This is a genomic window from Serratia sp. CY38905, from assembly GCF_052168875.1.
Classification (GTDB): Bacteria; Pseudomonadota; Gammaproteobacteria; order Enterobacterales; family Enterobacteriaceae; genus Serratia; species Serratia sarumanii.
In genome coordinates, this window is sequence record NZ_JBJNLV010000006.1 from 224383 (window position 1) to 278621 (window position 54239).

The 54239-nt window shown below is 57.8% G+C and carries 51 protein-coding genes and 1 pseudogene; 26 read left to right on the forward strand and 26 right to left on the reverse strand.

The genetic code is table 11. The annotated features are described in order from the left end of the window. The first annotated feature begins 305 nt into the window (after positions 1–305). The 7 genes and pseudogenes from ACJ8MK_RS15485 to ACJ8MK_RS15515 all read left to right on the forward strand — a co-directional run bounded on the left by ACJ8MK_RS15485 (position 306) and on the right by ACJ8MK_RS15515 (position 11050). Positions 306–1973 carry a ShlB/FhaC/HecB family hemolysin secretion/activation protein gene (locus ACJ8MK_RS15485; protein ID WP_049194855.1) on the forward strand — a complete coding sequence of 556 codons (1668 nt, stop codon included), beginning with the start codon at positions 306–308 and terminating at the stop codon, positions 1971–1973. Positions 1974–2033: 60 nt separating this feature from the next. Beyond that, positions 2034–7970 (forward strand): DUF637 domain-containing protein, encoded by a 5937-nt coding sequence (locus ACJ8MK_RS15490; protein ID WP_442517874.1) that lies wholly within the window; start codon positions 2034–2036, stop codon positions 7968–7970. Beyond that, positions 7967–8350, forward strand: a complete 384-nt coding sequence (locus ACJ8MK_RS15495; RefSeq protein ID WP_043140454.1) for a hypothetical protein — start codon at positions 7967–7969, stop codon at positions 8348–8350. Before ACJ8MK_RS15490 ends, ACJ8MK_RS15495 begins: the two co-directional genes overlap by 4 nt. 174 nt (positions 8351–8524) lie before the next feature. Further along, positions 8525–9730 (forward strand): annotated as a pseudogene (locus ACJ8MK_RS15500) (DUF637 domain-containing protein); the annotation flags it as partial. Between the two features lie 9 nt (positions 9731–9739). Beyond that, positions 9740–10063, forward strand: coding sequence for a hypothetical protein (locus ACJ8MK_RS15505; protein WP_049213428.1), 324 nt, complete (start codon positions 9740–9742; stop codon positions 10061–10063). Between the two features lie 154 nt (positions 10064–10217). After that, on the forward strand, positions 10218–10787 hold the full coding sequence (locus ACJ8MK_RS15510; RefSeq protein WP_242447860.1) for a hypothetical protein: 570 nt from the start codon (positions 10218–10220) through the stop codon (positions 10785–10787). Further along, a complete protein-coding gene (locus tag ACJ8MK_RS15515; RefSeq protein WP_049213429.1) occupies positions 10784–11050 on the forward strand; it encodes a hypothetical protein in 267 nt (88 codons plus the stop codon). The genes ACJ8MK_RS15510 and ACJ8MK_RS15515 overlap by 4 nt, the downstream gene beginning before the upstream one ends. A 119-nt stretch (positions 11051–11169) precedes the next feature. On the opposite strand, the gene ACJ8MK_RS15520 is transcribed toward ACJ8MK_RS15515, so the two are convergent. The 4 genes from ACJ8MK_RS15520 to purM all read right to left on the reverse strand — a co-directional run bounded on the left by ACJ8MK_RS15520 (position 11170) and on the right by purM (position 13927). Beyond that, a complete protein-coding gene (locus ACJ8MK_RS15520; protein WP_060419990.1) occupies positions 11170–11385 on the reverse strand; it encodes a hypothetical protein in 216 nt (71 codons plus the stop codon). A gap of 200 nt (positions 11386–11585) precedes the next feature. Next, a complete protein-coding gene (speG, locus tag ACJ8MK_RS15525; RefSeq protein ID WP_004941631.1) occupies positions 11586–12137 on the reverse strand; it encodes a spermidine N1-acetyltransferase in 552 nt (183 codons plus the stop codon). A 114-nt stretch (positions 12138–12251) separates the two neighbouring features. After that, positions 12252–12890, reverse strand: coding sequence for a phosphoribosylglycinamide formyltransferase (purN, locus tag ACJ8MK_RS15530; RefSeq protein ID WP_101427213.1), 639 nt, complete (start codon positions 12888–12890; stop codon positions 12252–12254). Further along, positions 12890–13927, reverse strand: coding sequence for a phosphoribosylformylglycinamidine cyclo-ligase (gene purM, locus ACJ8MK_RS15535; RefSeq protein ID WP_025303843.1), 1038 nt, complete (start codon positions 13925–13927; stop codon positions 12890–12892). Before purM ends, purN begins: the two co-directional genes overlap by 1 nt. 255 nt (positions 13928–14182) lie before the next feature. Between purM and upp the strand changes: the two genes are divergently transcribed. The 3 genes from upp (at position 14183) to ACJ8MK_RS15550 (ending at position 16934) form a co-directional block, all read left to right on the forward strand. After that, entirely contained in the window at positions 14183–14809 is a 627-nt protein-coding gene (upp, locus tag ACJ8MK_RS15540; protein ID WP_004941642.1) for a uracil phosphoribosyltransferase, read from the forward strand. 76 nt (positions 14810–14885) lie between these two features. Beyond that, on the forward strand, positions 14886–16175 hold the full coding sequence (gene uraA, locus ACJ8MK_RS15545) for a uracil permease (protein ID WP_033635515.1): 1290 nt from the start codon (positions 14886–14888) through the stop codon (positions 16173–16175). A 108-nt stretch (positions 16176–16283) separates the two neighbouring features. After that, positions 16284–16934 (forward strand): DUF421 domain-containing protein, encoded by a 651-nt coding sequence (locus ACJ8MK_RS15550; protein WP_033648818.1) that lies wholly within the window; start codon positions 16284–16286, stop codon positions 16932–16934. Positions 16935–16970: 36 nt separating this feature from the next. Here ACJ8MK_RS15550 and ACJ8MK_RS15555 read toward each other — a convergent pair whose 3' ends face one another. Then, positions 16971–17219 (reverse strand): GlsB/YeaQ/YmgE family stress response membrane protein, encoded by a 249-nt coding sequence (locus tag ACJ8MK_RS15555; RefSeq protein WP_033635514.1) that lies wholly within the window; start codon positions 17217–17219, stop codon positions 16971–16973. Positions 17220–17250: 31 nt separating this feature from the next. Continuing rightward, entirely contained in the window at positions 17251–17766 is a 516-nt protein-coding gene (locus ACJ8MK_RS15560) for a hypothetical protein (protein WP_033635512.1), read from the reverse strand. Between the two features lie 272 nt (positions 17767–18038). On the opposite strand from ACJ8MK_RS15560, the gene hda reads away from it, so the two are divergent. After that, positions 18039–18740, forward strand: a complete 702-nt coding sequence (gene hda, locus ACJ8MK_RS15565; protein ID WP_025159568.1) for a DnaA inactivator Hda — start codon at positions 18039–18041, stop codon at positions 18738–18740. A gap of 7 nt (positions 18741–18747) precedes the next feature. On the opposite strand, the gene ACJ8MK_RS15570 is transcribed toward hda, so the two are convergent. The 4 genes from ACJ8MK_RS15570 to ACJ8MK_RS15585 all read right to left on the reverse strand — a co-directional run bounded on the left by ACJ8MK_RS15570 (position 18748) and on the right by ACJ8MK_RS15585 (position 21581). Beyond that, positions 18748–19293 (reverse strand): helix-turn-helix transcriptional regulator, encoded by a 546-nt coding sequence (locus tag ACJ8MK_RS15570; protein ID WP_041036242.1) that lies wholly within the window; start codon positions 19291–19293, stop codon positions 18748–18750. Positions 19294–19306: 13 nt separating this feature from the next. After that, positions 19307–19537, reverse strand: a complete 231-nt coding sequence (locus ACJ8MK_RS15575) for a hypothetical protein (protein ID WP_033644019.1) — start codon at positions 19535–19537, stop codon at positions 19307–19309. Between the two features lie 200 nt (positions 19538–19737). Then, entirely contained in the window at positions 19738–20091 is a 354-nt protein-coding gene (arsC, locus tag ACJ8MK_RS15580) for an arsenate reductase (glutaredoxin) (RefSeq protein WP_033648817.1), read from the reverse strand. Between the two features lie 20 nt (positions 20092–20111). Further along, entirely contained in the window at positions 20112–21581 is a 1470-nt protein-coding gene (locus ACJ8MK_RS15585) for a beta-barrel assembly-enhancing protease (RefSeq protein WP_033635508.1), read from the reverse strand. A 339-nt stretch (positions 21582–21920) separates the two neighbouring features. On the opposite strand from ACJ8MK_RS15585, the gene ACJ8MK_RS15590 reads away from it, so the two are divergent. Continuing rightward, positions 21921–22460, forward strand: a complete 540-nt coding sequence (locus ACJ8MK_RS15590; RefSeq protein WP_025303838.1) for an RrF2 family transcriptional regulator — start codon at positions 21921–21923, stop codon at positions 22458–22460. Between the two features lie 159 nt (positions 22461–22619). After that, positions 22620–23828 (forward strand): NAD(P)/FAD-dependent oxidoreductase, encoded by a 1209-nt coding sequence (locus tag ACJ8MK_RS15595; RefSeq protein ID WP_440481799.1) that lies wholly within the window; start codon positions 22620–22622, stop codon positions 23826–23828. A 34-nt stretch (positions 23829–23862) separates the two neighbouring features. Here the strand turns inward: ACJ8MK_RS15595 and ACJ8MK_RS15600 are convergent, their stop codons facing one another. Continuing rightward, the gene (locus ACJ8MK_RS15600) at positions 23863–24324 is read right to left on the reverse strand and encodes an Lrp/AsnC family transcriptional regulator (RefSeq protein WP_033635506.1); all 462 of its coding nucleotides are present in this window, start codon (positions 24322–24324) and stop codon (positions 23863–23865) included. Between the two features lie 193 nt (positions 24325–24517). On the opposite strand from ACJ8MK_RS15600, the gene ACJ8MK_RS15605 reads away from it, so the two are divergent. Then, positions 24518–25135: a LysE family translocator gene (locus ACJ8MK_RS15605; protein ID WP_033635505.1), complete on the forward strand. Its 618-nt coding sequence runs from the start codon at positions 24518–24520 to the stop codon at positions 25133–25135. A 20-nt stretch (positions 25136–25155) separates the two neighbouring features. Here ACJ8MK_RS15605 and ACJ8MK_RS15610 read toward each other — a convergent pair whose 3' ends face one another. Further along, on the reverse strand, positions 25156–25545 hold the full coding sequence (locus tag ACJ8MK_RS15610) for a GNAT family N-acetyltransferase (RefSeq protein WP_419679350.1): 390 nt from the start codon (positions 25543–25545) through the stop codon (positions 25156–25158). A 455-nt stretch (positions 25546–26000) separates the two neighbouring features. On the opposite strand from ACJ8MK_RS15610, the gene ACJ8MK_RS15615 reads away from it, so the two are divergent. Continuing rightward, complete coding sequence (locus ACJ8MK_RS15615; RefSeq protein WP_049233876.1) at positions 26001–27083, forward strand: YncE family protein; 1083 nt, start codon at positions 26001–26003, stop codon at positions 27081–27083. Positions 27084–27139: 56 nt separating this feature from the next. Beyond that, complete coding sequence (locus tag ACJ8MK_RS15620; RefSeq protein ID WP_060423962.1) at positions 27140–29335, forward strand: TonB-dependent receptor; 2196 nt, start codon at positions 27140–27142, stop codon at positions 29333–29335. 72 nt (positions 29336–29407) lie between these two features. Here the strand turns inward: ACJ8MK_RS15620 and ACJ8MK_RS15625 are convergent, their stop codons facing one another. Then, the gene (locus ACJ8MK_RS15625) at positions 29408–29620 is read right to left on the reverse strand and encodes a hypothetical protein (RefSeq protein WP_033648813.1); all 213 of its coding nucleotides are present in this window, start codon (positions 29618–29620) and stop codon (positions 29408–29410) included. Between the two features lie 854 nt (positions 29621–30474). On the opposite strand from ACJ8MK_RS15625, the gene ACJ8MK_RS15630 reads away from it, so the two are divergent. Continuing rightward, positions 30475–31551 carry an AI-2E family transporter gene (locus tag ACJ8MK_RS15630; RefSeq protein ID WP_033635501.1) on the forward strand — a complete coding sequence of 359 codons (1077 nt, stop codon included), beginning with the start codon at positions 30475–30477 and terminating at the stop codon, positions 31549–31551. Positions 31552–31594: 43 nt separating this feature from the next. On the opposite strand, the gene bcp is transcribed toward ACJ8MK_RS15630, so the two are convergent. Then, positions 31595–32059: a thioredoxin-dependent thiol peroxidase gene (gene bcp, locus ACJ8MK_RS15635; RefSeq protein ID WP_033654587.1), complete on the reverse strand. Its 465-nt coding sequence runs from the start codon at positions 32057–32059 to the stop codon at positions 31595–31597. A gap of 2 nt (positions 32060–32061) precedes the next feature. Further along, complete coding sequence (locus ACJ8MK_RS15640) at positions 32062–32667, reverse strand: glycine cleavage system transcriptional repressor (RefSeq protein WP_369783268.1); 606 nt, start codon at positions 32665–32667, stop codon at positions 32062–32064. A gap of 110 nt (positions 32668–32777) precedes the next feature. Here ACJ8MK_RS15640 and dapA point away from each other — a divergent pair, with 110 nt between their 5' ends. The 6 genes from dapA to ypfH all read left to right on the forward strand — a co-directional run bounded on the left by dapA (position 32778) and on the right by ypfH (position 39564). Next, complete coding sequence (dapA, locus tag ACJ8MK_RS15645; protein WP_043147806.1) at positions 32778–33659, forward strand: 4-hydroxy-tetrahydrodipicolinate synthase; 882 nt, start codon at positions 32778–32780, stop codon at positions 33657–33659. A 16-nt stretch (positions 33660–33675) separates the two neighbouring features. After that, entirely contained in the window at positions 33676–34728 is a 1053-nt protein-coding gene (gene bamC, locus ACJ8MK_RS15650) for an outer membrane protein assembly factor BamC (RefSeq protein ID WP_033648812.1), read from the forward strand. A 170-nt stretch (positions 34729–34898) separates the two neighbouring features. Beyond that, a complete protein-coding gene (gene purC / locus ACJ8MK_RS15655; protein ID WP_033635498.1) occupies positions 34899–35612 on the forward strand; it encodes a phosphoribosylaminoimidazolesuccinocarboxamide synthase in 714 nt (237 codons plus the stop codon). A 209-nt stretch (positions 35613–35821) separates the two neighbouring features. Beyond that, positions 35822–36685 (forward strand): KPN_02809 family neutral zinc metallopeptidase, encoded by an 864-nt coding sequence (ypfJ, locus tag ACJ8MK_RS15660; RefSeq protein WP_033635497.1) that lies wholly within the window; start codon positions 35822–35824, stop codon positions 36683–36685. 80 nt (positions 36686–36765) lie between these two features. Then, positions 36766–38754 carry a tRNA(Met) cytidine acetyltransferase TmcA gene (locus ACJ8MK_RS15665; RefSeq protein WP_442517875.1) on the forward strand — a complete coding sequence of 663 codons (1989 nt, stop codon included), beginning with the start codon at positions 36766–36768 and terminating at the stop codon, positions 38752–38754. Positions 38755–38874: 120 nt separating this feature from the next. Next, positions 38875–39564, forward strand: a complete 690-nt coding sequence (gene ypfH / locus ACJ8MK_RS15670) for an esterase (RefSeq protein ID WP_033648809.1) — start codon at positions 38875–38877, stop codon at positions 39562–39564. Positions 39565–39594: 30 nt separating this feature from the next. Here the strand turns inward: ypfH and ACJ8MK_RS15675 are convergent, their stop codons facing one another. From ACJ8MK_RS15675 to ACJ8MK_RS15700, 6 genes are all read right to left on the reverse strand, one after another. Then, positions 39595–39780 (reverse strand): YpfN family protein, encoded by a 186-nt coding sequence (locus ACJ8MK_RS15675; protein WP_004941720.1) that lies wholly within the window; start codon positions 39778–39780, stop codon positions 39595–39597. A 2-nt stretch (positions 39781–39782) separates the two neighbouring features. Further along, positions 39783–40457, reverse strand: coding sequence for a M15 family metallopeptidase (locus ACJ8MK_RS15680; RefSeq protein ID WP_334282964.1), 675 nt, complete (start codon positions 40455–40457; stop codon positions 39783–39785). Continuing rightward, positions 40454–41581 (reverse strand): succinyl-diaminopimelate desuccinylase, encoded by a 1128-nt coding sequence (dapE, locus tag ACJ8MK_RS15685; protein WP_033648807.1) that lies wholly within the window; start codon positions 41579–41581, stop codon positions 40454–40456. Before dapE ends, ACJ8MK_RS15680 begins: the two co-directional genes overlap by 4 nt. Continuing rightward, positions 41578–41964 carry an ArsC family reductase gene (locus ACJ8MK_RS15690; protein WP_161727148.1) on the reverse strand — a complete coding sequence of 129 codons (387 nt, stop codon included), beginning with the start codon at positions 41962–41964 and terminating at the stop codon, positions 41578–41580. The genes dapE and ACJ8MK_RS15690 overlap by 4 nt, the downstream gene beginning before the upstream one ends. Positions 41965–42218: 254 nt before the next feature. Further along, the gene (locus ACJ8MK_RS15695; RefSeq protein ID WP_033648805.1) at positions 42219–42770 is read right to left on the reverse strand and encodes a LuxR C-terminal-related transcriptional regulator; all 552 of its coding nucleotides are present in this window, start codon (positions 42768–42770) and stop codon (positions 42219–42221) included. A 531-nt stretch (positions 42771–43301) separates the two neighbouring features. Further along, a complete protein-coding gene (locus tag ACJ8MK_RS15700; RefSeq protein ID WP_342133839.1) occupies positions 43302–43733 on the reverse strand; it encodes a GNAT family N-acetyltransferase in 432 nt (143 codons plus the stop codon). Positions 43734–44017: 284 nt separating this feature from the next. On the opposite strand from ACJ8MK_RS15700, the gene ypfM reads away from it, so the two are divergent. Next, entirely contained in the window at positions 44018–44077 is a 60-nt protein-coding gene (gene ypfM, locus ACJ8MK_RS15705) for a protein YpfM (protein WP_100396732.1), read from the forward strand. 126 nt (positions 44078–44203) lie between these two features. Here ypfM and acrD read toward each other — a convergent pair whose 3' ends face one another. Continuing rightward, positions 44204–47341: a multidrug efflux RND transporter permease AcrD gene (acrD, locus tag ACJ8MK_RS15710; RefSeq protein WP_033635489.1), complete on the reverse strand. Its 3138-nt coding sequence runs from the start codon at positions 47339–47341 to the stop codon at positions 44204–44206. 293 nt (positions 47342–47634) lie between these two features. Here acrD and ACJ8MK_RS15715 point away from each other — a divergent pair, with 293 nt between their 5' ends. Beyond that, on the forward strand, positions 47635–47913 hold the full coding sequence (locus ACJ8MK_RS15715) for a winged helix-turn-helix domain-containing protein (RefSeq protein WP_004941750.1): 279 nt from the start codon (positions 47635–47637) through the stop codon (positions 47911–47913). A gap of 32 nt (positions 47914–47945) precedes the next feature. Here the strand turns inward: ACJ8MK_RS15715 and ACJ8MK_RS15720 are convergent, their stop codons facing one another. The 3 genes from ACJ8MK_RS15720 to ACJ8MK_RS15730 all read right to left on the reverse strand — a co-directional run bounded on the left by ACJ8MK_RS15720 (position 47946) and on the right by ACJ8MK_RS15730 (position 52323). Further along, positions 47946–48578, reverse strand: a complete 633-nt coding sequence (locus ACJ8MK_RS15720; RefSeq protein WP_442517876.1) for a response regulator — start codon at positions 48576–48578, stop codon at positions 47946–47948. A gap of 161 nt (positions 48579–48739) precedes the next feature. Then, positions 48740–50416 (reverse strand): nitrate/nitrite two-component system sensor histidine kinase NarQ, encoded by a 1677-nt coding sequence (gene narQ / locus ACJ8MK_RS15725; protein ID WP_442517877.1) that lies wholly within the window; start codon positions 50414–50416, stop codon positions 48740–48742. A gap of 260 nt (positions 50417–50676) precedes the next feature. Then, positions 50677–52323 (reverse strand): M60 family metallopeptidase, encoded by a 1647-nt coding sequence (locus ACJ8MK_RS15730; RefSeq protein WP_125460803.1) that lies wholly within the window; start codon positions 52321–52323, stop codon positions 50677–50679. Positions 52324–52557: 234 nt separating this feature from the next. Between ACJ8MK_RS15730 and nudK the strand changes: the two genes are divergently transcribed. Then, positions 52558–53133 (forward strand): GDP-mannose pyrophosphatase NudK, encoded by a 576-nt coding sequence (gene nudK / locus ACJ8MK_RS15735; protein WP_033635486.1) that lies wholly within the window; start codon positions 52558–52560, stop codon positions 53131–53133. 50 nt (positions 53134–53183) lie between these two features. On the opposite strand, the gene ACJ8MK_RS15740 is transcribed toward nudK, so the two are convergent. Beyond that, on the reverse strand, positions 53184–54239 hold a 1056-nt coding region (locus ACJ8MK_RS15740), incomplete at its 5' end, for a transketolase-like TK C-terminal-containing protein (protein WP_442517878.1).

Sequence of the window (54239 nt, forward strand, 5' to 3'; positions counted from 1 at the left end):
TTAAACAAAATATCACGGTAAGACGGCGGGTTAATTTTGTAAACTTTATTTTTTATTTTTAGCGATATTGTGCGTGTTATTTAACTCTTGAATTTATTATTGGTAATTATTTGGGTTTTTAATTCATGTGTTAATAATATCCGCCATCAGGAAATGTGGCGGCAAGCTCGACAAAATATATTCCTGATGTTTAACCACGTTGTGAACCCGATCAAACAAAAACAATTCTCATTATCATTGATCGCCGGCGTAAAATGTATATACTTCGATAAGCCATGTAAACTAACGTAAATGGATGTGTTTAAATGTGTGCATGGAAGCCCGGGATTTGGCCTGCACTCTTGGCGCTCTGCGCTCCGGCGTGGTGTGCGGAGATCGCCAGCCCTGCTGACCGCGACAGCATTACCCAACAGCAGAAAACGTTGCTGGAACAGGCGCAACAACAGCGCGAGGCGCTGCAAAATAACGTTGAGTTGCCGGCCTTGCCGCTGCCTGTGTCGGCCGCCGCAGGGGCGGTTTGCCAACCGGTGCGGCAAATCGTTTTTCAGGGCGCCGAACATCTTTCCTGGTCGGTAAAAGAAAGCCTGGCGCGCCCGTATCAGGGGCGCTGCCTGACGCTGGATCACATCAACCGTCTGGTGCGCGAAACCACCAATGCTTATCTGCAACGCGGCTATGTCACCTCGCAGGCCTGGCTGCAGGAGCAGGATATTTCCCGCGGCGTGTTGACCGTGAGCGCCAGCGAAGGGCGAATCGAGTCCATCACGCAGAACGGCGAGCAGACGCTGGCGCTGAAAATGGCGTTTCCCGGCCTGGTTGGCGACGTATTGAATCTGCGCGATATTGAGCAGGGCATGGAGCAGCTCAACCGCCTGCCATCGCAACAGGTGGCTATCGATATTCAACCCGGCGAACAACCCGGCTTTTCCAACGTGGTTTTGTTGCGTGGCGCCCGGCGCGCGCCGGTCTCTTTCTCTTTCGGCGCCGACAACAGCGGCCAGAAAAGCACCGGCACCGGGCAGATGAACGCCGCCTTCACGCTGGATAACCCGCTGCGCCTCGCCGATCAATGGTCGCTTTCCGCAGCGCGCAATAACGATTTCAGCCCGCATTACCGCAGCCGCAGCCTGAACGGCGGCGTCACCTTACCCTACGGCTATTGGCTGTTCAGTTACCAGTACGCCTGGAACGATTTTTTCCAGCGGGTGCCGTTCAACGGCGCGGCTTACCGCTATCAGGGCAACAACCAGACCCAGCGTCTGGGCGCCAACCGCACGTTGCTGCGGGATGGCAAACGCAAGCTGGCCGTCGATATCGGGCTGGCGCGGCGTACCACGGAAAATAAGCTGGCGGGGGAACGGTTGGGCGTCAGCAGCCCGACGCTCAGCGTCGCCAGCCTGGGCCTCAATTACAGTGCGGCTGCGGGCGGCGGCTATATGACGCTGAACCCGACGGTAAGCCGCGGGCTGCGCATGCTGGGCGCCACCGCCGACGATCCTGAGCGCGACGGGGCGCCGCGCAGCGAGTTCCGCAAGCTTGGCCTCAGCGCCAGCTACTTTTATCCGCTCGCCCCCTCTCTCTATTACCTGACCTCGGCCTATGGGCAAACCAGCGCAGACAACCTGTATGCCGGCGAGCGCATTTCCATTGGCGGGCAATACTCGGTGCGTGGCTTTAAAGAGCAGTACCTGACCGGAAATCGCGGCGCCTACTGGCGCAATGAACTCAACTGGCAATGGCAGACGTTGCCGGGGCTGGGAGAGCTTTCTTTCACCGGCGCGTTAGACGCCGGTTGGTTGCAGGGGCGCGCCGGTCTGATAGACGGCGGCAGCGTCGCCGGCGCGGCGCTGAGCGCGACGTTAAACGGCCGCTGGTTCAATCAGGCGGTCACCGTCGGTAAATCGCTGACGCACCCAGGCAGCCTGCAACCGGATCGTTGGGTGGCCTACTGGCAAGCCACCGTCACGTTATAACGCCAGCACACAGCAGGAGCGCCTCGGCGTTCAAAACAACATCCTTTCGAAGGAATGAATATGGATAAGTCCACTTCCCCTTTGGCGCGGGGCGCCAGCTATTTGCTGATCTACCTGACGGCTTTCCAGCCGTTGCACCCGGCGTTCGCCGCCGGCATTACCGCCGCTAACGGCAATACGCAGGTGGTTATCAAGCCGGGCAACGTACCGGTGGTGAATATCGCCACGCCGAACGGCGCGGGGATTTCACACAATACCTACAAGGATTTTAACGTCGGTACGCCCGGTGCGGTGCTGAATAATGCCATCCAGGGTGGCAAGACCCAACTGGGCGTGACTATTGAGAATGCAAAGGGCAACCCGAATCTGAAAGGGAAGCCAGCAGAACTTATCATCAACGAAGTCACCGGAGGCAGTCGTTCCGAGCTGCAGGGCAAGCTCGAGGTGTTCGGCAACAAAGCCAACGTGATGATCGCCAACCCGAATGGCATCACCTGCAACGGCTGCGGCTTTATCAACGCGCCGGGCGTGACGTTAACCACCGGCAAACCGCAGTTCGACAAGCAGGGCGCGCTGGAGGCGCTGGAGGTGAAAAAAGGCGGCGTCACCATCGGCGGTAAAGGGCTGGACGGCAGCGGCGCCGACTATGTTGACATCATCAGCCGCGCCACCGAGCTGAACGGCAAAATCAACGCGCAAAACCTGTCGCTGACCCAGGGCGCTAACCGCATCAGTTTTAAAGACGGCACCATCAAGCCGATCGCTGGCGAAGGCGCCAAACCAGTGTTGGCGGTGGACACCAAGGCACTGGGCGGCATGTACGCCAACAAAATCCGCCTGGTGGCCAATGAGGATGGGGTAGGGGTTAACCTGAAAGACCTCACCAGCAAACAGCGGGATATTACGCTGAGCGTTAGCGGGCGGATTGAGTTGGGCAATACACAGGCAGCGACAGACTTGAACGCCAGCGCCAGGGAAATTCATATCTCATCGGGCGTTAAGGTGCGCGGTGAACGTGACGTGACAATGGCTGCCGATACGCTCAATAACAACGGCAATGTTACGGCGCATCGCGATATGCGGGTGTTTGCCGATACGGTACGCAATGTGGCACTACGTGATGGCGACAACACCGCATTGCATAGCAACAATAATCTCTGGATTCAGAAAGACGCTCAGGGGAATAAAGCCAAACAGATAGAAAACCGCTCTGCACGCATTCAGACCAACAGCGGTGACTTGGTTATACGCACGGAGAATTTGAACAATGTCAGGCAAGAGGTTCAAGCCGTTTGGAAAAATACTCCCGCTAACTCTAAAGCGTTCAATAAATCCTTGGTAGGAAGTTATTACGACTCACGGCAAGGTGTTGACGCTATTGTGCTGCTGGAGCCTGAACTGAAGGACTTTGGCATCGGCAGTTGGTTTGGCGAAATCAACCTGTCGAAAGGCGACAAGGTTAATGTGGGGAAAGACGAGTATCTTCTGGTGAAATCGCAGGCGCCGGGGGTGATAAATTCAGGCAACAACGCTTATATCAACGCGACAACGTTATGGAACGATCAGTCGAATATCAGCGCGGCCAAAGATCTGATCCTGACGGGGAACGATTTTACCGTAAAGAGCATTCAACTCGGCCAGAAAGATCGGTACTGGCGTCTGGGAACGAACACGTTTGGCGTTGGGGCGTTTGCCCGTGACGAAGATGCGCCTCCCGGAGATTGGGATCTGCTGTATGTCACGGAAAAAGCGCCTTATACCAAGCAGCAGGAACTTGTCGTCTGGCGAGCAAAGGGGCAGCAAAAATCATCGATTACCGCCGGCAATAATCTCACTGCGGATTTTAAAAATAAGATAGAGATCAGTACGCCGACGCCTCATGAAAATCAGCTGAATGAAGTGGTCACCTCCGGCAGGCCAGAGTCGCTAAAGGCACGGAATGTTCTGCTGCATGCCAAAAATATCGTCGGTACTGATGCGATTCGTGCCGGCGGCAATATCACCGCGATTGCCGAAGATCGGATTGTTCTTGGGCAAGGCATTTTGGCCGCCGGAAAAGAGCTGTCTCTGACGGCGGTCAACGCCATCGACGCCTGGCAAAGTGAGCTGAAAGGGCAGGACGTCACGCTAAACGCCAAAAACGGTGAGATAAAGATACATTCCAGCGAGAAACCTCACTACTTCCGCCCTGACGGTTCGCGTTGGTTGGGCAGCCTTGAGGCTTCACGCGATTTGTCTCTCACGGCTGGCAGCACCATTACGTTGCTGAATACGCTGCTGGCGCCGCAAAGTCGCAATATCGCCATGACGGCTAACGGCAGCATTGCAATCGTAAAAAACAGCGCGTTGTTGGAGGGGGCGCTATTGGGGGGGCCGGTTTCTCCGGCTAAACGGCAGGAATACTTCAACCAGCTGTTGGCCAGTGGCCAAATGAGGGCAACGGGTTCGGTTCTGCTCAATAGCGGTGGCTATCTGGCGCTCCGCGGCGCCAAGATTAATGCGGATAAGGACGTTACGCTGTTAGCCGCCCATAACGCCGATCTTAACTACCGTGAACTTGACGGCCGATTCAATGCGCTTTTCCCTGTGTCCCGCACGCCTGAACTGGGCAGCCGGGTACACGCCGGCGGCAATTTGCTGATTAACTCGGCCCGCGACATCGGCACCCAGGGCGGCGCGCTCTCCGCTAACGGCAATATCACGCTGCTGGCCGGGCAGAATCTATGGTTGTCGAACCTGGCCTATTCCGCCATTGATGCCGCCAACGACAACAACAAAGACGACCGCCATGTGGTCACAGCCCTCAGCGCGGGTAAAAACCTGACCGCGTCGGCGAATAACCAACTGCTGACTTACGGCGCCAGGCTGACCTCCGGCGCCAACATGACGCTGACTTCCGGCGGCGATATGCGTTTCGAGGCGGTGCAAAATCACACTTACCGCGAGGGCGGCAACGAGTTCACCGAAACTCGCACTCAGCAGGGCACCGAGCTGAATGCCGGCGGCCTGATGACGGTGATTTCCGGCGGCAGCATTCTGTTCCAGGCGACCAAACTGGTGGTTAAAGGATTAGGGGCGAACTGGAAACCGTCGGTGGCGGTGACGGATTGGGGGAGTCGGATAGCCATTGCAGAGCAGCAGCTTCAAAATGCACAGCAGCGTATCAATCAGGCTCTGCAGGACAAGAGCCGGGCTGAACAAGCGAAAAACAGTAAAAGCAATGAATTTAATACGTTGCAGCGTGACATTGATACGCTAAGACAAAGACAAGCAGATAATTTAAGGAAGACTCAGGAATTTTCCGCCAAGCATGGCAAGTTAATGGAAATTAACGATTGGGGTTTATGGCAACAAAGTGCCGCCCTCGCTGCCGAGGGTATCGGCATCACCCATGAACTCTTGGAAAAAGAGAAGCGTGCGAATATCCTTCCGAATGAAATAAATGCCGAGCAATCAGCGTTCAATAACGCGCAACAGCGCCTTACTCAGGCCACGCAAGATCGCGATGGCGCTCAATCACGCCTGGCAACCGCCCGCAACGAGGCGAAAAGCAAAGGGGCGGACGAGGCCAAACAAAAAGCCCAGGTCGATGCCCACAACCAGGCAGAGGCTCGGCGTGTCGGCAATATGGATATCGCCGCCAAGGGCGGCTATCTCTACGCCCAGGCGATGGAAGAGTCCAGCCATTACGAGAAAAAGGAAACCAAGCGCAAATGGTGGGGCAAGAAAACCGAGGTTAAGCAGACCCGCCACGACGTGACCAACAAGGTTACCGAGTTTACCGCCGCCGGCAATATCACGCTGATGAGCCGCGACGACAGCACCTATGAAGCCAGCAAAATCGCCGCTGGACAAAACGCACGCCTGACCAGCTCCCGTGGCCAGGTTAACTTCCGCGCGGTGAAAAACACCTCTTTCGAACAGACCGTCAGCAATTCGAAAGGCTTCTTTATCAAGCAGGCCAATAAAGGGTACGAAGACAATAAGTGGGTGCTGCCGAGCATTCATACCGGTGGCGCCTTGACCGTAGAGGCCGCCAAGGGCGTCAGCGCCGATGTGAAGGTGAAAAACGGCCAGGCGCTGCAAAGCGCCATCGACGCCCTGGGCAATACGCCGGGCACCACCTGGGTCAAAGATCTGAACAAGCGCAACGACGTGCAGTGGAGCAAGGTCAAAGACGCTTACGACAGCTGGGATTACAAGAGCCAGCACCTGAACCCGGCGGTGGCGGCGGTGATCGCCATCGCGGCAGCGGCGGTGACCGCAGGCAGTTCACTGGCGGCCTCGGCGGCCTCCAGCGTTTCCGGCGCCGTGGGCGGCGGGGCGGTAACCAGCGGCGCGGTCACCGCCGGGATGTCTTCGCTGGCCTCCCAGGCGGCGGTGGCGTTGGTGGAGAACCAGGGCAACCTGTCAAAAACCCTGCAGGCGCTGGGTAGCAATGAGAACGTCAAGGCGACCGCCACGGCGATGGCGATCGGCGGCGCGCTCAACGGTTTCGACAGCGCGATGGGCTGGAGCAAGGACGCGGCGGGCAAACCGCTTAATCCAAACAACGTCAAACTGCCGCAGCTGAGCAACGGCGACTGGAGCAAGGTGGCGCAGCGGGTGGCCGGGCAATCGGTCATCAGCTCCAGCCTGAATACCGCCATCAACGGCGGCAGCTTCAAGGACAACCTGACCAATGCGCTGCTGGCGAACATCGGCAGCCAGGTTCAGGCCGAGGGCGCCAATCTGATCGGGGATAACGGTCAGGTTCTCAATATACCGGGCCGGGCCGTAAGCCATGCCGTTCTAGCGGGCGTGGCCGCAGAAATCGGCAAGGGCAATGCCAAAGGTGCAGCGGCAGGGGCGCTGGCGGCGGAGCTGGCCGGGGTGATCATCAATGATAATTTGGTCAGAAGTGAAGGCTGGCAAGAGCGTCAGGCTCAAATCAGCCGCGTAGCGGGCGCCTTTGCAGGGGCCATCGTAACCGCCAAAGCAGCAGGTGCCACCAGCGGTGCAAATGCGGGTGAGTTTGTCGAGCGTTTTAATCGACAGTTGCATCAGGAAGAACTCAACGCCATTAAAGCGTTGGCTAAGGGTGACAAGGAAAAAGAAGCGCGTCTGATGGCGGCTTCATGCCGAAAAGTAGCTTGCACCACGCAAGAGGCGTTGAACTCAGACGAACGCAAGCAGTTTGAAGCCCTGATGAATAAGTACCCGTCAACGCGGGATGAAGACGGCCTCATTGCCAATTACTGGGTACAAAAAGAGCGCCAGCGCTTCGGCAACTATCCGGCGTTTGCCGGCTATGACAGCGAAAAGTTATTCACGTATGATTTGGGCGACCAGATAACCGACGGCCAGCTGTTTGCTCGCAACCAGCAGATAGAACAAATCAGCAAGTTGACCGGGTGGTCGCCGGACTGGGTGAATGCCTCGGTGATGGCGGTCTCTATTGCCAGCACGTTTGCCGGTATGGGTAAAGCGAACGTCGGCAACCAGTACCTGTCATCCAAACTGGTAGGGCCAACCAGCGCCTGGAAAGGGTATCTGGTCAATGAGAAGACCGTTCAACAGGCTGCTGCGTTTAGGCAGCAGGTATTGGATGCTAGGGCGCCATTTGCGGAAAAAATCCGAAAAAAAGGAAATGCAGCTGTTGCACAAATCGATGTTCCTGGTATGCCGAAAACACTTGCGGCACACAGCAGGATAGCTAAAGCAGAAAAAAGTTTCATAGGTGATGGAAACCAAAACTTTAAATATGAAACCATTAAAAGTTCTGATGGTATCCTCATATCTAGGAATACAGATTCAGAGTACAAAATTCTGGACAACCTGGCTGATAAGTTAGGTAACAATGTATCAGCTGAGGGGAGAGTCACCATTTTCACTGAACGTGCTGCATGTGAGAGCTGCTTGGGTGTCGTAGAGCAATTTCAGAAAAAATACCCTAGAATAAAAGTAGAGGTTCTCGACAATAACGACGTAATGCTGATCCCTGGGAGATTGAAATGATGGATGAAGAACGCATGACTTATGAAGAATTGCGAGCTGAGTATTTAGATTGCTTTTATAGCTGTTGTAGAAGTCACATTAATGCTTTTAATAAAAATGGTACGACCTGGGAGTACGGTATTGAAGAAATAGGGTATGCATCTTATCAATACGAAAATGCACAGTTATCGCCTGTGGAAATGTTAATGCTGAAAGTGTTTACACTCATCCTTATAGCCGGCAGAGGGCCAAAAGATGTTGAGAATAATTACCGAAACTCAATTTCTTCCATTTTGGAAAAAACAAACCTTGAGTCTCTAATTCAAGGTATTGGCGAAGATGAAAAAAGCGATTTGCTTTATGATATGGAGTTGCTTGGATTGCTTGAGAAGCCTGAGTAACCTCACCGCTCCCAACAGGTTGAGGTTAGGCACGCTTTGCTCATGCAAATGAGCCAAGGTAAAAAGTACCACTATAGGCCACGGTTGACGGAAATCTAACGCCCATGCGAACGGCTCTTCGGAGCCGTTTTCTCTTGATTTTGTATTCCATATAAACGCCGATAGGACGCGGCGGGCAAACCGCTCAATCCAAACAACGTCAAACTGCCGCAGCTGAGCAACGGCGACTGGAGCAAGGTGGCGCAGCGGGTGGCCGGGCAATCGGTCATCAGCTCCAGCCTGAATACCGCCATCAACGGCGGCAGCTTCAAGGACAACCTGACCAATGCGCTGCTGGCGAACATCGGCAGCCAGGTTCAGGCCGAGGGCGCCAATCTGATCGGGGATAACGGTCAGGTTCTCAATATACCGGGCCGAGCCGTAAGCCATGCCGTTCTAGCGGGCGTGGCCGCAGAAATCGGCAAGGGCAATGCCAAAGGCGCAGCGGCAGGGGCGCTGGCGGCGGAGCTGGCCGGGGTGATCATCAATGATAATTTGGTCAGAAGTGAAGGCTGGCAAGAGCGTCAGGCTCAAATCAGCCGCGTAGCGGGCGCCTTTGCCGGAGCGCTGGCGACAGGCAAGGCTAATGGAGCTAATAGCGGAGCAAATGCTGCTGAAGTCGTTGAGCGTTTTAATCGTCAACTGCATCTGGATGAGTTGAACGCGATTAAAGAGTTGGCTAAAGGAGACAAGGAAAAAGAGGCTCGATTGTTGGCAGCCTCATGTCGACAAGTTAATTGTACTGCACAGGAGTCTCTTAGTTCAGAGGAACGTGTTAACTATGAAGCTTTGATGGAAAAATATAAAAGCACCAAATATGAAGATCAATTACTTGCTAATTACTGGGTTTTACATGAAAAGCAACGCTATGGTAACTATCCTCTCTATCCTGAAATGGAGCTGTCTCAGCTATTTACTTATACTGAAAGTGACAAATTAAATGATGGTAGTGATTTTGTATTGAATCAATGGATTGAAAATGCTAGTAAATTTTCAGGGCTATCTAAAGAGGCTGTGAAAGGGGCCGCAATATTATTATCAACCGCAGGGGTAGTCCTTGAAGCTTCTCGAGGTGGTCGTAGCAAGCCGATAGTCTTTGACGGTAAATTTTATTCTGCTGATGACTTTAAATTCAGTAAAGAATACTATGAAAGGCTATGGGGACAGGGACGACCAGCTCCTTTCTTACAAGCACGTGAAATTATGAACAGCAAACCGAAGGTAGTCGCAGATCCAAGAGGAGCTCCGGGGTATTTTAAGTATGAGGGGGCTGGATTAGAAATGATATATAATCCATCAACTAAGCAAGTTGGGCACATTCAACCAATGAGAAATAAATAGGTGATTATTATGGATGTTTGGAGTGATATGGAGAGAGAGCTAAAACGTTACCAAGATAGTGTGAATTTAATAAAGCAATATGTTATCAAGTATAATTCACGCTGTGAAGAATTAATCGCAGAAATAGCCAGGCTTACTTATGAGGAAAGCCAATTGAAGTTTGATGAGATTTATAATATACAAGAAAAATTAGCGATAGCATTGTATAAATATGAATTTCACCTGGATGAACATACTCGTGACTTGGTTTACCATTTCGAACGAGATGATCAATATTCAAGGTTATTCTGGTACGAAAAATTTAAAAACGGTTTATCGTGGCCCGCCGAGTAACCTTTTAAATTGACTGGCTCTGATAGCGGTTGACACTTCCAGTCCTATAACGCCTGATAAGTTTTGTCGGGCGTTTTGTATTCTGGATTGCTAGGGGTTTTAGATTTTTAATCCTGATAAAAATGATGAACGCTTCTCGATTATCGGCGAGAGTGTGAAACAGGAATACCTGGGGCGGGTCGAAACATTCAAGACGAAGTACGAACATGCCGGCGTGGATGGCGCTTTTGGTGCAGGTCTGGAGTTTGGTAAACTGACGATGGCCGGGCTAGGGCTGTTTGCTGGGGCCGCCGGTGCAGGTAAGCTGGGTGTAAAAATAACTAGTAACACGCTTAAAGCTACTTCCAAAGCTGCCGAGAAAAACACATTAATTGCTCTAGACCGCATGCCCAAAAGTGAGACGAAACTTCCGTGGGACTCTTGGCAAAATTATCCGAAAAAAACAGTTGATGGACGTCAATACGCACGTATAGGTGATCGTCTTTACTCTCAACATGCCGTTGACCGAATGCAACCAACAAGCTTAGGTTCCCCAGCAGGAACCATTGGACCTGGAAAAACCATTTCTCCAAATATAGTTGAACATGTAATTAAAACAGGTGTTACTGAAACAAGCATATCCAATGGTATTCAAAGGACAATTTATCGGGCTGGTGACATTGGTGTGGTTACTGAAAACAATGGTAACATCATAATCACAATCCTTCGTAGGAGTGAAAAATGAGTGAGTGGATTTATCCCGATGTAATTAAAAAACTTAGGTTTTCCTGTGTGGCCTTTTTAGAGGGAAAACTATCTGTGGCTGAAGTTCAATCAGAAATAGATAACGCAGGTAACAGTATTGTAGCGATAGAGGAAAAATGGTTACGACAGTTGCTACTTGATGCGGAAAGCGATATTGAACTTTTGATCTTCACTATTGACAATGAAAAATTGACAGCAGCTGTTACACCTATCGTACAGAATATTATCAAGGAAATAAGTTAGGAAATGGCTTCGCCCCTATTTCAGCAACGTGCTATGCATCATAAATAGGTAAATAATACCGTTTATGGAGGCTGCTGACCCACGTATGGAAACGGCTCTTCGGAGCCGTTTCTGTTTTTTTATCGTCCCCGCCCCGAAAACCGCAATACCAGCCCTATCAACAGCAACGCAGCGCCCGAGGCGTAGAGTGGGAACCAGCGCGTCCACCAGAGCGGGGAAAACAGCGGGGCGCTATTGGGATCTGCGGAGGCGTAGCCGCTATAGGTATTTAGGCCGGCGGTTATGGCGAACATGACCAGACCGATAAAAAGCAGCAGGTTTGAGATGGTCGTCATTATATTTTCCTTTGTAGAGGTAGAGGGTAACTCTTACTATCAATATGAATTATTGTTCGATTAATTATCTCGGGAAATATTATTTATTTCCGCATTCATCAGACTATTTCCTGACGATAAAATAGCATGCCTTAATACTAGCCACTTATTTCCCAATAAAAAACCCGCCTGCGCGGGTTTTCTCTTTTTCTTGCTGACCGTCACTTCACCAGCGGCTTATCATTGGGCGTTTTGAACTTCGCCAGGTATTGCGGCTGGAAGATGCACATGCGCAGCACGGTGCGGTATTCGCCGTTGACGAAGAACTCGTCGATCAACTCGCCTTCCACGTTGAAGCCCAGCTTGCTGTAGATGTGGATCGCCTTCGGGTTCTCCTTATCGACGATCAGGTACAGCTTGTACAGGTTCAGCACCGAGAAGCCGTAGTCCATCGCCAAGCGGGCGGCGGTGCTGGCATAGCCTTTGCCCTGGTGGGCGGGATCGATGATGATCTGGAACTCTGCGCGGCGGTGGATGTGATCGATCTCCACCAGCTCCACCAGGCCGACCTTGGCGCCTTCGTGCTCGATGATAAAGCGGCGCTCGCTCTGATCGTGGATGTGTTTGTCGTAGAGATCGGAAAGCTCGACAAAGGCTTCGTAGGGTTCTTCAAACCAATAGCGCATAACGCTGGCGTTGTTGTCCATCTGGTGGACGAACGACAGATCGTCCCGTTCCAATGGGCGTAACCTGACGCTGGCAGTGCTGGACATGTGGGCTCCTCTGTGCCGTGAAATTGTGCAAAGTATAACTTCACAGAATGGATGAAGGCGAAAAAAAAACGGCGCCGCGTGGGCGCCGTTTAGGCAAGGTTCAGGCTGCGCGCATCAGTCGGCGGCGTGGCCCTGCTCAGGCAGGCGTTCGCCGTCCAGCCAGGCGGCGCCATCGCGCATCGCCAGGCGGCCGTCGACGAACCAGCTCACCACCAGCGGATAGATCGTGTGTTCCTGGGTTTGCACCCGTTCAACCACGTCATCCTCTTCGTCGTCAGCGAAAATCGGCACCTTGGCCTGCAAAATCACCGGGCCGCCGTCGAGCTGTTCGGTCACGAAGTGCACCGAGGTGCCGTGTTCGCTGTCGCCGTTGTCGATGGCCTGACGGTGGGTATGCAGCCCGGGGTATTTCGGCAGCAGGGAAGGGTGGATGTTCAGCATGCGGCCGGCATAACGCTGCACGAACTGCGGGCTGAGGATGCGCATGTAGCCGGCCAGCACCACCAGATCGGGTTGGTGCTGGTCGATGGCGTCCGCCAACGCGGCGTCGAACGCCGTGCGATCGGCATAGGCCTTGGCATCCAGCGCCTGGGCGACGATGCCGGCCGCCTCGGCGCGTTGCAGGCCGTAAGCCTGCGCCTTGTTGCTGAACACCGCCACGATCTCGGCGGCGATGCGGCCCTGCTGGCAGGCGTCAATCAGCGCCTGGAGATTGCTCCCCTGGCCGGAGACCAACACCACGATCTTTTTCATCAGTTGATGACCACTTGTTGTTCGTCGGAAGAGGCGGTCAGTTTACCGATTTTCCACGCTTTTTCACCTGCCGCGGTCAGCAGCGCGATGGCCGCTTCCACTTCGGCTTCCGGCAGGGCGATGACCATGCCTACGCCGCAGTTGAAGGTGCGGTACATTTCATGGCGGCTGACGTTGCCGGCCTGCTGCAGCCAGGTGAACACCGCCGGCCACTGCCAGCTGGCTTCGTCGATCACCGCCTGCATGCCTTCCGGCAGCACGCGTGGAATGTTTTCCCAGAAGCCGCCGCCGGTGAGGTGAGCGATGGCGTGTACGTCCGCCTTCTCGATCAGCTCCAGCACGGACTTCACGTAAATCTTGGTCGGCGCCAGCAGGTGGTCGGCCAGCGGTTTGCCTTCCAGCTGGGTGGCGGTCGGATCGGTGTTGCTCACTTCCAGGATTTTGCGCACCAGCGAGTAGCCGTTGGAGTGCGGGCCGGAAGCGCCCAGGGCGATCAGCGCGTCGCCGGACTGCACTTTGCTGCCGTCGATGATCTCGGATTTTTCGACCACGCCGACGCAGAAACCGGCCACGTCGTAATCTTCGCCGTGGTACATGCCCGGCATTTCAGCGGTTTCGCCGCCCACCAGCGCACAGCCGGACTGTTTGCAGCCTTCGGCGATGCCGGTGATCACGCTGGCCGCGGTGTCCACATCCAGCTTGCCGGTCGCGTAGTAGTCGAGGAAGAACAGCGGCTCGGCGCCCTGAACCACCAGATCGTTGACGCACATCGCCACCAGATCGATGCCGATGGTGTCGTGGCGTTTCAGATCCATCGCCAGACGCAGCTTGGTGCCCACGCCGTCGGTACCGGAAACCAGCACCGGCTCGCGGTATTTCTGCGGCAACGCACACAGGGCGCCAAACCCGCCCAGACCGCCCATCACTTCCGGGCGACGGGTCTGTTTAACTACACCTTTGATGCGGTCTACCAATGCGTTGCCAGCATCGATATCGACACCTGCGTCTTTATAGCTGAGAGAGGTTTTGTCGGTCACTGCGCGATTCCCCACGACGGTTTGCGGTTTGAAAACTGTGCTTCCGATGTTGATTCCGGAATAAGGCGCGGCAATTCTAACAGCGCAGGCAAACGTTTGCGAGTGGCTTGTGAACCGGCTCCGCTTTTTCGTCATCTATACTGATATTCAAACTTTTGTTGATCCCGATCGGGCTATTGTGGGTGGCGCGGCGAAAAAAAGGAGGTATAATCCCGCGATTTTTTTGGCCGCAACCACCTTAATAGGAGAAAAATGATGAAGATCGTTGAGGTGAAACACCCGCTGGTAAAACACAAGCTTGGCCTGATGCGCGAAAATGACATCAGCACCAAACGCTTCCGTGAGCTGGCCTCAGAAGTGGGTAGTTTACTGACCTATGAAGCGACCGCCGATCTGGAGACGGAAAAAGTCACCATCGAAGGCTGGTGCGGGCCAGTTGAAGTGGATCAGATCAAAGGGAAAAAGATTACCGTAGTGCCGATCCTGCGCGCAGGCCTGGGCATGATGGAAGGCGTTTTGGAGCACGTGCCGAGCGCGCGCATCAGCGTGGTGGGCGTATACCGCGACGAAGAAACCCTGGAGCCGGTGCCGTACTTCCAGAAGCTGGTTTCCAACATCGAAGAGCGGATGGCGCTGGTCGTCGACCCGATGCTGGCCACCGGCGGTTCGATGATCGCCACTATCGATCTGCTGAAGAAAGCCGGCTGCCACAGCATCAAGGTGCTGGTTCTGGTGGCGGCGCCGGAAGGCATCGCCGCGCTGGAGAAAGCGCACCCGGACGTTGAGCTGTACACCGCCTCCATCGATCAGTGCCTGAACGACAAGGGCTACATCGTGCCTGGCCTGGGCGATGCGGGCGACAAGATATTTGGTACCAAGTAAACATTTGAGCCGACTTAACGAGTCGGCTTTTTTTTGACTAAAACCTATAAAACCAATAAACCGAGGAAAAGCACACATGACCCGTCGCGCCATCGGCGTCAGCGAGCGCCCGCCGCTGCTCCAGACCATTCCGCTCAGCTTCCAGCACCTGTTCGCCATGTTCGGCGCCACCGTGCTGGTGCCTATTCTGTTCAAGATCAACCCGGCGACCGTGCTGCTGTTCAACGGCATTGGCACGCTGCTGTATCTGTTCATCTGTAAAGGCAAGATCCCGGCCTACCTCGGTTCCAGCTTCGCGTTTATCTCGCCGGTGCTGCTGCTGTTGCCGCTCGGTTACGAAGTGGCGTTGGGCGGTTTCATCATGTGCGGCGTGCTGTTCTGCCTGGTGGCGCTGATCGTGAAAAAGGCCGGCACCGGCTGGCTGGACGTGATGTTCCCGCCGGCGGCGATGGGGGCGATCGTCGCCGTCATCGGGCTGGAGTTGGCGGGCGTGGCGGCCAACATGGCGGGGCTGCTGCCGGCGGAAGGCACCAGCGCTGATTCGACTACCATCACCATTTCGCTGGTGACGCTGGCGGTCACGGTGCTCGGCTCGGTGCTGTTCCGCGGCTTCCTGGCGATTATCCCGATCCTGATCGGCGTGCTGGTGGGCTATGCGCTGTCGTTCTTCATGGGCGTGGTGGATTTGACTCCGATTCGCGAGGCGCACTGGTTCGCGCTGCCGACCTTCTACACTCCGCGCTTTGAGTGGTTCGCCATCTTCACCATTCTGCCGGCGGCGCTGGTGGTGATCGCCGAGCACGTCGGCCACCTGGTGGTGACCGCCAACATCGTGAAGAAAGATCTGATACGCGATCCCGGGCTGCACCGCTCGATGTTCGCCAACGGTATCTCGACGGTGTTCTCCGGCTTCTTCGGCTCTACGCCGAACACCACCTACGGTGAGAACATCGGCGTGATGGCCATCACCAAGGTCTACAGCACCTGGGTGATCGGTGGCGCGGCGGTGCTGGCGATCCTGCTGTCCTGCATCGGTAAGCTGGCGGCGGCGATCCAGGCGGTGCCGGTGCCGGTGATGGGCGGCGTTTCCCTGCTGCTGTACGGCGTGATCGGCGCCTCGGGCATTCGCGTGCTGATCGAGTCCAAAGTGGATTACAACAAAGCGCAAAACCTGATTTTGACCTCGGTGATCCTGATCATCGGCGTGAGCGGCGCCAAGGTGCATATCGGCGCGGCGGAGCTGAAAGGCATGGCGCTGGCGACCATCGTGGGTATCGGCCTGAGCCTGCTGTTCAAGGTCATCAGCCTGTTCCGCAAGGAAGAAGAGGTGCTCGACGCGCCGGACGAACCGGCGAAGCAGAAGTAACGAAAAGGGCAGCCCAGGGGCTGCCCTTTTTACTCGTATTTCTGCCTTTACATCCGTTGGGATAAAGTAGCTGATAGCATTAACAACATCGATTAAAAGGAAAAGGATATGGAGTACTACGGATATATTTTGCTCAAATTTGTTATTGGCTTTGTCATTGTTATCACCCACTTGAACCTGTCCGGAAAGACCCAGCTATCGCAAATGACCCCTGTGGATTTTATCGGCAACTTTGTGCTCGGGGGCATTATTGGGGGCGTTATCTATAGCGACAGCATCCCCTTGTACCAGTATGTCGTTGTACTGCTTATCGGTGTAGGGCTAATTTCTCTGTTGAATGCAATCAGTAAACACTGCAACTTCTTTCGTTCGGTCACTATCGGCAACCCGATACCAATTATAAAAAACGGCCGCTTTTTAATGGAAAATATTTTAGCCAAGAAAAATAAAATCGATATCTTGAACGTTTCCTCACAGCTGCATGCGCAGGGGATTCACGCTTTTCAAGAGATTGTCTATGCGCAAATTGAGCCGGGCGGTCAGATCACCGCGGTATGTGAGGGAAATGAGCTGCCTTCGATTATCATTATGAAAAATGGCAGGGCCAGGCCTTATGAGCTGCAGGAGATTAATAAAGATGAGGAGTGGTTGAGCCAAACTATCCGTGAACACGGTATAGAGCCGAAAGATATTTTTATTGCTGAGTTTTGGGACGGTAGAACTGCGTTCATTCTTAATGACGGACGCATGGTCAAATAGTGAAAAAGGGGGAGCCTCAGCCCCCCCAATATCATATTAGCTGCGAATTTTGCGGTACACGAACAGCACCACGATAGCGCCGATGACCGCCACCACAAAGCTGCCGAAGTTGAAGCCGTCAACCTTGCCGTAGCCGAAGAAGGTGCTGATATAGCCGCCGACCACGGCGCCGATGATCCCCAGCACGATGGTCAGGATAAAGCCGCCGCCGTCTTTGCCGGGCATGATCCACTTAGCCAAAATACCGGCGATCAGGCCGAAAATAATCCAGGAAATAATCCCCATTTACTGCTCCTTACTTTATTGCTGAGTATGCTTATTGCTGGGTGGCCGGCTGCGTATCGCCGTTTACCGCCGCATCGGTCTCTTGTTTCAACTCTTGCGCTTTGTTTTCGGCGCTGCTCTTGATGGCTTCGGTCTTGGCCTTGGCCTGCTCGGTCAGATCGTTGGCGCCGTTGATGGCGTCGTTCTTGATGGCTTTAGCCTGATCCACCAACTGCTGGCTCTGTTTGCCTGCGTCGTCTTTGATCGCGGCGGCTTTGGCCTTGGCGTCGTTGGTGATGGCGTCCGCCTGTTTGGCGGCTTCATCTTTAATCGCCGAGGCTTTGTCTTTCAGCTGGTCAGCCTGGGTGGCGGCCTCTTTTTTGATTTCATCCGCCGTTGCTTTCGCCTTGTCCGTCAGATCGTCCGCTTTTTTCTGGGCGGCGTCTTTCATCTGCTCGGCGCTGTCTTTGGCTTTATCCAGGTTGGCGTCAACCTTGGACGAGTCATCACAGCCGGCAACCAACAACCCGATAAAGGAGGCCAACAGCACTTTATTCCATACTTTCATCGTCTATATCCTTGCAGAAACCTTGTTGATGGTGATTGCATTTAGCCTACCTATACTAGGTCAGATTTTACTTAAATTACAAATTTAACCTGCGCAGGCATGGAGTTAGGGAATGATATCGGACAATTCTTGCCTTGGCGGACACCGCAGCCGATCAAGCGGCGCTTAGGCATTGCTCACTATTGCGGCATAAGATCCTGCCGGTTCAACAGCGCCCGTTTTCTGTGTTAAACTGCCCACGTTTTTCTGCCAGTTTTGGTTGAGGTGCTTCTCTGAATACGCCGGCACAGCTTTCACTGCCACTTTATCTTCCCGATGATGAAACTTTCGCCAGTTTTTATCCGGGCGAGAACCCATCCCTATTAGCCGCGATCCAATCCGCCGTCCGTCAGGAACATGGCAGCTATATCTATTTTTGGTCGCGTGAAGGCGGCGGGCGCAGCCATCTGCTGCATGCGGCCTGTGCCGAGCTTTCGCAGAAGGGCGAGGCGGTGGGCTATGTGCCGCTCGACAAGCGCGCCTACTTCGTGCCTGAAGTGTTGGACGGCATGGAGCAGCTGGCGCTGGTCTGCATCGACAATATTGAATGCATCGCCGGCGACGAAGAGTGGGAGATGGCGATCTTCAACCTCTACAACCGCATTCTGGAAACCGGCCGCACCCGTTTGTTCATCACCGGAGATCGCCCACCGCGCCAGCTGAACCTGCGTTTGCCGGATCTGGCTTCGCGCCTGGACTGGGGGCAGATCTACAAGCTGCAGCCGCTGTCGGACGAAGAGAAACTGCTGGCGCTGCAGCTGCGCGGCAAACTGCGCGGCTTCGAGCTGCCGGAAGACGTGGGCCGCTTCCTGTTGAAACGGCTGGATCGCGAGATGCGCACGCTGTTTATGACCCTCGATCAACTCGATCGCGCCTCGATCACCGCCCAGCGCAAGCTGACCATCCCGTTCGTTAAAGAGATCCTGGGGCTGTAGCGAGCCGTCAAACCTGTTTTTCTGCATGTTCCAGCAGGGAGCTGTAGTGCTCAACCTGCTGGCGTTGCCGATCGCTTCGCAGTTGCAAAGCGAGATTGATATGTTCCAGACACTGCGCATTGTCTGCAAGCCGTGGGTCGATTTTCCCTTGTTGCGCCAACCAGGCCGCCACGTCAGCCCAGCGCCATAACGGTGAGGTGCCGCCGAGCCGTTGAATGGGGGAAGGGAAGCCGCCGGGGCCGCGAGTCCCGTCTTTTAGCATCGCGATCGCCTGACGCGACAGTTCAGTGAGCTCGGCAATATCGCTTAATCCCACCAGGCTGGAGTCTACCGATATCACCTTGGCGCCAATATTTGCAGACTCAATATCACTGATGGCGCTGCAAATCGCGTGCGCAAAGTTATCGCTTTCTCGATCGAACTCCAGGTAGACGGTTTTACCGTAGAAACAGATCAGCGCGTCATCGCATCCCGCTGCATGCAGCGCATCCTCCAACCCGGTGGTATCCGCGGTCACTCCATCTAGCGTCAATGAGAAATGAAAGAGCGTCATGGTGATTCTCCGGTTATTTTTTCTGCGACAGCGCCAGGCAGTGATCGACTTTGCGCCGAATCTGTTTGGCATGTACCTCTGGATTTTTCGGCGTGCTCCAGATGCTCATCATATGTTCTTGATGTCCGGCAAAGGCGCAATGCAGTCGTCCAAATGCGTGCCCTTTGCTGGGGCGAAAATGCCATCCCTGAGAAAGGGCGTAAGCTAATGCCGCCTGGATATGCTTGTCTGGGTGTTTTTTCATCGCTCGTCCAGTGATGCGATTAGGGTAGTGGGGGTGTTGACGGTTGTCAACGCCTGTCTTGCCGTGAGGCTCGGCATTTGTGCAGCATAGCAACAGGAGAAGTTGAGGATGATGAAAAGTATTTATATAACAAACAATTAAAAATAGCCCTGTTCAGGGCTATTGGTATGTTACGGCTCAATAAGAGGCGGGTTGACCGTTTACAAAATCTCCAGCACCTGCTCCGGCGGCCGGCCGATGCGCGCCTTGCTGCCTTTCACCACGATCGGGCGTTCGATCAGTTTCGGGTTCGCCGTCATCGCCGCCAGCAGCTGTTCTTCGCTCAGGCTGTCGTCCGCCAGCTTCAATTCCTTGTACAGGTCTTCTTTCTTGCGCATCAGATCGCGCGCCGATGTGAAGCCCAGTTCCTTCAACAGCTTTTTCAGCTCATCGGCCGACGGGGGCGTTTCAAGGTACAGCACCACCTTGGGATCGACGCCGTGCTGTTCCAGCAGCGCCAGGGTTTCACGGCTCTTGGAGCAGCGCGGGTTGTGGTAAATCGTGACGTTTTTCATGGCGTTCATTCCTTGTTGCATCAGCTGCGCTGGTATTGGCGGAAGCGCTGTTGCAGTTGGCGCAGCTGGTCGATGCGCGCATCGTAGCGCGCCTGTTTCAGGCTGCCGAGTTTCTGCAGCGAGCTGGCATTGCTGAGCAGGCCGATGGCCTGATCGAGCCGGCCGGTCAGCGCCAGGCTTTCGGCGCGGGCCGACAGTTCTTCATCGCGCAGCCCTTGGGCGGCGCTGGCCTGCGCCAGCAGATCCCAGCCGTTCGGATCGTCCGGATGGGCAAAGGTGTAGCGGTTCAGGATCTTCGAGGCCTGCGCCGGCTGGTTGCCTTCGACATAGGCGTTGGCCAGGTTGAGCTGCAGCACCGGGTTGTTGCTCTGGGCGGCGTTGGCCGCCTGCAGCCGGGCGATGGCCTGCGGCGCGCGTTTCTGGCCGAGATCGATGTCGGTCATCAGGTCGATCAGCCAGACGTTTTTCGCATCCTGCGCCAGCATCGGCTGAATGATGTTGCGCGCGTCGTCGTATTTTTTCGCTTCATAGAACAGGATGGCGCGGCCGTATTTGGCGGCCGCCTGTTCGCGCACGTTGCCCTTGCTGAGCGAGCCGAGCAGCTCTTCGTTCAGGCCATAGCCCTCCGAACTGTACATGCCCAGTGCGCGCACCTTGGCCATCAGGTAATCCTGCGAAGACTGCACGATGTGTTTCGGCATCTGGTTGGCGCGGTTGCGCGCGTCGGAAAGGCGGCTGTCCGGCAACGGGTGCGTCAGCAGCATTTCCGGCGGTTTAGAGGCGTAGCGTGACTGATCCGAGAGCTTCTGCAGGAAGTCGGGCATCGCTTCCGGATCGAATCCGGCGCGCTGCAGCACCTGAATGCCGATGCGGTCGGCTTCCTGTTCGTTCGACTGGGTAAAGCTGATCATGCCCTGCTGGGTGCCGGCCAGGGTGCCGCTCAGCGCCGCCATGCCCATGGTCGGGTTGGCCATCGCCAGCAGAATGGAGCCGAGCGCGCCCACCCAGGTCAGCGGGGCGTTGCGCTGCTGATCTTCCATTGCGCGCGCCAGGTGGCGCTGGGTGACGTGCGAGATTTCGTGTGCCAGCACCGAAGCCAGCTGGCTTTCGTTGTCGCTGACGCGCAGCAGCGCGGAGTGCAGCACCACGTTGCCGCCGAAGAAGGCGAAGGCGTTGATCTCGTCGTTGCGCACCAGATAGAAATGGAACGGCGTGCGCACCGAATAGGCGCTGGCCACCAGCCGGTTGCCCAACTGGTTGATGTACTGGCTCAGCAGCGGATCGTTGATCAGCGGGGCGCTGGCGCGCAGTTGGCGCACGTAGAAATCGCCCATCGCCAGCTCTTGTCCGATGCTCAGGGTGCCGCCGGCGGAGGTGCCCATATCCGGCAACTGATCCTGGCTTTCCGCCTGTGCTGGCGCCAGGGCGGTGGCGTTCAGCGTGCCGAGCAGCAGCACCGCTAACGCGGTTTTGGTCAACCGGTTGGTCATAGTCAGGCGTTTCCCTTAAATAATCATTTCTAAGACGTCAGCAGCAGACAAGAGTTCTTTATTCCCACGGCGCAATCCGCGTGAAAGTGCGGCGGCTCACAAACCGCGGCGGCGGCACCCATCACATCATAGTCAGCCGCAGGCGACAAGGAAACGTTAGCCGGGTGCGGATCGGGCAAAAAAGTTTTATTTTTCATTTTGAAGGGCGTTTTTTCGTCGCTGGCGGCATGCATTTCGAATAAAACACGGATCAACTTTGTCCGTGTTTTATTGACAAGATAAACGCAGACTCATATAGTCTGCGTTATTGAAGATTCATTGACGGTCGAAAACGGACACATGGCGTACATCACAACCAGCGTTGAATATGGCATCCACTGCCTGCTGTGGCTGGTCGGCGATAACCAGCGCGCGCTCAGCAGCCGCGAACTCGCCGAACTGCAGGGCATCTCCCCCAGCTTTCTGGCCAAGATTTTCCCCAAGCTGGAAAAGGCAGGGATCGTCGCCGCCAGTGAAGGGGTGCGCGGCGGTTATCGTCTGGCGCGCCCGGCGGACGAGATCAGCTTCCTGGCGATCATCGACGCCATCGAAGGGCACAAGCCGCTGTTCGATTGCCAGGAGGTGCGCGGGCGCTGCGCGGTGTTCGATGATTCCCCGCCGGATTGGGCGGTTTCCGGCAAATGCGCGATCCATGCGGTGATGCTGCAGGCGGAGAAGGCGATGCGCGACGCGCTGGCGGCGCAGACCCTCGGCGCCGTCGCGGCCCGCTTTGGCCGCAAGGCGCCGCAGGGCTTCTTCGGTGAGGTCAACCTCTGGCTCGACGAGCGCATGACGGAACGCACCGCGCGCAGCGGCAAAACGGCGCGCGCCAAGACCTAACCACCGCCTTTCCTTAAAGCGAAACACACTTTTTCCCGCCTCTTCGGAAGGGGCGGGCGGGCCTTCTGCACCCTGTTACGGGAGCGGAACGGCATCGTTCATCCGAAAACTTGCGGGCAGCCTTATCGCCCGGTTAACCCTGTATGAAGGAGTCATCCCATGACGCAGAAAATAGTGATTGCCGGTTCCGGTTTTGCCGGTTTTTGGGCCGCCGTGTCCGCCATGCGCGCCATTAACATCGCCGGTAAGCATGACGATATCGAGGTGCTCATGGTTTCGCCGACGCCAACGGTCACCATCCGGCCGCGCCTGTATGAAGCGGTGCTGGAAAACATGAACCCGGACATTTCCGCGCAGCTCGCCGCCGTCGGCGTGCGCCACCTGGCCGGGACGGTAGAACGCATCGACGCCGCCGCCAAAACGCTCACGGTGGCGCAGGCGACGGGGGGATCCCTTGAGCTGGTCTACGACCGCCTGGTGTGGGCCACCGGCAGTCGGCTCTCCGTGCCGGCGGTGCCGGGCTTTGCCGAATACGGTTTCAACGTCGATACGTTGGAAAGCGCGCAGCGCTTGGATGCCCATATCAAAGCGCTGGCGGCCAAACCGTCGACGCCGGCGCGCAACACCGCCGTGGTGGTGGGTGCGGGGCTGACCGGGCTGGAGAGCGCGGCGGAGATGCCGCAGCGGCTGCGGGATGCGCTGGGCAAAGACGAGAACGTGCGCGTGGTGATCGTCGATAGCGCGCCGGAAGTGGGTGCCGGGATGGGGGCGGAGCCGGGGGCGGTGATACGCCAGGCGCTGGCGGAGTGCGGCGTGGAAGCGCGGGCCGGTCTGCGCGTCTCGGCCATCGACGCCGAGGGGGTGATGCTGTCGAACGGTGAGCGCATCGCCGCCAACACGGTGATCCTGGCGGCGGGCGTGCGGGCGCATCCGCTGACCGAGCAGATCCCCGGCGAGCGCGACGGCAGCGGCCGGGTGATCGGCGACGCCTTCCTGCGCGCGCCGGCGGCGACGGGCATTTTCGTGACCGGGGATACGGTGAAGGCGGCGACCGACGATCTCGGCAACCACAACCTGATGACCTGCCAGCATGCGATGAGCCTTGGCCGCGTGGCCGGCCACAATGCGGCGGCGGAGCTGGTGGGATTGCCGACGCACCCGTACAGCCAGCCGAAGTATGTGACCTGTCTGGATCTGGGGCCCTGGGGCGCGCTGTATACCGAAGGCTGGGATCGCCAGGTGCGTTTTACCCGTCAGGAAGGCAAAAAGATTAAGCAGGAGATCAATACGCAGTGGATTTATCCACCGGCGGCGGATCGCGAGGCGCTGTTCGCCGTAGCCAATCCGGATTTCGTGATTGTGCCTTAAATAAGTCAAAACGGGAGCGGCAACGCTCCCGTCGTCATTTTCCCAGCGGCAGGAACGAGCGCTCCGGCACCACGGTCTTCATCACCAGGGTGGAGCTCAGACGCTGCACGCCCGGCAGAGCGGAGAGTTTCTCGTCGTAAAGCTGTTGAAAGGCGGGCAGATCGCGGGCGATCACGTGCAGCAGGTAGTCGGGATCGCCGAACAGCCGCTGCGCCTGCACCACCTGGGGAATGTCCATCATGGCGTTTTCGAAAGTTTCAACGGCGCGGCGATCGCCTTCGCGCATGGTGACGAACACCAGGGCGGAAAAGTTATAGCCCAGGCTGCCGGGATCGAGCTGGGCGCGGTAACCTCTGATCACCCCGGATTCCTCTAACGCTCGCACCCGGCGGTGGCAGGGGGATACGCTCAACCCGATCCGCTCGGCCAGCTCGGTCACCGACAAACGGCCGTCGGCCTGCAGTTCAGCAAGAATCTTGCGATCAATCTTATCCATTTAGAAGAATTTCCCCTCTTATGCCGATTTCAGGCAAGTAATTGAAAGCACATTTTAATCCCTTGAGGATATTCTTGCCATCTGTTGAACGGTTTTGACGGCCGCCGCGGCAGGCGGGGCCGTTCTTCTTCCACGAGGAAAGCGCAATGGTTCTCTGTTCAGTGTGGCGCAGCGCGTTTGAGAGGGCGGCGGTATGACGCTCGCTCTGTTCGCCGCTTTTTGGGCGGTGTCTATTTTGTTGGTGATCACGCCGGGTATGGATTGGGCCTATGTGATCTCGGCGGGCATTCGCGGCCGGGTGGTGGTGCCCGCCGTCGCCGGTTTATTGTTTGGCCATTTGTTGATGATTGCGATCGTGGTGGCGGGCGTCGGCGCGCTGCTGGTCGGCAACCCGTTGGCGCTGACGGCGCTTACCTTGCTGGGAGCGGCTTACCTGTTGTGGATCGGTTGCAACATGCTGCTGCACCCGCCGGTGCCCGGCGCCGGTGAAGATCAGCGTTCCGATTCCTGGCTGCGCTGGGCCGGCAAGGGCGTGTGCGTCAGCGGCCTGAACCCCAAGGTGTTTCTGCTGTTTTTGGCGCTGCTGCCGCAGTTTACCGACGCCCGGGCCGAATGGTCGGTGCCGATGCAGATGCTGGCGTTGGGCGTCGTGCATTTGATCAGCTGCGGCCTGGTGTATCTGCTGGTGGGATTCGGATCGCAGTCGGTACTGCGCACGCGCCCACAGGCTGCGAAGGTGGTGGGGCGCATCTCCGGCGCGGCGATGATCGTCATCGCCCTCGGGCTGCTGGCCGAGCAGGCGCTGAAATAGCGCCTGGTCAGCGAAAACACCTATCGTCGGTAGATGTCCGGCCGGGCGATCTGCCAGACAAAGTCGGGGCGGTTGATGGCGCTATAGCCCACTTTTTCATAGAGCCAGGGGGCGGTGCTGGTGACCAGCATGACTCGCCGCAGCGTCGCCATCAGCGGATGGGCCTGGCAGCATTCCGCCAGCCACAGACCCAGCCCGCTTTTTTGGTACGTTTCCAGCACGTACACGTCGCACAGATAGCCGAAAGTGGCGTAATCGGTAACCAGCCGGGCGAAACCGATCTGCCTGGCGCCGTGATACAAACCGAAGCACAGGCTGTGGGCGAGGGACTGGCGGACGGTCTCTTTATCAATGCCTTCCGCCCATGACGAACGGGTCAGAAATGCATGGATGGCATCGAGATCCAGCAGAGCGGCATCGGTGCTGACGAGATAGTCCGCACGCTGCTACTCCCGTGGGGCAGGGGTTGTCATGAGGGGGCTTCTCCTGTTGTCTGCTCGCTCGTTGTTAAGTGCCTGTACGCAGGGTGAGGCCGTTTATCGACGGTGTAAGGCGAGATAACCATGCACGGCACCGGGATCGATAGCTGGCGTATTGGTTTTGATAATACGAGATGTCGCCATGACTTTTAGAGAAGGAAGGAAAATAATTACGCTTGATTGCGTAAATAATAATGAGTATGTTTCTCATTCTCTTTGTTGTTCGCGGGCGCACGAAGGAGTTATTAGCCTGCATTAGCGTGATAGTTGATTCACAGGGAAACACTGAGACGCGCGGTGGCGCTCATTTCTCGTGATGAGAAAGCTCAAAACTAAACTGCAGAGCCCGCCGTAAACACCGTTTTGAATGGTCAAGGATTTCCCCGATGAAAATGAAAACCTCTGTGCTCGCCCTGCTGACGGGGATGGCGCTCAGCGGCTGCACGCCGCACCAAACCTCTTCCTCTTCCCCTGCCGTGCAACCTCTGGCGCAAGCGGCGCAATCCGACAGCATCGTCAAACGCCAACTGGCTTATGGCTTGTATGAAATGGCGCTGACGCCAGGGGGAGATGCGCTGTACGTCGCCAGTGCCGAAAGTTTTAAAGATGTACAGGGTGGCGTGGTCTATAAGCTGGACGCCAAGACCCTGAAAACCCTTGGCACGACGCATACCGATCTGAAAAATTTCGCCATGCAGGCCTCTGCGGATGGGAAAACCCTTTATGTCAGCAATTCGCTGGACGGCGGTATCAGCGCAATCGGCGCCGCCGACGGTAAGGTGAAAGGGCGTTTGCTGTTCAGCGAGCGCAATGAGAAAGGGTTGCCGTATGGTGCGCGCCAAATTCTGGCTCACGACAACACGCTGTATGTGGGGGCGGTGGCCGACCCGGCGCAAATTTGGGTGGTTGACGCTGAATCGCTCAAGCTGAAAACGCGCATTAAAAATACCGGCAAATGGATGACCGGCCTGCATTACTCCGAACAGACCCAACGCGTGTATGCCGCCAATGGCAGCGGCGAGATCCTGGTGATCAACCCGCGTTCCAACCGCATCGAAAAACGCTGGAAACCGTTGGGAGACCAACCCGCACTGCTGCTCAATATGGCGGAGGACGAGGCTACCGGTCGTTTGTTCGTCACCGACAACTCCAAGGCGAAGACCACGCTGGTCTTGGATATTCACACCGGGAAGTTATTGAAGCGGCTTGATGTGGGCGACTCTTTGGCTGTCGTTTTCAATCCACGGCGCAACGAAATTTACATCTCGCAGCGTGAATCCGGCAATGTGCTGAGCCTGGATGCGACGACCTATGCGGTGAAACAGCGCTGGCCGCTGCCGCCGAATCCAAACAGCTTGCTGCTGTCGGCAGACGGCCAGACATTGTTCGTTACGGTCAAACAGCCGTTTAACAAAGATCATTCCACTCAGGGGCCGGACAGCGTGGTTCGCATCGCGTTGAATAAATAAGCCTCATCGGCCCGGCGACGGGCCATTTAACTTTTATCCTCATTCATGAGTGAATTATGCACAACACCAGTACAACGAATTTCCCTTTACGTAAAACGCTGCTGGCGCTGACTATTGGCGCGCTGAGCCAGGGGGCGCTGGCCGCAGACGGCGACGCCAAGAAAAACCAGGAGGACACCCTGGTTGTCCGGGCCGAAAAACACGGCGATTTCAACTCCGGCGGCAATGATTTGGTTCCCGCCTATCTGGATGGACAGGTCGCCCACGGCGGCCGCCTGGGAATGTTGGGCGAACAGAAAGCGATGGACGTTCCGTTCAACGTCATAGGTTATACCGCGAAGCTGGTACAGGATCAGCAGGCGAAGACCATCGCCGACGTGGTCAGCAACGACGCGGGTGTACAGGCGGTGCAGGGGTACGGTAACTTCGCCGAAACCTATCGTATCCGCGGTTTCCAACTGGACGGCGACGACATGACGATGGGCGGGCTGCCGGGCGTGGTGCCGCGCCAGGTGATGGATACCCAGATGCTGGAGCGGGTGGAGATCTTCAAAGGGGCGAACGCCCTATTGAACGGCCTGGCTTCCAGCGGCGTTGGCGGCATGATCAATCTTGAACCGAAGCGGGCGGAAGAAACGCCGACCACCCAGATCGGCCTCGACTACACCTCCGATTCTCAGGTGGGCGGCACGCTGGATCTGGGCCGCCGTTTTGGTGACGACAACCAGTTTGGTGCTCGCGTCAACCTGGTGCACCGTGAGGGTGAAACGGCGGTTGAGGATGATAAGCGGCGCACTACGCTGGCATCGGTTGGGCTGGACTATCGCGGCGATCGTTTCCGTTCATCGTTGGACTTCGGTTATCAGAAAAAGACCTTCCATGGGGGAACGATGGGGGTCAACATCAGCGGCATCGATGTGATACCCGCGGTGCCTGACACCCGTAAAAATTACAGTCAGCAGTGGGGCTACAGCGATATCGAGAACGAATTCGGCATGGCGAAAGCGGAATATGATTTAACCCGCGACTGGAAGGCCTATGCCGGCTTGGGCGCGCAGCATGGCCATGAAACCGGTGTTTACAGCGCACCGAAGCTCATCAACGCCAACGGCGACGCCACGGTTGGGCGCCTGGACACCAACCGCATTATCGACGCTTTCAGCGGCATGGCGGGGCTTGAGGGCAAGTTCACGACCTGGGCGGTTTCGCATCGGGTCAACGTCGGCTATTCCGCGCAGATTAAACGCGACAAAACCGCGTGGCGCATGTCCGCCAACAATCCGACGACCAATATCTACGATAACCATGATGTCGCAATACCGGACAACGCCTATTTCGGCGGCAACTACAGCGATCCGCTGACCACGGCGCGTAACCGGACGCAGGGCTGGTTGTTCAGCGATACGTTGGGCTTTTTCGGCGACCGGGTGTTGTTAACGGCGGCGGCGCGCCATCAGAAAGTGGTGGTGCGTAATTACAGCAACGCCACCGGCCTGGAGGATACCGCCTCCCGTTATACGCAAAGCCGCTGGATGCCGACGTTCGGGCTGGTCTACAAGCCGTGGGAAACGGTGTCGCTTTATGCCAACCATACCGAGGCGTTGCAGCCTGGCGGCATTGCGCCGAAAGAGGCGGCTAACTTCGGGCAGAGTACCGGTATCGCCCGTTCCAAGCAAAATGAAGTGGGCGTGAAAGTTGATTTCGAACGCGTGGGCGGCTCGTTGGCGCTGTTTGAAATCAAAAAGCCGGCCACCATGATCGACAGCAACAACTACTACACGTTGAACGGCGAGCAACGTAACCGCGGCGTGGAGTTGAATGTATTTGGCGAACCGGCCTTCGGCCTGCGCCTTAACGGCAGCGCTACCTGGCTTTCGCCCGAGCTGACCAAAACCCAGGGCGGCCGTAACGATGGCAAAGACGCTATCGGCGTAGCGCACTTCTACGCGGTGCTGGGGGCGGAATACGATATCAGGCCGGTCGATGGCCTGACGGCGACGGCGAAAGTGCGGCATACCGGTTCGCAATATGCCGACTCCGCCAATACCAAAAAGCTCGATAGTTTCACGACCCTGGATCTCGGTCTTCGCTATCGCATGCGTTTGAATGAGGATCAAAATACGCTGGTATGGCGTGTGGGGTTGGACAACGTCACGAACGAGAAGTATTGGTCCGGCGTAGAAAGCAATGGCACTTACGTCTTCCAGGGACAGGCGAGAACGCTGAAAGCGTCGGTAACTTACGACTTCTAAGCGATACAGAAACGACGGCGGCCCACATGTGATGGGCCGTCGGTTTCTTCGTCACCGGGGGATCGTTTTTCACTATGACCGATGGGTGAGCACGCTGATCAGATCCAGCGCGTCGTCCGCCGCCGCGATTTCGCTTTCGCTGAGCGCCTGCCGTTCGATGAAGCTCTCGATGGCTTCCAGCAGGGAGAAAACGCTGATTTCATCCCCTATCTTCACGACTTCGCAAACGCCACGCCCGATCGCCAGACAGATGGCTTCATCAAATTCACACGGTTTGCTGTTCATCTTTTTTCCCCTACGGCGTTTGGGATGATATCGGCCATGCTACCGGTTTTTGCCCGGCGGCTGTCTGACGAAAATCTCATTTTTTCGTTGATGCTGGCGGGCGCACGATCGCGTGCAGTGGCGAAATTCTGATTTCCTCACCGTGGCCAAATTTCCCTTGTGACCGCCGTGCCGGCGCGGTATTGTCGCCAAATGACGACAATACCGCCTCATTGTCCGCATAAAAAATTCATGACGTTATCATCCCTTCATCCCGCTGCCGTGCGGGATTTTTTTATGAGGTTTATCTCAAAGTGCGGATAACCTCGACGCGATCGCTTGCCATGCTCTGGGAATAATCCTAGCTTGAAATAGTCATTTAGGGTTAGCAATCCCTCATGACCTCCTTGTAACACTTGATGCACCAGAACGTTTTCTCCCCCGCTGCGGCGGGGGTTTTTAATGACGTGCATCAGAAAAGGCCGCAACGCAAGAACCGACAGAGTTCGTGACGATAATCAGTTTAAGCATCAGGGGATGGGAAAATGAAAAATGATCTGGCGGCGGCGATCGCGATTGGCTGTGTGCTGTTGTTCGCATTGGCGGTCGGTTCGCCCCTTTCTATCGGTACCTCGCTGTAATCTTCCGCGGCCCCGTTCGGGGCCGCTCACCGCGCCTGTCGCCGCGTCTGCGGATTTTTGCGCCGATCGCCTGCCCACGCGATAAAATCAGCCAAATTGCGGTTGATGTATGGCGAACTTTGAGTACTCTGAGTGCTTTGCACACCTCGCGTGCGCCCGTTCTATCTATGCTTTAATCACGCCCATCACAGGAATCGCCATGCCCGCCCGTCAAACCTCGAGGAGCCCGCTCTGATGCTGGAGATGTTATTACAGTGGTACCGCCGCCGCTTCACCGATCCGCAGGCTATCGCGCTGCTGGTGATCCTGGTTGCCGGCTTCCTCATTCTCTATTTTCTGCACGGCATTCTGACCCCGTTGCTGGTCGCCATCGTGCTGGCCTATCTGCTGGAGTGGCCGACCGCGCGCCTGCAGCGCATCGGCTGTTCGCGCACCTGGGCGGCGAGCATCATGCTGCTGGTGTTCGCGGGCGTCGCCATGCTGCTGGTGTTCGTCGTCGCGCCAACCGCCTGGCAACAGGGCATCAATCTGATGAGCGATCTGCCGGGCATGCTCAACCAGTTCTATAACTTCGCCGCGACGCTGCCGAAGCGTTACCCGGCGCTGGTGGATGCCGGCATCATCGACATGATGGCGGAAAACCTGCGCAGCCGGCTGTCCGGCATGGGCGAGTCGGTGGTGAAATTCTCGCTGGCGTCGCTGGTCGGCCTGCTGACGTTGGCTATCTACCTGATCCTGGTGCCGATGATGATGTTCTTCCTGCTGAAAGACAAAGAGCAGCTGCTGAACGCGGTGCGCCGCGTGCTGCCGCGCAATCGCGGCCTGGCGGGGCAGGTCTGGAACGAGATGAATCAGCAGATCACCAACTACATTCGTGGCAAGGTGCTGGAGATGGTGATTGTCGGCGTGGCGACCTACCTGGTGTTCGCCGTGCTGGACATGCGCTATTCGCTGCTGCTGGCGGTGCTGGTGGGCTTCTCGGTGCTGATCCCCTACATCGGCGCGGTGCTGGTCACCATACCGGTGGTGGTGGTGGCGCTGTTCCAGTGGGGCGTCGGTGCCGATTTCTGGACGCTGATCGTCGCCTATCTGGTGGTGCAGGGGCTGGACGGCAACCTGCTGGTGCCGATCCTGTTCTCCGAAGCGGTCAACCTGCATCCGCTGGTGATTATCCTTTCTGTGATCGTGTTCGGCGGGATGTGGGGCTTTTGGGGGGTGTTTTTCGCCATACCGTTGGCGACGCTGGTGAAGGCGGTGATTCACGCCTGGCCGGATGAACTGCGGGTCGAGGTGGAAGACGAGGCCGGCTGAGAGGGAATAACGAAGCGCAGCAGGCCGCTGCGCTTCGTGAGATTTACTGCTGCAGGTAGTTCAAAACGATGTCGTGGTGATTGGTGGTTTTGAAATCATCAAACACTTTTTCAATCTTGCCTTTGCCATCGATCAGGAAACTGATGCGGTGAATACCGTCGTAGGTCTTGCCCATGAAGGTTTTCTCGCCCCACACGCCAAACTGTTGCGACACCTGATGATCTTCATCAGACAACAGCGTGAAGTTGAGCAGCTCCTTTTCGGCGAAGCGCGACAGTTTTTCCGGTTTGTCGGTGCTGATGCCCAGCACTTCGACGCCGGCCTTTTTCAATTCGTCCATGTTGTCCCGCAGGCCGCAGGCTTGCACGGTGCAGCCCGGCGTCATCGCCTTCGGATAGAAGTAAACCAAAACTCGCTGTCCCTGGAAGTCGGCCAAATTAATTTCCTCACCGTCCTGGTCAGGCAAACTAAATTTCGGCGCTGTGTCACCGGCTTTCAATGGGCTCATCACTACTCTCCATCTTTCTCGTCATGCTGTGGATAGTTCACCACGCTAATACTGCCTTGCGCGTTCAATTCTGTACATAGGCGATGGAAGGCTTGCTCAATATTTGAGGCGTCCCGATCGCCGGAGCTGTGGGCGGTGATTTGGATATACAGCTGCGGCGGCAGGTCGCCGTCCGCCGGCTGCGTGCGCGAGACCAGTTCGGCGATATTCATCTGGCTGGAGTCGAACAGATCGGTAAAGCGTTCGATGATGTGCGGCGAGTCCTTCACTTCCACCTGCACCCACACCGTGGCCGGCATCGGCGGCCTTTCGTGCGAGTTTGTGCGTTTCATCACGATCAGCAGATCCAGCTCCGCGCCTTTTTGCGGCAGGGTGGATTCGATCAGGGTGATGGCGTTCCAGCTGCCGGACAGCAGCATGATGAACGTGAACTCCTCTCCCAGCATGGCCAGACGGCTATCTTCGATATTGCATCCGCAACTGCTGACGTGGCGGGTGATGGTATTGACGATTCCGGGGCGGTCGGCGCCGAGCGCGGTAATCACGAGATAGTGTTCGTCTGACTGAGGCAAAATAGCGCTTCCTGTCGTGCTTAATGGGGTTACCATGGTAAACATAAAAAAAACCGCCTGCCAAGCGCTTACAACGCGGTTGTGCGCTTGCTTTTGGATAGGCAGCAAAAGTACCATGAGTGACTTGTTTGTGGAGGGGACGGCCAATGTTTACGGGAAGTATTGTTGCACTGGTTACGCCGATGGACGACAAAGGTGCTGTCGATCGCGCGAGCCTGAAAAAATTGATCGATTATCATGTAGCCAGTGGCACCGCGGCGATCGTTTCCGTAGGGACCACCGGCGAGTCCGCAACGCTTGCCCATGACGAGCACGTTGACGTGGTGCTGCAGACGCTGGAGCTGGCCGACGGCCGCATTCCGGTGATCGCCGGCACCGGTGCCAACGCCACCGCCGAAGCCATCGCGCTCACCACCCGCTTCGCCAACACCGGCGTGGTGGGCTGCCTGACGGTGACGCCGTACTACAATAAGCCGACGCAGGAAGGGCTGTATCAGCACTTCAAGGCGATCGCCGAGAGCACCGAGCTGCCGCAGATCCTGTACAACGTGCCTTCGCGCACCGGCTGCGACATGCTGCCGCCGACCATCGCTCGGCTGGCGAAAATCAAGAATATTGTTGCTGTAAAAGAAGCGACGGGGAACTTAAGTCGCGTTAGTCAGATCCAAGTGCTGGTTGACGATGAAGATTTCATCTTGCTGAGCGGCGACGACGCCAGCGGGCTGGACTTCATGCAACTGGGCGGCAAAGGGGTGATTTCCGTGACGGCCAACGTGGCCGCGCGCGAAATGGCGGAACTTTGCGCGCTGGCGGCGCAGGGCAAGTTTGCCGACGCGCGCCGCTTAAATCAGCGCTTGATGCCGTTGCATCAGGATCTATTTGTAGAAGCAAACCCAATTCCGGTGAAGTGGGCCTGTAAGGCGTTGGGATTGATGGCAACCGATACGCTGCGTCTGCCGATGACGCCGTTGAGCGAAGCCGCCCGCCCGGTGGTGGAGCGCGCGCTGAAAAGCGTCGGTTTGCTGTAACTCTAAGGGAAATTTGATGGCTTATTCATTGCAAAAGTCGACGGTAGCAAAAGTAGTGGGCATCTCTTTGGTGATGATGCTGGCGGCCTGCAGCAGCGATCAGCGCTACAAGCGCCAGGTCAGCGGCGACGAGGCCTACCTCGACGCGGCTCCGCTCAAGGCGCTGAACGCGCCGTCCGGCATGATCCTGCCGGTGCAGAGCGGCAACTATGACGTTCCCGCCACGACGCTGCAAGGCAACGTCGGCAAGCAGTTGGACATTCGTCCGCCGGTGCAGCCGTTGGCGCTGCTGAGCGGTTCTCGCGCGCAATACGCCGGCGACAGCGGCACGCTGCTGCTGGAAAACAGCCCGCAGAACCAGAACCTGTGGTCGCGCGTGGTCAGCCTGCTGCAGGCGAAGAACATCGCGATCGCTTCGCGCCAGGACGCCGGTCAGACCCTGACCACCGACTGGGTGAAGTGGAACCGTCTGGACGAAGACAACCAGTACGAAGGCCGTTATCAGATCAGCGTGCAGCAACAGGGCTACCAGCAGGCGCTGGTGGTGAAAAGCGTTGGCCTGCAGCAGCAGGGCAAGACCGAACAGGTGACCGATCAGTCTGAGATCCAGCGCTACAATGGCATGATGATCAACACCCTGATCGAAGGCCTGGACAAGCAGGACAACCTGGCGAGCAGCCAGACCGCCAGCCGCTTCGGCGCGCTGGACGTGCAGAGCGGCGCCGATGACACCGGCCTGCCGATGCTGGTGGTGCGCGGCCCGTACACCGTGGTGTGGGATCGCCTGCCGCCGGCGCTCGAAAAACTGGGGATGAAAGTGGGTGACCGCAGCCGTCCGCAGGGCACCGTCGCCGTGACCTACAAGTCCCTGAGCAGCAGCGATTGGGATGCGTTGGGCGTCAAGGATCCTGAACTGGCGGAAGGGGATTACAAGCTGCAGGTCGGCGATCTCAACAACCGCACCAGCCTGCAATTCATCGATCCGAAAGGCAAACCGCTGACCCAGTCGAAAAACGACGCACTGGTGGCGGCATTCCAGTCTGCCTTCAGTAAAACCAGCGTTAACTAATCGAAAAGGGGCTGCGGCCCCTTTTTGTTTTGTCTATACGGTATCGTTTGCGTCGCAGGTTTGGCACAATAGTGCCCGGCACGCCAAAGAATTCATTAGGTCAATTCTATACCCCCTAATTTCGGGCCGCGCTCGGGAGACATCGGGGATACATCACTGGAGTAAGTAAGATGCAAAAGCTAGCTGAGCTGTATCGCGGAAAGGCAAAAACCGTTTACACCACCGAGAATCCCGATCTGTTGGTGTTGGAGTTCCGCAACGATACGTCAGCACTGGATGGTCAGCGCATTGAGCAGTTCGATCGCAAAGGCATGGTGAACAACAAGTTCAACCATTTCATCATGAGCAAACTGGAAGAAGCCGGCATCCCGACCCAGATGGAGCGTCTGCTGTCCGACAACGAAGTGCTGGTGAAAAAGCTGGACATGGTGCCGGTGGAATGCGTGATCCGCAACCGCGCCGCCGGTTCGCTGGTGAAGCGTCTGGGCATCGAAGAAGGCCTGGTGCTGAACCCGCCGCTGTTCGATCTGTTTCTGAAAAACGATGCCATGCACGATCCGATGGTCAACGAATCCTACTGCGAAACCTTCGGCTGGGTGAGCAAAGCGCATCTGGCGCGCATGCGCGAGCTGAGCTACCGCGCCAACGACGTGTTGACCCAGCTGTTCGACGACGCCGGCCTGATCCTGGTCGACTTCAAGCTGGAGTTCGGCCTGTTCAACGGCGAAGTGGTGCTGGGCGATGAGTTCTCGCCGGACGGCAGCCGCCTGTGGGACAAAAACACCCTGGACAAGATGGACAAAGACCGTTTCCGTCAAAGCCTGGGCGGCCTGATCGAAGCCTATGAAGAAGTGGCGCGCCGCATCGGCGTGAAGCTCGACTAAGCGTCGGCACCGCCATTCGGGGCGATCCGGCCGGATCGTCCCGCTATTCTGCGTTTTTCCAGAAAATTTCTACATTTCCTCTGCGGCAGACCATTTATAATAATGGATGCGAGATGACTAAAACCTATCCCACTCAGGCTTGAAGCTGCCTTTGCGCTTACCATCGCGGCGCAACTTCAACGAGCAGGGGAAATATCTGGAGTATATTTATGCGTTGGCAAGGGCGTCGGGAAAGTGACAATGTTGAGGATCGTCGCGGGCAATCTTCAGGTTTGGGCGGCGGCGGCTTCCGCGTGCCGGTGCGCGGCAAGGGCGGCATCGTCATTCTGGTGGTGGTGCTGGTGGCCGGCTATTACGGCATCGATCTGTCGCCGCTATTGAACGGCGGTAACGTTGCGCCGCAGGGGCAACAACAGAGCGCCAACATCAGTCCGAAAGATGATGAGCTGGCCAAATTCACCTCGGTGGTGCTGGCATCGACCGAGGACAACTGGAAAGAGATTTTCCAGCGCATGGGCAAAACCTACCAACCGCCGAAGCTGGTGATGTATCGCGGCGTGACGCGCACCAGCTGCGGCACCGGTCAGGCGGCAATGGGGCCGTTCTACTGCCCGGGTGACAGAACGGTGTATATCGATCTGTCTTTCTATCAGGACATGAAAACCAAGCTGGGCGCCGGCGGTGATTTCGCTCAGGCCTATGTGGTGGCGCACGAAGTCGGCCACCACGTGCAGAACCTGTTGGGCATCGAGCCCAAGGTGCGCCAGATGCAGCAGGGCGCCAGCCAGGCGGAAGTGAACCGTCTGTCGGTGAAAATGGAGCTGCAGGCGGACTGTTTCGCCGGGGTGTGGGGCAAATACGCCGAGAAGCAGCAGATGCTGGAAGAGGGCGATCTGCAGGCGGCGCTGAACGCCGCGCAGGCGATTGGCGACGATCGGTTGCAGCAGCAGAGTCAGGGCCGCGTCGTGCCGGACAGCTTCACTCACGGTACCTCGCAGCAGCGCTACACCTGGTTTAAGCAGGGCTTCGACAGCGGCGATCCCAATACCTGCAACACCTTTGCATCCCGTTAACGCCTCAAGTGCCGGAGCCTGACTCCGGCATTTTTTTCGGATTGAGATACAGCCTTATGTTACAGGCAGCGCAACAACTCATGCGACGGCAGGGCATCCGGCGCCTGCTGGTGCTCAGCGGTGAACCCGGCTGGTGCCGCGAACAGGCACAGCGGCTGGCGGCGACGCTGCCGGGCGACTGGCCGTGGGTGGGGGAAAACCCGCCGCCCGGCCTGACGGCGTTGGCGAGCGGCGCGGTGCGCCAACTGCTGGGGCAGGAACGGCTGCACGCGGTGTTCGACGCCGGCCAATCGCTGGACGTGGAGGCATTGGCGGCGCTGTGCGGCGCACTGCGCGCCGGCAGCTGGCTGCTGCTGCTGACGCCGCCCTGGCGGCAATGGTCTCAGCTGCCGGACGGCGACAGCCTGCGCTGGAGCGATTGCCCACAGCCGATCACCACCCCGCATTTCATTCACCATCTGCAGCAGCACCTGGCCGACGACCGAGAAGTGACGATCTGGCGGCAGGATGAGCCTCTGACGCTCGCCGAGCTGCCGGCGCGCGAGGGTTGGCTGCCGCCGGATGGCCGGCCGACCGGGGAGCAACAGGCGATCTTGACGGCGCTGCTGCAGGCCGAATCCGGCGTGTGGGTGCTGACCGCCGCCCGTGGCCGCGGCAAATCGACGCTGGCCGGCATGCTGGTGGCGCAGTCGCCGCTGACCTGTTGGATCACCGGACCGAGCCGCGCCGCCACGGAGGTGGCCGGGGAATGGGCGCAGGGGCGCGCGCAGTTTTGGGCGCCCGATGCCTTGCTGGCGCAGTGTCGGGAGGGGGACGTCAGCGCTGTGGGCTGGCTGCTGGTGGATGAAGCGGCGGCGATCCCCGCGCCGCTGTTGCAGCAGCTGATCGGTTATTTCCCTCGCGTGTTGTTGACCACCACGGTGCAGGGGTATGAGGGCACCGGCCGCGGTTTTCTGCTGAAGTTTTGCGCCGGGCTGCCGTCTTATCAGGCGTTGAGCCTGCAACAGCCGATGCGCTGGGCACAGGGCGATGCGCTGGAACGGGTCACGGACAATGTGCTGTTGTTCAACGAGCTGCCCGTCTGGCCGGCGGATGGCCAGGCGATCGATTACAGCCAGGCGGAGCAGCGCGAACTGTGCGCCGATCCGCAGCGGCTGGCGCGTTTCTACGCCCTGCTGAGCAGCGCGCATTACCGCACCTCGCCGCTGGACTTGCGCAGGCTGATGGATGCGCCCGGCATGCATTACGGGCTGGCGCAGGCCGGGCCAGAGGTGGTCGGCGCCGTGTGGCTGGTGGACGAAGGCGGCTTGAGCGCCGAGTTGGCGCACGATGTGTGGGCCGGCCGCCGTCGGCCGCGCGGCAACCTGGTGGCGCAGTCGCTGGCGGCGCACGGCGGCCAATGGTGGGCGCCGACGCTGCGTTCAAGGCGCATTACCCGCATCGCGACGCTGCCGGCGCTGCGGCGGCAGGGTATCGCGCGTCAGCTGATCGAACGGCAACGCCGCCAGGCGCAGGGGCTGGATTTCCTGTCGGTCAGCTTCGGCTATACCGAGCCGCTGTGGCGCTTTTGGCAATCCTGCGGTTTCGAGCTGGTGCGTATCGGCAGCAAACCGGAGGCCAGCAGCGGCTGCTATACCGCGATGGCTATTTTGCCCTTGAGCGAGCAAGGGGAGGCGCTGCGACACGCGGCGCACAAGCATCTGGCGCGCGACTGGCCCTGGTTGCGGCAGCGCATCGAGCTCGCGCTGGCGATCCCGGGCGACGACGGCGATACGTCGCTCGGCGAAGAGGACTGGCGTGAGCTGGCCGGGTTCGCTTTCGCCCACCGGCCGCTGGAGGCCAGCCTGGGGGCATTGCAGCGTTTGCTGTTGGCCAGCAATCTGCCGCTGCCCGCGCTGCGCGGCCATCTGCAGCGGCGGCAATCCCCGGCGGCCTGCGCGGAGCAGGCGGGCGTCAGCGGCCAGAAAGCCTTGCTGCGCCACTGGCGGCATGAAACGGCGCAGGCGCTGGAACAGCTGAATGCGCAGCACTGCCGCTACTGGCGCGACTGGGCGCAGTCGTTGCAATAAATTGAACAACTCGCTCAATAAAACCCGATTTTCCCGCTTTCTCAACGGCGTATAGTCACTGTCAGCGGTGCGGCGGCGACTGTCCTCGCACCAGGTTTGGTTACTATTAAGGAGTCATCGATGAAACATGAGCATTTCGTTGTCCAAAGCCCGGCGACCCCGGCGGCGCAGCTGATCTTGCTGTTTCACGGTGTCGGCGACAACCCGGTGGCGATGGGGGAGATCGGCAGCTACTTCGCCAAAGAGTTTCCTCAGGCGCAGGTGGTGAGCATCGGTGGCCCCGAAGCGTTTGGCAACGGCGCCGGGCGCCAGTGGTTTTCGGTGCAGGACGTGACCGAAGAGAACCGCGCGGCCCGTATTGCAGACGTGATGCCGCAGTTTGTGGCGGTGGTGCGCCATTGGCAGCAGCTGAGCGGCGTGGGCTATGCCGGCACGGCGCTGGTGGGGTTCTCGCAAGGGGCCATTATGGCGCTGGAAGCGTTGAAAGCGGAAACCCGACTGGCCGGGCGCGTGGTGGCGTTCAGCGGGCGTTTCGCCCAGCTGCCTGAGCAGGCTTTCGGCGACAGCGTGGTGCATTTGATCCACGGTGCAGAGGACGCGGTGATCGCGGTGCAACACGCTCACGCGGCGGCGGAAGCGCTTCGGGCCGGCGGCGCCGATTTCACGCTGGACGTGGAGGAAAACGTCGGGCACGCGATCAACCAGGGCATGATGAACGCCGCGCTGGAAAGGCTGCATTATTATGTGCCGCAGCGCTACTGGGACGAAGCATTGTCCGGCAAGCGCGGCGAGCTGATCGCCTTTCGCTAAAAACTCAGGGCGCCGATAAGCGCCCTGGTGTCATTTCTTTTTCGGCCAGTCGTCTTCGTCATCCCACTGGGCATTATTGTCGCGGTGCGGCGGTATCTCCGGCTTGTTGGCCAGATAGCTTTTCACGTCGACGCGGCGCAGTTCCTTGATGCCGCTGACGACCATTCCCACCAGAACCAGCAGGATAATCCACCAGTAATCAGCTAACCATTGCATAGCTACTCCTTTACTTCACTGCGTATAAAACGCGAAAAAATCGAGGGCAGATGGCGTTCGAGCCATTCGGCACCGGCGACCTCCTTGTCTTGCCAGGCCGCCAGCAACAGCGCTGGGGTCAGCAAGCGTTCGGCCTCTTGCGCCAGCGGCCGGTAGCTCAGATGCCACGGCTCCACCGCCACGCCGCCGCTGTCTTCGGTAAAGGGGCGGTAGAAACCGAACTCGGCCATATGTGCCGTCAGCCACTGGTTGAGCGGCGCAAAGTAACCGCCTTCTTCATATTCCCACGGCTCCAGCTGCAGCTTTTTCCCTTCCGGCAGCAGCGACGGATCGTACACATCCAGATCGCTGCCCCAGTGATGGCGGCTGGCGCCCGGCAGGGCCGACCAGCGCAGGATTGCCTCACAGCGCTCGGCGGCGGGCAGAGGCGCGACGTCGATCGGGCGGCTGTCCTTATCTAATACTGGCCGCTGGCCGCAGAATTTGCCATTCCAAATCGCCAACTGCCGGTCGAAATCGCGGAAGGTGCTGGCGGGCTGGAGATCGAATCCCGCCTCATGCGCCGCTTGCTGCATCGCCAGGAAGGCGTTGACCGCCTGCGGCTGCAGCCGATGGTTCCCGCTCAGCGGCGCCAGGTGTTCGGTTGAGCGGCCGGTGAGCATCTCTGCGTTGATCATGCGACCAATTGCTCCATGATGCGTTGATACATGCGGCTCAGCAGCTGCAGATCCGCGGCGTTGACGCATTCGTTGACCTTGTGGATGGTGGCGTTGACCGGCCCCAGCTCCACCACCTGCGCGCCCATCTGCGCGATAAAGCGGCCGTCGGAGGTGCCGCCGGTGGTCAGCAACTGCGGCGTCAGTTCAGAATAGTGCTCGACGGCGTTGACCACCGCATCCACCAGCGCGCCGCGCGAGGTGAGGAACGGTTGGCCGGACAGCCGCCACTCGATGCTGTAGTTCAGCTGGTGGCGTTCCAGCAGCTCTTCCACGCGCTGCTTGATCATCGCGTCGGTCAGCTCGGTGCTGAAACGGAAGTTGAACTGGACATAAAGATCGCCCGGGATCACGTTGTTGCTGCCGGTGCCGGCCTGCACGTTGGCGATCTGCATGCTGGTCGGCGGGAAGAACTCGTTGCCGCGATCCCATTCGATCGCCACCAGTTCATTCAGCGCCGGCATGGCACGGTGCACCGGGTTGTCCGCCAGGTGCGGATAGGCGACGTGCCCCTGTACGCCGTGGATATGCAGGTTGGCGGTGATGGAGCCGCGACGACCGTTTTTCACCACGTCGCCGACGCGCTCGGTGCTGGACGGCTCGCCGACCAGGCAGTAATCCAGCCTCTCGTTGCGCGCCATCAGCGCTTCGACCACCTTAACCGTGCCGTGGGTGGCGCTGGCCTCTTCATCCGAGGTGATCAGAAATGCCAGGCGGCCCCGGTGATCCGGGTTGGCGGCGACAAATCGCTCGGCGGCCACCACCATTGCGGCCAATGAACCTTTCATGTCCGCCGCGCCGCGGCCATACAGCATGCCGTCGCGGATCGCCGGTTCAAACGGCGGGTTGTCCCAACGCTTTTCATCGCCGGTCGGCACCACGTCGGTGTGCCCGGCAAACGCCAGGGTTTGCCCTTCGCCGCGCCAGGCCCAGAAATTCTGGGTGTCTTCGAAGTCCATCGCTTCGACGGTGAAGCCGATTGCCTGCAGACGATCGATCATCAGTTGCTGGCAGCCTTCGTCATTCGGGCTGAGGGAAGGGCGCTTGATCAGCTGTTGGGCCAGTTCGATAACCGGGCAAGTCATACGGCGACCTCGGCGATAAATTGCTGGTAAGTGTCGGCGTTAAAACCGAGCAGGGCGCGGCCGTTGCCGTCGTCCAGCAGCGGGCGTTTAATGATTGCCGGCTGCGCCAGCATCAGCGCGATGGCGGCGTCGGCGTTATTGCAGGCGTTGCGCTGCGCTTCATCCAGCTTGCGCCAGGTGGTGCCGCGAGTATTGAGCAGCGGCTCCCAACCCAGTTGCGCGACGAAACCGCGCAGCTGCTGTTCGGTCAGGCCGTCGGCGCGGTAGTCGTGAAAATGATAGGCCACGCCCTGATCTTCCAGCCAGCGGCGGGCTTTCTTGATGGTGTCGCAGTTTTTGATGCCGTACATCGTCAGCGTTGTCTGTTGCGGTTTGTTTGCCATGGCGTAAAGCTACCTGTCTCGTCGAGTCGATACTGGGCGGCGGGCGCGATCTTAGGCCTTCTCGCCGCCCGGCGATAGCAGAGATAATGCCAGTAAAGCGGCGGCGAGATCCAGACAACGATGCGCGCGAGATGCGATTGAGCACCAGGGAGAGAAGTTGGCAATGTGGTTGAACGGCAGACTTCGCCGACGGTGCTTGTAAAAGACGTCGGCGAACGCGTTCAGCCGCCAATGCGGCTCTGGGCTCAGAGGAACTATTCTTTATTAATTTTTATATTTAAACGATCGGTTAAACACCGTACGCGGGTAATATGCAACAGCGGTTTTATTCTGCTGGCGCCAAGCTTTTTCATGATTCTCGATTTGTAATGATTGGCGGTTTTGTTTCTTATATTCATAGCGTTGCTGATATCGGTCAGCGATTTTCCCGTCGACCACTCCGACAGGAAAAGGGACTCGCGCCGGGAGAGCTGCGGCGGCTCGGTATAGTGACTGTAGCGCGTATATAAATCGCCGATCAGGTGGCTGAAACGGCTTAAAGATATAAGGTTTGATAATATAATGGTCTTATTGTCGACAATCACCATCTCATGCGGGCAGTCGGTAATAATGACTATTTTGTAGGTTTTGGGGTTGGCATATTCATCGCGGTAACGCGCTTCAAAATTGGCGAGGGTGACATCGATAAAGCAGACCCTTCTGCGGTTAAAGTCGGCTGGCGTGTTTTTTTCTGACCATGTTTGATTTATCAGTTGTCTGATACCGATAATGGTATAGGTACATTCGCTGAAAATATCGATCTTCATATTATTATAATCCTTTATTTTTTATTCCCGGTGGCGACGGTTATCTTAAAGTATAAAAATAGAAATAATCGAAATAATTAAATGTTGAATTATTTCCAATGATGAATCTCAACATTTACCTATACCGCTGGTTTAGTTGAATTGTTTAATAACTTATTGATAATTAAGTAATAAAAAATTTAAGTTAAAACTGCCGCAAGAGGGGTAGAGCTTTTTAAATAGATGCCAGCTATCAATCAAGGATAATTAAAAGGAAATATCATAGATTGTTCCTATCGTAAATTAATATTCGATCGTTTTTACCGATCTTTTGGTTCGTGATATCTTTGTAAGAGGTCTAATGACTAAGAAATATCTCTGACAGGAAGTTCAAACGTTTTCTCATTCATGGTTGCAGAGGTGAATAATAGTGAAAATAAAAAGTTAAAAGAGAGTGTGTGTTTTTTCTGGGGCGTTTTGGCTAAGCGTTTTATCTGTCTCAAGCATATCGTCAGCTGTATTCTGCTGAGAAAAGTATTTTGATCAAGATGATCAGCGGATATAACCGCCGTTTTGCAACCGTTGCAGTGAGGCGCCGTCCGCATACACCATGCCGGTGGTCAAATCGTGAAAGCCGTACTTTTTATAGAAGGCCAGTTTTTCCGGCACGGAATAGATGAAAATCTTGCCGAGCGGCGCCAAATCTTGCATCACCCGATCCATCAACCGGCGCCCCAGCCCTTGCCCCTGAAAGCGCGGATCGATCGCCACGTCGGCCAGGTAGGCGACCGAGGTCAGGTCGCTGATGGCGTGCGCGGTGGCGATCAGCTCGTCGCCGATAAACCCCCAATAGCAAAACTGGCTGTGTTGGTAAACGCGCCGCAGGGTGTGCGGATCGCGCTTGCCCAGCCCGGCGGCCTCCAGCAACTCGCACAGCCGCTGCCAGTCGATGGCGCGGCGGTTCCGGTCGGTGATAATTTCCATCGTTTTCCTCTAACCAATAAGACTGAGGTCGGCGGCATAGTGCCGAATGGCGTGCTGATACCCGCGGATGTCGGCGCTCCATTGTCGTATTTTTATACCTTTTACACGCTACCGCGGAGAAATTGATATCACAAGGGAATAGCAGCACTGAGTATTGATCAGATAAATACGAAAATGTGCGCTAAGCCCGGTTTCCGGGCCTGGCATCGTTCCCGTTTCCCTTCACATGGTCAAAAAACAGGCGTAGAATCCGCTTCGTCAAATAATTGAGGTTGTAAAGTATTATGGTTGATCGTGAATTAGGAAACTGGAAAGACTTCATTGATGAGATGTTGGGCAACTGACACAGCGTTGAAGCAGATGGCAAGGTTGAGTCATTGGAAAGTCACTGAAACACCTTGGGAACGAGATTATCGTTCGAAATAAAGCAGCATCGGTAACCCGACGCTGCTTTTTTTATGCCCAGGCTATCACTCCCCGGCGGCCGTCGTATTGCCTGCCGGATGCGCTTTGCCCGGGAAGCGGCGGCGCACCAGCACGAAGAACAGCGGCACGAAGAAAATCGCCAGCAGGGTGGCGGAGATCATGCCGCCCATCACCCCGGTGCCGACCGCATGCTGGCTGCCGGAACCGGCGCCGCTGCTGGTGGCCATCGGCAGCACGCCGAAGATGAACGCCAGCGAAGTCATCAGGATCGGCCGCAGACGCATGCGTGATGCGTCGAGCGTCGCGGACATCAGATCCTGCCCTTTGTGGTTCAGCTCGTTGGCGAATTCGACGATCAGAATGGCGTTTTTCGCCGACAGCCCAATGATGGTCAACAGGCCGACCTGGAAATAAACGTCGTTCTCCAGGCCGCGCAGCCAGGTGGCGGCGACCGCGCCGATCACCCCCAGCGGCACCACCAGCATCACCGAGAACGGTATCGACCAGCTTTCATACAGCGCCGCCAGGCACAGGAACACCACCAGCAGCGAGATGGCGTACAGCGCCGGCGCCTGCGAGCCGGACAAGCGTTCCTGGTAGGAGAGCGCCGTCCATTCCAGCCCGAAGCCGGTCGGTAACTGGCTGACCAGTTTTTCCATTTCCGCCATGGCGGTGCCGGTGCTGACGCCGTTGGCCGCCTCGCCGACGATTTCCAGCGCCGAGTTGCCGTTATAGCGTTCCAGCCGCGGCGAGCCGTATTCCCAGTGTGAACTGGCGAAGGCCGAGAACGGCACCATGCCGCCCGCGCTGTTGCGCACATACCATTTGTTGATGTCTTCCGGCAGCATGCGGAACGGCGCGGCGGCCTGCACGTAAACTCTCTTCACCCGGCCGCGATCGACAAAGTCGTTGACGTAGGTCGAACCCCAGGCGGTAGAGAGGGTATTGTTGATGTCATCGATAGATACGCCCAGTGCCTGCGCCTTGCGTTGATCGATATCGATCTGCAGCTGCGGGCTGTCGTCCAGGCCGTTGTGGCGCACGCGCGACAGCAGCGGATTTTGCGCCGCCAGCTGTAACAGTTGGTCGCGAGCCGCCATCAGTTTGGCGTGCCCCAACCCGGCGTGATCTTCCAGTTCCATGTCGAAGCCGGAGGAGTTGCCGAGGCCGGTGATCGCCGGCGGGCTGCTGGCGATCACCCGCGCTTCGTTAATCTTGTTGAATGCCAGCGTGGCGCGATCGATGATGTCGAACGAGCTGTTGGCGCCCGAGGTGCGCAGATCCCAGTCTTTCAGCCGAACGAACAGACGCGCCACGTTTTGGCCGTTGCCCCCCGGCCCGGAGCCGATGATGGCGAACACCGACAACACGTCCTGTTTCTCTTCGGTGAGGAAATACTGCTCGACCTTTTCCACCACTTTAGAGGTTTGTTGCAGGGTCGAGCCCGCCGGCAGCTGTACCTGTACGGTGAAGATGCCGCGGTCTTCCTGCGGCAGGAACGAGGTCGGCAGCTTGATGAACAGCAGCGCCATGCCGCCGAGCAACAGCAGATAAATCACCATGTAGCGGCCGCTGGCGTGCAGAATGCGCCCCACGCCGCGCTCATAGCGTTCGGCGTTGCGGTTGAACATGCGGTTGAACCAGCCGAAGAAGCCGCGCTTGCCGTGATGGTGCCCCTTGGCGATCGGTTTGAGCAGCGTGGCGCACAGGGCCGGGGTCAGGATCATCGCCACCAGCACCGACAACACCATGGCGGAAACGATGGTGATGGAGAACTGGCGATAGATGGCGCCGGTGGTGCCGCCGAAGAACGCCATCGGCACGAACACCGCTGACAGCACCAGGGCGATGCCGACCAGCGCGCTCTGAATTTGCCCCATGGATTTGCGCGTGGCTTCACGCGGCGGCAGGCCTTCTTCGCTCATCACGCGTTCGACGTTTTCCACTACCACGATGGCGTCGTCCACCAGCAGGCCGATCGCCAGCACCATGGCGAACATGGTAAGGGTATTGATGCTGAAGCCGCAGGCGGAAAGGATGGCGAAGGTGCCCAGCAGCACCACCGGCACGGCGATGGTGGGGATCAGCGTGGCGCGGAAGTTCTGCAGGAACAGATACATCACCAGGAACACCAGCAGGATGGCTTCCAGCAGCGTTTTCACCACGTCCTTGATCGAGGCTTTGACGAAGGGGGTGGTTTCATAGGCCACTTTGGCCTCCAGCCCGTGCGGGAAGTATTGCGACAGCTCGGCGATCTTGTCCTTCACCAACTGGTCGGTCTGCAGTTCGTTGGCGCCGGAGGCCAGCTTGATGTTCATGCCCGCGGCCTGCATGCCGTTGTAGCGGCTGAGGTAGTTGTAGTTCTCGCCGCCCAGTTCGACGGTGGCGACGTTGCCCAGCGTCACCAGCGAACCGTCCTGATTGACCCGCAGGGTGATTTGGCGGAACTGTTCCGGCGTCTGGAGCTGCGACTGGGCGTTAATGGTGGCGTTCAGCGCCTGCTTATCGACCGATGGCGTGCCGCCCAACTGGCCGACCGCGACCTGGGCGTTCTGCGACTGAATGGCGCTGACCACATCCTGGGTGGTCAACTGATAGCTGTTGAGCTTGTTGGGATCGAGCCAGATGCGCATGGCGTATTGCGAGCCGTACACGTCCATGCTGCCGACCCCGTTGATGCGGCTGAGCGGATCCTGCAGGTTGGAGACGATGTAATCGGCGATGTCCTGCCTGTCCATGCTGCCATCGGTGGAGACGAACGCCACCATCATCAGCGTGGTGTCGCCGGATTTCGAGACCGTCACCCCCTGATTTTGCACCGCCTGCGGCAGGCGTTTGATCGCGGCCTGCAGCTGGTTTTGCACCTGCTGCATCGCCTCGTTGGGATCGGTACCGGCTTCGAACGTCAACGTCACGGTCGCCTGGCCGGTATTGGTGCTCTGCGACGACATGTACATCATGTTGTCGAGGCCGGTCATATTCTGTTCAATGATTTGGGTAACGGTGTTTTCCAGCGTTTGCGCCGAAGCACCTGGGTAAGTTGCGCTGATGCGCACGTTCGGCGGCGCCAAATTCGGGTATTGTTCTACCGGTAAAGAAAAAATCGCCAACGCCCCGGTCAGGCAAAGAATAATTGCCAGCACCCAGGCGAAAATCGGGCGATCAATAAAAAAATTGGCCATGCAGCGCGAACCTCGTTATGACTTGTTCTATCTTTAAAACGCATCGGAAATATGCATTTCAGCGGCAGGGAAGGATTCCGGCGCTATTGCACTTTACTCGGGATAGCCGAGGAAAGCGTGGAGAAAAAAAGGAGATAGTGTAAATAACGGTAGCGGAAAACGGCGCGGGCGTATCGGCGTCGGTAATTGTACGCTATTAAGACATTTTTATTACTATCAAAGGCCTTGCGCATTTTTTCGCCGCAGGGAATCGAAAAGTAAAAACTGGCCTCACCTTACAGCAGGAGCTTGGCATGGGAATTAACCCGGTATTTGCCCGTCGGCTTTATTTATGCTGGCTGATCAGCCACAGTGAGCGGCCCAATGTGCCGCGGTTGATGGCGCTGACCGGCTGGCCGCGCCGTACGTTGCAGGATGTGCTGAAGGCGCTGCCCGGCATGGGCGTCGAGCTGCAGTTCGTGCAGCAGGGCGTGCGCAACAACGACGGTTTCTATCAGTTGGAAAGCTGGGGGCCGTTCAACAAGAGCTGGGTACACCAGCATCATCAGGCGCTGCTCAGCGCCATCGAGTAAGCGGCCCCGGCGGATCGGCCGGGGCGGGGCGATCAGTGGCTTTTGTACTCCAGGTACATCACCGTCGCCGCCACGCGAGAACGCACGTCCAGCTTGCGCAGTATGTTGCGGATGTGCACCTTCACGGTTTCTTCAGAGATATGCAACTGCGCCGCCACCTGCTTGTTGGACAGGCCGCGCGCCACCTCTTGCAGGACGTCCAGTTCGCGTTCGGTCAAGGCGGCGAAGGGGTCGCGCTGCTCGCTGCGCGCCAGCAAATAGTCGGCCATCGCGTCGCTGATCACGTTCTGGCCCTCGGCGGCGGCGCTGATGTGCTCCAGCAGTTGTTCGGGTTCGCTGTCTTTCAGCAGATAGCCGTCGGCGCCGGCGTCGATCAGCGCATACAGATCGCTGCGCGCGTCGGAGACCGTCAGCACGATGATGCGCGCGTCCACGCCTTCGTCGCGCAGGGCCCGCAGCGTATCCAGCCCCGACATGCCCTTCATGTTCAGATCCAACAAGATCACGTCCGGAGCGTGCGCCAGCGCCAGCGCAACCGCCTCGCTGCCGTTGCCGGCCTCTGCCACCACGCCAAATCGCGCATCCAGTCCCAGCAGTTGTTTGATGCCGCGCCGCATCAACGGATGATCGTCAACGATCATGACTCGGTATTGCTTCATCACCATGAAATATGCTCCCTGTAGCAAGTAAAGCCACTCAAACGCGCCCGGAGGCGTGCTTCACAGTGGGACTGTCTCTTCAAAAATAGCGGCATTCTGCACCGCAAACCTCTCCGGGCGGCCTTCAGGCCGGCGGCAACCGTAACGCAGAGTGAACAGCCGCAAGGTCAGGGCGAGAATGTCAGGCAGACCGCCGTGCCGCCGCCGCTTCTGCGCCGGATGCGCAGCGTTCCTCCCAGTCGCGCCGCGCGTTCGCTCATGATGGTCAAGCCGTAATGCCCTTCCGGTTCTTCCAGACTGGCGATGCCGCAACCGTCGTCGGTAATGCTGAATACGTTGTCGCCTGCGGCGTTGACCTCGCAACATACCGCGATCTCGTTCGCTCCGGCGTGCTTGACGGCATTGAGCACCGCCTCGCGCACGATCTGCAGCGCGTGCACCTGCTGCTGGGCGTTGAGCGCCTGCGAGGGCAGCCGACAGTGTAACTGAATCCGCGCGGGGGCTAGCGCCTTTAATGGCTGCAACAGTTGCTCCAGCGCGGCATTCAGATCCGCCTCCTGAATGTTGAGGCGGAAGGTGGCCAGCAATTCTCTCAGCTGGCGATAGGCATCGGCCAGCGTGCGCTCGAAATCGTCGATAATCGCCTGCGCCGCCGGATCGTCGGCGGCGCGCCGGAGCAGCGTCAGCTGGATGCGCAGGAACGACAGCGTCTGCGCCAGCGAATCGTGCAGCTCGCGTGCGATGGTTCCACGCTCTTCCATCAACAGCAGATATTGGTGCTGCTTTTGCGCCCGGTTGAAGTAGACGCCGCGCCCCAGCATGTTGGCCAGGCTCTGCATCAGGTGAGGATGCGGCGGCTGTGCTTCGGGCTGCCATCGCAACTCGCCCAGCAGTTTATCGCCTTGGGTGATCGGCAGCGTGCTCCAGGTTTGCGCCGGCGCCGGCTCTCCTTCGTTCAGTTGCCACTGGCCATGATCGTCCGCCACGTTCAACCGGATGCAGCGCAGTCGTTCGCTTTGGCGCACGATGCGCAGCGCATTTTCGAACGCCTGCTGATCGATCTGACGCACGCTCAGCGCCTGCGAGCAGCGATAGAGCACCTCCAGCGTGTCGTTGGCCTGCTGCAGGCGCTGGGTCTTTTCCTGCACTTTCAGTTCCAGCGACTGATAGAGGCGGGCCAGCTCGTCAGACATGGCGCTGAAGGTTTGCGACAGCACGCCGAGCTCGTTCGGCAGCGCCACGTCCAGCTGCGGATGGCGAAAGTCGCGCTGTTGCACGCGCTGGCTGGCGTCGACCAGATGCTGCAGCGGCGTGACCACCTGGCGGCGCATAAAGCGGATGCAGAACAGCACCAGACCGATGATGGCGGCGTAGCCCAGTACGCTGACGGCGGCCACCAGGGTGAGTTTCAACTCGGAATAACGCTGCAGAGCGGAAACGAAATGATCGACGCGGTTGACGTAGCCGGCGACCTCAGCCCGGTAGGCGGCCGCCTGCCCGTCGCGAATCTGCCGCTCCATCGTTTGCCATGTTCGTTGCAGCGCCAGATAGTGGTTGCGCACCTCGGCCGGGACGTAAAAGCGCGTCAGCTTTTGCAACGCGGGCGCCTGCAAAGATTGCCGATACTGCTGCAGGTGCAGCTCCAACTCCGGGCTCTGCCGCTCGAGATCGAAGGCCAAGCGGTAGCTTTGCATGCGCAGCGAACCGGCAATGTTGATCGCCTCGGCATCGCTCTGGCTGCCGGCGACGGTCGTCAACGCCAACCCGGTGGCGAGCACCGACAGTATCACGATGCCGAACAGCGCTCTGGCCAGGCTGCCGGTCACGGAACGTTTAACAAGCAATCACGGAATCCTTTTCTCTCAGGTGAGGCGCTTCGCCAGTTTCATTCGAAAGCAAAACTATAACTTTTGCAACTAAATTGCACCGCGATTTGTATCAAGTTGTCAACAAAACGGGAACAATTGTCGTTGTGTAATCAAATGAATAGCGAAATGCCCGCCGATGTTCAGCGGCGGGCCGGTTTTCTCTGAAGATTTGCCTTTAGCGCGGATGAAATCAGGCAGAAGGCCCCCTGTTTCTGGGGGCGCTTTATTGCCGCGCTTCAGGGCGTCGGCAGATTCATCGCGGCCACCTGCTTCGCTGCGTGGTCGCTGAAGCGCAGCCCCCAGCGGGTGAAGTACTCGCGCAGATCCTGCCCCGCCTCCCGGCTGTAGACGACCACGCTGAAGTCGATGACCTTCTGCGGCGTGCCGAAAACGTATTTATACTTATCCTGCATGGTGTTACCCGGCGCCGCGAAAGTCTGCTTCAGCCGTTCCTGATTAATCCGCGGGAAGAAGGATTCATCATAAGCGTGCAACAGATGGGTAAAAAAACCCAGCGCGACATCATGCTGCTTCTTCGGGAATTCGTCATAGCGCACTTCTGATGCGAGGAACTTACGCACCGCATCCCGATCCCACTCCTTGTCGGCGCCCAGTTTGCAGGTTGGGCCATAGTCGAAATCGTTGCGTTCCGACAACAGGCGGCAAGCCAGTACCGAATAACGGTTGACCTGCACTTCGGGGAATACGTTGTATTCCCACTGCGGTTCGTTCTCATGCCCCAGTTCGTGCCAGAGTCCCCAGTGGGCGGCGTTGGCGCGGGTGGTCTTGTCGGCGAAGAAACCGACGTTGACCGCGCCCTCGCGGTATTCGGCGCTGCAGCATTTGCTGTAGTTGAGGAACAGGGAACCCTGTGATGCCGTGAACATCTCGTGGGTGCCGTCCATGCCATTCACCGCTTCATACAGCGCGGCGATGCTGAGGCTTTCCCCCAGCGATTTATTGATGATCTCCTGCGTTTTGTCGGTGATTTTCTTCGGTACGAAGTGGTTGGATTTACCGTCATACAACACGGCGCCGCCCAGGATGCCGGCGCCGGCCTTCTGTTGCTCCCAGTCGCCTTGCGTATTCTGACCGAGAATGTGCAGGTTGCTGTCGCCACCGCCGCTCACCTCTAACCGGACAAATTCGCCGTTTTGCTGTTTTTGCGGATGGCTGCAGCCTAAGGCCAGGACGCCGGTTTGCGCGAAGGTATAAGTGGTCTCCTTGTTGGCATCAAGCTTTCGTTTGTTCGAGTAGATGTTGTCAACGTTATCGAAACGGGCGCTGGTCGCCGCAAAACATGAGCTGCCTGCCGGAATAGTTCCGGCCTTTATCGTGACGCTGTCGCCCTGATTCCCCAGCGTGCGGGTGTAGAAGAAAATTCCGCGCGCCATGCTGCCATACAAGGAGTTGTACCAACTGGCGGCGTGAACGATCGGCAGCCGGTAGACATTTGGCGTGTCTGACGGGTACATCTGCATGGTGCGTTTGAGCCAATACAGCGGCGTGCGGGCATCTTGCGAGTCCGCCAGCGCCTGTTCGGCGTCCTGATTCAGCGCATCCAGGCTGGTGCCGATGTAACGCAGCGCATCGTTGAATCCCTCCTGCTCGGCATAGGCTTGCCACCAGGGAGTCTCCTGGGCGGCACACTGGCCGAGGTTTTGCCAGGGTTCGCCGACCCAACCGGCTACGCCGGGGATATGGTGTTTTTCTGCCCACCATTTATTGGCGAACAGCGTATTGTCCTTTATGACCTGCGTGCCTTTGATGGCGTAGGTTTTAGCCGCCCATTCCGGCACGTTGGCGCAGTCCGCCGCCTGAGCGCCGGCGCTGGCCATCAATAAAAGGCTTAATGGTAACAAGCAGCGATGAGTCAGTTTCACGTTGGTTTTCCCTAAAGAGGCGTTGAAAAGTAAAAGAGGCGCGTGTTATTAGGATGAAGTGGCGCTATCCCTTATGGTTTTTTTTCAGGGTTTCCGCTACTTAGATGTGCTTACTTTAAGATGATTTCAGGTCGGGCCGCCGCCGGGGCCGATGATGTTTTGTTGCAAATCGTCTGCCGCGGCGCGGCGTAATCGCGGTATGATCTTCAGGTTGTAACTCAAGGGAAAAGGGTCATGTCGTCGAAAATTGAGAATGTGAAGAAAGAGCTGTTGTCGGACAACTGGTATGTGCTGCATAAGTACACGTTCGATCTGAAACGCAAAAACGGCGGTTCGGTGCAACAGATGCGCGAGGTCTACGATCGCGGCAACGGCGCCACCATTTTGCTGTACAACCGCGCCAAGGGCACGGTGGTGCTGACCAACCAGTTCCGCATGCCGACCTATGTCAACGGCAACGAGAGCGGCATGCTGCTTGAGGCCTGCGCCGGCCTGCTGGACGCCGATTCTCCGGAGCAGTGCGCGCGCCGCGAAGCGGTGGAAGAGACCGGTTTTCAGGTGGGCGAGGTCAAGAAAATCTTCGAAGCCTACATGTCGCCGGGCGGCGTGACCGAGATCGTGCACTTCTTTATCGCCGAATACCATGACGATGAGCGGCGCGCGGCTGGCGGCGGCATTGAAGATGAAGATATTGAAGTGATCGAACTGCCGTTCAGCGAAGCGGTGGCGATGATCGCCGACGGCCGCATTAAAGACGGCAAGACCATCATGCTGCTGCAGTATTTGCAGATTCATCGGGTGATGGCATAAAAAAAGCCGGTCTCGATGACCGGCTTTCTTATTGGCTGGCGCCAGGCCGCTTACTTCAGCAGCGCCTGCGCCTTGGCCACCACGTTGTCCACGGTGAAGCCGAACTCGGCGAACAGCTGCTCCGCCGGTGCCGACTCACCGAAGGTGGTCATGCCCACGATAGCGCCGTTCAGCCCCACGTACTTGTACCAGTAGTCCGCGATACCCGCTTCCACCGCCACGCGCGCCGTCACCGCCGCCGGCAGCACAGACTCGCGGTACGCCGCATCCTGCTTGTCGAACGCGTCGGTCGACGGCATCGACACCACGCGCACCTTGCGGCCCGCCGCGGTCAGCTTGTCCGCCGCTTCCACCGTGATGCCCACTTCGGAGCCGGTGGCAATCAGGATGACGTCCGGCGTGCCCGCGCAGTCTTTCAGCACGTAGCCGCCGCGGTACACGTTCGCCAGCTGCTCTGCGGTGCGCGGCTGCTGGGTCAGGTTCTGACGCGAGAACACCAGGGTGGTCGGGCCGTCGTTGCGCTCGATGCCGTACTGCCACGCCACTGCCGATTCCACCTGGTCGCACGGGCGCCAGGTGCTCATGTTCGGGGTCACGCGCAGGCTCGCCAGCTGCTCCACCGGCTGGTGGGTCGGGCCGTCTTCGCCCAGACCGATGGAGTCGTGGGTGTAGACGAACACGTTGCGCAGCTTCATCAGCGCCGCCATGCGCACCGCGTTGCGGGCGTATTCCACGAACATCAGGAAAGTCGCCGAGTACGGCAGGAAGCCGCCGTGCAGCGCGATGCCGTTGGTGATGGCGGTCATGCCGAACTCGCGCACGCCGTAATGAATGTAGTTGCCCGCCGGGTCAACGTTCAGCGCTTTCGAGCCGGACCACATGGTCAGGTTGCTCGGCGCCAGGTCGGCAGAGCCGCCCAGGAACTCCGGCAGCACCTTGCCGAACGCTTCCAGCGCGTTCTGCGACGCCTTGCGGCTGGCGATGTTAGCCGGGTTGGCCTGCAGTTTTTCCACGAACGCCTTGGCGTCGGCTTTCCAGTCGGCCGGCAGCTCGCCGTTCATGCGGCGCTTGAACTCGGCGGCCAGCTCCGGGAAGGCCCTGGCGTA

Coding starts and splice junctions, on each gene's coding strand:
- ACJ8MK_RS15555 (WP_033635514.1), bottom strand. CDS start 17,219: ATGGGGATTATTTCCTGGATTATTTTCGGCCTGATCGCCGGTATTTTG.
- ACJ8MK_RS15490 (WP_442517874.1), top strand. CDS start 2,034: ATGGATAAGTCCACTTCCCCTTTGGCGCGGGGCGCCAGCTATTTGCTG.
- ACJ8MK_RS15485 (WP_049194855.1), top strand. CDS start 306: ATGTGTGCATGGAAGCCCGGGATTTGGCCTGCACTCTTGGCGCTCTGC.
- bamC (WP_033648812.1), top strand. CDS start 33,676: ATGGCTTATTCATTGCAAAAGTCGACGGTAGCAAAAGTAGTGGGCATC.
- speG (WP_004941631.1), bottom strand. CDS start 12,137: ATGTCCAGCACTGCCAGCGTCAGGTTACGCCCATTGGAACGGGACGAT.
- ACJ8MK_RS15715 (WP_004941750.1), top strand. CDS start 47,635: ATGGGAATTAACCCGGTATTTGCCCGTCGGCTTTATTTATGCTGGCTG.
- ACJ8MK_RS15615 (WP_049233876.1), top strand. CDS start 26,001: ATGAAAATGAAAACCTCTGTGCTCGCCCTGCTGACGGGGATGGCGCTC.
- ACJ8MK_RS15550 (WP_033648818.1), top strand. CDS start 16,284: ATGGAGTACTACGGATATATTTTGCTCAAATTTGTTATTGGCTTTGTC.
- ACJ8MK_RS15600 (WP_033635506.1), bottom strand. CDS start 24,324: ATGGATAAGATTGATCGCAAGATTCTTGCTGAACTGCAGGCCGACGGC.
- ACJ8MK_RS15570 (WP_041036242.1), bottom strand. CDS start 19,293: ATGACGCTCTTTCATTTCTCATTGACGCTAGATGGAGTGACCGCGGAT.
- ACJ8MK_RS15495 (WP_043140454.1), top strand. CDS start 7,967: ATGATGGATGAAGAACGCATGACTTATGAAGAATTGCGAGCTGAGTAT.
- ACJ8MK_RS15700 (WP_342133839.1), bottom strand. CDS start 43,733: ATGGAAATTATCACCGACCGGAACCGCCGCGCCATCGACTGGCAGCGG.
- dapE (WP_033648807.1), bottom strand. CDS start 41,581: ATGACTTGCCCGGTTATCGAACTGGCCCAACAGCTGATCAAGCGCCCT.
- ACJ8MK_RS15675 (WP_004941720.1), bottom strand. CDS start 39,780: ATGCAATGGTTAGCTGATTACTGGTGGATTATCCTGCTGGTTCTGGTG.
- ACJ8MK_RS15665 (WP_442517875.1), top strand. CDS start 36,766: ATGCGACGGCAGGGCATCCGGCGCCTGCTGGTGCTCAGCGGTGAACCC.
- ACJ8MK_RS15575 (WP_033644019.1), bottom strand. CDS start 19,537: ATGAAAAAACACCCAGACAAGCATATCCAGGCGGCATTAGCTTACGCC.
- ypfJ (WP_033635497.1), top strand. CDS start 35,822: ATGCGTTGGCAAGGGCGTCGGGAAAGTGACAATGTTGAGGATCGTCGC.
- acrD (WP_033635489.1), bottom strand. CDS start 47,341: ATGGCCAATTTTTTTATTGATCGCCCGATTTTCGCCTGGGTGCTGGCA.
- uraA (WP_033635515.1), top strand. CDS start 14,886: ATGACCCGTCGCGCCATCGGCGTCAGCGAGCGCCCGCCGCTGCTCCAG.
- ACJ8MK_RS15720 (WP_442517876.1), bottom strand. CDS start 48,578: ATGGTGATGAAGCAATACCGAGTCATGATCGTTGACGATCATCCGTTG.
- ACJ8MK_RS15695 (WP_033648805.1), bottom strand. CDS start 42,770: ATGAAGATCGATATTTTCAGCGAATGTACCTATACCATTATCGGTATC.
- ACJ8MK_RS15590 (WP_025303838.1), top strand. CDS start 21,921: ATGGCGTACATCACAACCAGCGTTGAATATGGCATCCACTGCCTGCTG.
- bcp (WP_033654587.1), bottom strand. CDS start 32,059: ATGAGCCCATTGAAAGCCGGTGACACAGCGCCGAAATTTAGTTTGCCT.
- ACJ8MK_RS15560 (WP_033635512.1), bottom strand. CDS start 17,766: ATGAAAGTATGGAATAAAGTGCTGTTGGCCTCCTTTATCGGGTTGTTG.
- ACJ8MK_RS15620 (WP_060423962.1), top strand. CDS start 27,140: ATGCACAACACCAGTACAACGAATTTCCCTTTACGTAAAACGCTGCTG.
- purN (WP_101427213.1), bottom strand. CDS start 12,890: ATGAAAAAGATCGTGGTGTTGGTCTCCGGCCAGGGGAGCAATCTCCAG.
- upp (WP_004941642.1), top strand. CDS start 14,183: ATGAAGATCGTTGAGGTGAAACACCCGCTGGTAAAACACAAGCTTGGC.
- ACJ8MK_RS15640 (WP_369783268.1), bottom strand. CDS start 32,667: ATGGTAACCCCATTAAGCACGACAGGAAGCGCTATTTTGCCTCAGTCA.
- dapA (WP_043147806.1), top strand. CDS start 32,778: ATGTTTACGGGAAGTATTGTTGCACTGGTTACGCCGATGGACGACAAA.
- ACJ8MK_RS15520 (WP_060419990.1), bottom strand. CDS start 11,385: ATGACGACCATCTCAAACCTGCTGCTTTTTATCGGTCTGGTCATGTTC.
- ypfH (WP_033648809.1), top strand. CDS start 38,875: ATGAAACATGAGCATTTCGTTGTCCAAAGCCCGGCGACCCCGGCGGCG.
- ACJ8MK_RS15630 (WP_033635501.1), top strand. CDS start 30,475: ATGCTGGAGATGTTATTACAGTGGTACCGCCGCCGCTTCACCGATCCG.
- ACJ8MK_RS15625 (WP_033648813.1), bottom strand. CDS start 29,620: ATGAACAGCAAACCGTGTGAATTTGATGAAGCCATCTGTCTGGCGATC.
- ACJ8MK_RS15505 (WP_049213428.1), top strand. CDS start 9,740: ATGGATGTTTGGAGTGATATGGAGAGAGAGCTAAAACGTTACCAAGAT.
- nudK (WP_033635486.1), top strand. CDS start 52,558: ATGTCGTCGAAAATTGAGAATGTGAAGAAAGAGCTGTTGTCGGACAAC.
- ACJ8MK_RS15595 (WP_440481799.1), top strand. CDS start 22,620: ATGACGCAGAAAATAGTGATTGCCGGTTCCGGTTTTGCCGGTTTTTGG.
- ACJ8MK_RS15585 (WP_033635508.1), bottom strand. CDS start 21,581: ATGACCAACCGGTTGACCAAAACCGCGTTAGCGGTGCTGCTGCTCGGC.
- ACJ8MK_RS15690 (WP_161727148.1), bottom strand. CDS start 41,964: ATGGCAAACAAACCGCAACAGACAACGCTGACGATGTACGGCATCAAA.
- ACJ8MK_RS15680 (WP_334282964.1), bottom strand. CDS start 40,457: ATGATCAACGCAGAGATGCTCACCGGCCGCTCAACCGAACACCTGGCG.
- arsC (WP_033648817.1), bottom strand. CDS start 20,091: ATGAAAAACGTCACGATTTACCACAACCCGCGCTGCTCCAAGAGCCGT.
- ACJ8MK_RS15605 (WP_033635505.1), top strand. CDS start 24,518: ATGACGCTCGCTCTGTTCGCCGCTTTTTGGGCGGTGTCTATTTTGTTG.
- ACJ8MK_RS15515 (WP_049213429.1), top strand. CDS start 10,784: ATGAGTGAGTGGATTTATCCCGATGTAATTAAAAAACTTAGGTTTTCC.
- purC (WP_033635498.1), top strand. CDS start 34,899: ATGCAAAAGCTAGCTGAGCTGTATCGCGGAAAGGCAAAAACCGTTTAC.